The sequence below is a fragment of the Bradyrhizobium sp. P3_C3 genome, from assembly GCF_056402655.1.
In genome coordinates, this window is the sequence record NZ_JBFUGY010000016.1 from 1 (window position 1) to 57,671 (window position 57,671).

The window sequence follows — 57,671 nt, forward strand, 5'->3', positions numbered from 1 at the left end:
ATCGTGCGCAGGGTCTCATCGACAAGACCCTACATCTCCTTCAAGGGACGCTTCTGGAAAGTTCCCCAGGCCTTCGCCCGCGAACGCCTTGCCATCCGGCCACTGGTTCGTGACGGCCACTACGGAATCTTCTTCGCCAGCTGGCAGGTCGCATCGATCGACTTGACCAATGGCCAACCTGTCAGTGATGTGTCCGAACAGGTGTCAGCCATGTCTCCGGACTAAACACTGCGCGGGGCATGACAGCTCGCCTTATGGCTTGACCGGCGCGGGCGGCCCATACGTCTCGCCGTCCTTCGCGGCCTTCGGCTCCCTGTCCCCGGCCAGCACGCGCTGCACCGAGACGAAGAACACCGGCACCATCAGCAGCGCCAGGATCACCACCGCGATCATGCCGCCCATCACGATGCTGCCGAGCGCTTGCTGGCTGGCGCCGCCGGCGCCGTGCGCGATCGCCATCGGCAGCACGCCGCAGATGAAGGCAAGGCCGGTCATCAGGATCGGGCGGAAGCGCAGGCGACAGGCCTCGATGGTGGCGTCCACCAGCGGCTTGCCTTCCTTGCGCAGATCCTTGGCGAACTCGATGATCAGGATCGCGTCCTTGGCCGCGAGGCCGATGATGGTGATCAGGCCGACGGTGAAATAGACGTCGTTGGGCAGGCCGCGCAGCATCGCCGCGGCCACGGCGCCGACGATGCCGAGCGGCACCGTGAGCAGCACCGCGAGCGGAATGGTCCAGCTCTCGTAGAGCGCGGCAAGACACAGGAACACCACGAACACCGACAGCGCCAGCAGGAACGGCGCCTGCGAGCCCGACAGTTTTTCCTGGAGCGACTGTCCGGTCCATTCATAGCCGAAGCCGCGCGGCAATTTGCCGGCAAGCCGTTCCATCTCGGCGATCGCGTCGCCCGATGTGAAGCCGGGTTTCGCCTCGCCGGAGATGCGCACTGCGGGATAATAGTTGAAGCCCGCGATCTGCGTCGGGCCGCGCGCCCATTCGACGGTGGCGAAGGAGGAGAACGGCACGAGCTGGCCACGGCTGTTCTTGACGTTGTAGTTGAGGATGTCCTCGGTCCGCATGCGGTCGCGGGCATCCGCCTGCACCACGACGCGCTGCATGCGGCCGCGGTTCGGAAAGTCGTTGATGTAGTTCGAGCCGAGATTGGTCGAGATCGTGTTGTTGATGTCCTCGAAGGTGACGCCGAAGGCGCCGGCCTTCTCGCGGTCGATCACGAGATTGACCACGCCGGCCTCGGGCAGGCCCTCGATATAGACCTTCTGCAGCACGGGGCTGGCATTGGCCTCCGCGATCAGCTGGTCGGCAGCGCGCATCAATGCCGGATAGCCTTTCTGGCCGCGGTCCTGGAGGCGGAACGAGAAGCCCGAGGAATTGCCGAGATTGTCGATCGGCGGCGGCTGGAGTGCAGAGATCTTTGCATCGCGGATCGACGCCCCCAGATCGCGGTTGATGTCGTTGACGATCGCGGCGGCGGAGTCCTTCGGCCCGCGCTCGGACCAGTCCTTCAGCGTGATGAAGGCCTGCGCGGTGTTCATGCCCTGGCCGGAGAAGCTGAAGCCGGTGAGGAAGGTGACATCCTTCACACCCGGCCGCTCGGCGAGATATTTCTCGACCTTCTCGATGACGGCCTCGGTGCGGGGGTACGACGAATCCGACGGCGTCTGCACGTCGGTGGTGACGAAGCCCTGGTCGTCGATCGGCAGGAAGCCACCGGGCAGGCTGACGAAGGCCCAGGAGAGACCAACCAGCAGCGCGACATAAACCAGCATCAGGCGGCCGGTCCGCTTCAGCGAGAAGCCGACGGTGCGGGAATAGCCTTCCTTGCCGCCTTCGAGCATGCGGTTGAACCAGCCGAACACGCCCCGCTTCGCATGGCCGTGGCCGGCCGCGACGGGCTTCAGAATCGTCGCGCACAGCGCCGGCGTCAGCGACAGCGCGAGGAAGGCGGAGAAGCCGATCGCGGCGACCATGGTCACCGAGAACTGGCGGTAGATGATGCCGACCGAGCCCGGGAAGAACGCCATCGGCACGAACACCGCCATCAGCACCAGCGTGATGCCGATGATGGCGCCCGATATCTGCGCCATCGCCTTCCGCGTCGCTTCCTTCGGCGGCAGACCTTCCTCGGACATGATGCGCTCGACGTTCTCGACTACGACGATGGCGTCGTCGACGAGGATGCCAACCGCGAGCACCATGCCGAACATCGAGAGCATGTTGATGGAATAGCCGGCGAGCAGCAGCGTGGTGCACGCGCCCAAGAGCGCCACGGGCACCACGATGGTCGGGATGATGGTGTAGCGGATGTTCTGCAGGAACAGGAACATCACCACGAACACCAGCACCACGGCTTCGACCAGCGTCGTCAGCACCTTCTTGATCGAGGCCTCGACCACGGGCGTGATGTTGTAGGGGATCTCGTAGGAGATGTTGGCCGGGAAGAAGCGCGACAACTCCTTCATCTTCTCCTCGACCGCGCTCGCGGTCGCCAGCGCGTTGCCGGTCGGCGACATCAGCACGGAGAGGCCCGCGGTCGGCTTGCCGTTCAGGCGCGTGTTGAACTGGTAGCTGAGGCCGCCGACCTCGATGCGTGCGACGTCGCGCAACCGCACGGTCGAACCGTCGGCATTGGCGCGCAGGATGATGGAACCGAATTCGTCCGGCGACGAGAGCTGGCCCTTGACCAGCACCAGCGAGGAGGTGCGCTGGCTTGAGGTCGACGGCTCGGCGCCGATGCTGCCCGAAGCGACCTGTGCGTTCTGCGCGGCGATCGCCTTGTTGACGTCGTCGGCGGTCAGCCCGTAGCCGACCAGCTTTGCCGGATCGACCCAGACGCGCAAGCTGCGCTCGGTCGAATAGAGCGTGGCGCGGCCGACGCCGGGGATGCGGCGGATCTCGCCGAGCACGTTGCGGATCATGAAGTCGCCGAGGCCGACTTCGTCGAGGCTGCCGTCGGTCGAGTTCAACGTGATGATCTGGAGCACGGCGCTCGAGGCTTCCTCGATCAGGATGCCCTGCTGGATCACCGCGCGAGGCAGCCGCGCTTCGACGCGCTTGATGCGGTTCTGCACCTCGACGGAGGCGGCGCTGGTATCGGTGCCCGGCTGGAAATTGGCGATGATCTCGACCTGGCCGAGCGAGTCGCTGGTCGATTCGAAATTGAGGATGCCGGAGGCGCCGTTGAGCTCCTCCTCGATCAGCCGGGTGACGCTGTTGTAGAGGTTTTCGGGCGAGGCGCCGGGATAGCTGGTCGAGATCGAGATCGAGGGCGGCGCGATGATCGGATATTGCGCGATCGGCAGCAGCGGAACCGCGATCGCGCCGATCAAGCAGATGAACAGCGCGACCACCCAGGCGAAGATCGGCCTGTCGATGAAGAAACTCGCCATGGCGCGTTACCGCGTCAGCTTCTGGGCGTGCCGATTGTCCGCGGTGGCGTCCGCTTCCGACCAGGATTGCGGCTTCACCTTGTCGCCGGCGGCGAACTTCTGGAAGCCTTCGACCACGACCTTGTCGCCGGCCTTCAGGCCCTCGGTCACGAACCAGAGTCCGTCCTGCACCGACCCCGTGCGCACCGGCTGCACGGCGATGTGGTTGTCGTCCTTGACGACGAACACCTCGCTGCCGCCGCCGCCATTGCGCTGGATCGCCTGCTGCGGCACCGCGATCGCGTCGCTGTCGAGACCCTGGTCGATCCGGACGCGGACATACATGCCCGGCAGCAGCTCGCGCTTGGGATTGCGGAATTCGCCGCGCAGGGTCACCTGGCCGGTATGGGCATCGACCTTGGCGTCCGAGAACAGCAGCTTGCCGTCGAGCGAATAAAGGGTGTTGTCGTCGAGCACGAGGCGCACCTTGGCGGCGTCGGCCGCGATGCGCTCGAGGTCGCCGCTCTCGAAGGCGCGGCGGAGCTGGTTGAGCTCGGTCACCGACTGGGTGAAGTCGGCATAGATCGGATCGAGTTGCTGGATGCTGGCGAGGTTGGTCTCGTTCTGCACCGCGAGCGCACCCTCGCTGACCAGCGCCGCACCGACGACGCCGTCGATCGGCGCGCGCACGGTGGCATAGTCGAGATTGAGTTTGGCGCGCGCGAGTTCCGCCTTGCGGCCTTCGACCTCGGCATGGGCCTGACGCTCGGCCGCGATCGCCTTCTCGTTCTCGGCTTCCGGGGCAGCGCGATCCTTGGTGAGGGTGGCGATGCGGTGCGCCTGCTGCCTGGCCTGCATCAACCCGGCCTCGGCCTTGGCGACGGCGGCCTCGGTGGCCATCACCTCGACCTCGAACGGACGCGGATCGATGCGATAGAGCGCATCGCCCGCCTTCACCTCGCTGCCCTGACGGAACAGGCGCTCGACCACGATGCCGGAGATGCGCGGCCGCACGTCGGAGACGCGCGTCGGCGCGATGCGGCCCGGCAGCTCGCGCACCACGGCGCGCGGCTGCGGCTTGACGATGACGATGCTGACGTCAGGATCGGCGGGCTGGGCAGCGGACACCGCAGAGACGGATTCGTCGCAGCCCGCGAGCAGCGGCGTAAAGGCCGCGAGCATCATTGCAACGCATGCCGATCGCGCGCGAAGTCCTGACATGAAGTTAAGTGCCCCGATGTTGTTGAAACTGAAATCACGCTCCGCGCGAGCCCGTTCTGGGCGATTCCATGCGGCTGATGCCGTCAAGATAGAACGTACTTGCTGCGACGCAACGCATTGCGCGGGCGGCTCAATGCCACATGACCTATCATGCTGAGTTCAGTGCGCTTTTCGGGACTCACCGGATTGTGAGTCGGGTTCCATCACCGCGAGCTGCGACAGAAGATCGCAACGGAACGTTACGAACCTGAAAGACGACAGTCTTTCGGCCCGGCACGGCGCCGGTACAAAGCGCAGGATTCACCACGTGAGGCGGAAGCCGCCGGTGCCCTTGTAGTTGCGGTTGTCCGAGCTGTTGTCGAGGCTCGCATTGTAGGAGACCTCGCCGAAGACGGCGTAGCGCCCATTCGCCCAGCTGTAGGTGCCGCCGCCGCCGATGCTGCCCCACAGCCGATCCTGCGCATTGGCAAAACCGATGCCTGCGACATCGACATTGGTGCCGTTGAGGAACTCGTAACGCAGATTGGCAATGCCGTAGACATCGGATCGCACGATGCCCGTGGCATCGTTCCAGGTCCTCTGGTGGTTGAGGGCAAGGCCGGCGCGGCCGAGCAGGCTGTCACCATCGCGCAACGCTACCTGCGCGCCGAACCGATCGGCGAAGCTGTCGAAGGCGACCTTCGAATAGGAGAGCTGCGCCTGCGGCGTCAGTGACCAACCGTTGCCGAAGCCGATCCGCTTGCCGGTTTCGGCGCTGAAGGCATAGCCGAACCCTTCATTGCCGTGGGTCAGGGTGTCAGCCAGCACGGACGACAGATCGCTGTGGTAGAACATCGACTGCGCCTGACCGTCGACATAGAAGCCGTTGTCGCCATACCAGGTCAGCGTGCTGCCGACTCCCGTTCCCTCAACACGGATACGGCCATTGCCGAAGAACGACGCGACATTGGCGGTCGTCAGACCATATTGCGCGGTGAGGCCGACGATCAGCCGGCCCCGCTCGTTCTCCAGCACAAGGCCGTCGAGCCCCGTCTGCACTTTCAAATGATCGGCCTTGTAGGTCGAGCCGGTGGTGTTGGAGGGCTGCAAGTCGGAATGGCCACCTTCGATGCGGCCCCAGAACGCCGTGGGCGCCGGCGCAGCCGCGGCTGTCGCCGGCGCGGCTCCGACCCGCGCCATGGCGTCGCTGCCGCCCCAATAGCGGTTGCCGACGCGCTGCTGCAGCGTCGGCAGATCGTTCATGCCGAGCAGCACCTGCGCGTAGTTCTCGTACAGCGGAACGCCCGGCTGATAGAGCGGACCGGGAGGTACCGAGACCGGCGGATTGATCAGGCTCGAGCGCAGATACCAATCGCCGTCGCCGGGAGTGGCGATGCCGTTCTTCTGCAACGTATAGGCATAGGCGCCGCCGACCACCGCCTGCTCGCCGTGAAGGACATAGCTGCCCAGAAGCGAAAAACTGCCGTTGGACGCGCCGGCCACGTCTATCACCTTGATGCCTTCGGTGGTCTGCACGCCGGTGCCGCCGACATTGGTGATACGCAGCGACGACGAGCCCGACGTGCTGCCCTGCACCCGCAACAGGTCGGTCGGCGAGCCGTCGCCGCCGAGCCGGGTGTTGAGCTGAACCGTGCCGCCATTGCCGACGTAATTGCCGGCCACGGTCAGCGTGGTTCCCGGCGCGCCACCGAGGGTGACCGTGCCGGCATTGCCGAGCGAGGTGAGCGTTTGATTGAAGCCGGCGAGGTCGAGTGTGCCGCCGGCAGCCACGTTGAAGGCCGACGCTGCGCTGAACGTGTTCGCCGCTCCCGCGCGCAGCGTACCGCCGGTCACGTTTGTCGCCCCGTTGTAGGTATTGGCGCCGGTCAGTGTCTGCGCGCCGCCGCTGACTGTCAGGCCGCCCGTGCCACCGATCACGCCGGCGAACGTGTCGTTCGCGTTGGTGATCGTCAGGTTCTTCGCGCCGAGACTGACGCCGCCGCTGCCGGCGAGGCTCTGAATGCTGGTGCCGCCGGCGGTGATGCCGGAAATATCGAACGTCCCATTGGCGACGACGCGGCTCGAGTTGGCGATGGCGCCGGCACCGGTGAGCGCAAGGATACCGGCCTGGATCACGGTCTGGCCGGCATAAGGGCTGCTGGCGGCGAGGTTCAGGATGCCGTTGCCGATCTTGGTCAGTCCGCCGGCGCCCGTGAAGGCGGAGGTGGCATCGGTGCCGACCGTGAACGCGCCGGTGTCGATCGTCAGCCCGCCCGCGAGGATGTTGAGCTTGGTGCCTGAAAATCCGTTGATGAAGGTCGCGTTGCTGGCAGTCGCCCGCAGGATACCATTGTCGAAATTGGCCTGGCTCGCGCCGGGTCCGCCCCGCAACGATTGAGTTTGCAGCATGCCGCCGCCACTGACGTTGAGCGTGCCGGAAGAGGAGGCGTTGCCGCCCAGGATCGTGCCGACTCCTGTGGCGACTGCTCCGCCATTTTGAATGTTGAGCGTGCCGACGCCTAGAAAGCCGACATAAAAGGTTCCGGCGGGTACGTTCCATCGCGATCCCGGTCCGGTGACAGTCACGATTCCGGTGCTTCCGGCCGAAATTCCGATCCGCGATGAGCCGGTACTCGTCAGCGTGCTGCCGTTCTGGATCGTCAGATTGCCGGCCGTTGCACCGCTGTTGCCAATGGACATCGTCCCCACCGAAACGCTGAACGGGCCGCCGACGCCGAGGATCGTCTCCCTCTGCGGCGGCGCGCCCAGGATACCGATGTTGACGGTTTGACCTGGAACGGGAGGGGATGCGGTCGTCCAGTTGCCGCCGGCCATCCAATCGTTGCTGGTCAAGCCGGTCCAATTGGCCTGCGCCGAGGCTGATCGTGCGAACAGCGCCGACAGCGCCACAACCAACAGGCTCGCCAGCAGCAAGCGAAGCATTCGCGTCCGGGTGGTGCCGGGGGAACAATGCCGAGTCCGATTCGGACTCCTGCGAAGCATGTCATCTGATTGTCGTCGGATCGTCGCAGCAGCCCCGATGCATTCGCGCATGCGCAATTCCAATTGCGTCCGCACCGTTCGTGGATGCGGATTTTCTTGTCGTGTGGTCCACGAAGTACAACCACAACGCTAGGCGAGCAGAAACGATCAGACAACAATCGAAACGTGCTGCTCCGAAGATACACACGGCGTGTGCCGTTTGCGCAACGAAAGACGCTTAACAAGTTCTTTCGGGAGTACGCGCCCTAACCCGCCTTCATCCGGTAGTGGCTGACACCCCATTCGCTGCCATCGGCGTAGCCGAACAGTCCTGATGTCGCGAGGAAGAACCAGCGCCAGCGTCGCATCCACAAAGCGGTCTCCTCGCCATGGACGCTGCGCAGGGACGCTTCGATCGTGTCGCGATGCGCATCGAAATTGGCGAGCCAGTCGTTCGCGGTGCGCTGATAGTGCGTTCCGCTCCAGCACCATTCCTTCTCGATCCTGAAGACGTCGCCGAATTGCCTGACGAGGTGATGGCTCGGCATCAATCCATCCATGAAGACATGCTGCGCGATCCAGTCCTCGCGATTGGCGCGGTCGAACAGATGAGAGCCGGAACGATGGGTGACGATGTGCATGAAGAAGCGGCCGTCAGGCGCGAGCCAGGACCGCACGCGCGTCATCAGCTTGCGCCAGTTCATCATCTGCTCGAACATCTCGACCGAGACGATGCGGTCGAACTGCCCATCGGGCGCGAACACGTTCATGTCCGCGGCGACCACGCCCAGGTTCAACAGCCCGCGCAGCCGCGCCTGCTCCTCGACATAGGCGCGCTGGGCCTGCGAGTTCGACACCGCCGTCACCTTCGCGTGCGGGAACCGCCGCGCCATCCACAGCGACAGCGAGCCCCAGCCGCAGCCGAGCTCGAGGATGGTCTGGCCGTCGGCGAGACCAGCGTGCTCGACGGTCTGGCGCAGCGCCTCCTCCTCCGCCTCCTGCAGGGTGCTCGCATCGGACTTGTAGAAGCAGGACGAATAATTGCGGTTGGGGCCGAGCACCTCCGCAAAGAACGCCGCGGGCACCTCGTCATGCCCGGCATTGACGGCATCCGCGTCCCCGGCGATCGGCCGCAGGATCATCCGCCCGGCGAAGGCGGCATCGTCGGCCGCGCCCAACGCGGACATGCGCGTCGCCGTGCGCGAGCACAGGCGCTGGATCGCGGCGCGGATCACGACGTCCGGCAGCGGCACGCGTTCGGCAGTCCCGAAGATCGCGGAAACGACGCTCATGCGATCACTCCGTTGATCAGGTCTCGTTGTGGCGGCGGCGGAAGGAACGGGCAGGTTCGGGCGTTGCCACCCGCCCGGCGGGCTCTGAGGTCCAGACGGGATCTACCGCGCCGCAGATGCCGCCGCGCCACCCAGGCGAGCGCCATCCGGACCGCGAGCAAGAGCGCGATGACGGCCATTCCCCAGGATTCGTCACCATGCAAAAAATCCGACCTAAGCCTGCGGAATGCCGAAGTTTTGCAAATTGCGCCTCTATCAAAGCGCGGTTTCAGCTTTGGGTTCCGGGAGCTCTCCACGAAATCGGCACATCCGGCGCTTTTTTTGGGCTACCGCTGTGCCATAGTGCGCCCCGCAAGCAAGTTCGTAACGGATGATACCGGCCATGCCGCCAGGCGCCTCGCACCGCTCCCCCATCGATATCGAATATACCAAGCTATCCTCACCCAGCGTTTTCCTGGTGCGGATGCTGGTCTTTCTGGTGCTGTGCACCCTGGTCGGCGTGGTGCTCTACAAGCAGATCATCCTGGCCTTCTTCGCCAATCCCGGCCTCAATGCCCTGATCGGCGGCGTGCTGTTCATCGGCATCATCCTGGCTTTCCGGCAGGTGATCCGGCTCTACCCCGAAGTCTCCTGGGTCAACAATTTCCGCATCGCCGATCCCGGCCTGGCGCCGTCCCGGCACCCGAAACTGCTGGCGCCGATGGCCATGATCCTCGGCGGTGAGCGCACCGGGCGGATGACGATCACCCAGACCACCATGCGGCACCTGCTCGATTCGATCGCGACCCGCCTGGACGAGGCCCGGGACATCTCCCGCTACATGACCGGCTTGCTGGTCTTCCTCGGCCTGCTCGGCACCTTCTGGGGCCTGATCGAGACGGTCGGCTCGGTCGGCAAGGTGATCGACGGGCTCAAGGTCGGGGGCGATTCCGGCGCCCTGTTCGACACGCTGAAGGAGGGCCTCGCCGCCCCGCTCGGCGGCATGGGCATCTCGTTCTCGAGCTCGCTGTTCGGCCTCGCCGGCTCGCTGATCCTCGGCTTCCTCGATCTGCAATCGAGCCAGGCCCAGAACCGCTTCTACACCGACCTCGAAGACTGGCTCGCCACCACCGTGCGCGAATATGGCCACGGCGAGGTTGCGGTCGCAGCCGCCGGTGGCGGCGGCGGCGTTGCCAGCGGCGAGCTCCAGGCCGCCGTCGAGCGCTTACGCTCCGTGCTCGAGGAAGGCAGCGCCAGCCGCGGCACCACGGCGGCAATGGCGAGCCTTGCCGAAGCCATCCAGGCGCTGGTCTCGCACATGCGGACCGAGCAGCAGATGATCCGCGAATGGGCCGACGGCCAGGGCGAGCAGAACCGTGAGATCCGCCGCCTGCTGGAGCGCATCGCGCGCCAGCCGGAGAAGGGTTAGCGACACGACGAAGGTTTCGTGCCCCGGACGCGATGCGGCACGAAGTGGTGCATCGCGTCCGGGGCCCAGAGCCTTCACCGAGACAAATAGGTCCCGGCTCTGCGCAGCAGCGTTGCACGCTGCAGCGCGTCCGGGACACGAGAGAACGGAGACGACAATGGCTCTAGCCCGCGGCCGCCGCAGCGAAGCCGGCTTCAACTACTGGCCCGGATTCGTCGACGCGCTGTCGACGCTGGTGCTGTCGATCGTGTTCCTGCTGTCGGTGTTCCTGGTCGTGCAGTTCTTCCTGTCGCAGGAGGTCACCGGCAAGGACAAGGCGCTGGAGCAGCTCAACGCCAAGATCGCCCAGCTCAACGAGCTCTTGTCGCTGGAGAAGCTCGGCAAGCTCACGCTGGACGACCAGGTCTCGCAATTGAAAGCGGGCCTCGCCTCGGCCGAGACCGAGCGCGATCGCATCAAGGGGCTCTATGACGGCCTCGCCGCCGCCGGCAACGACGCCCAAGGCAAGTCCACCGAGCTCGGCAAGGCGCTGGACTCGGAGAAGGCGGTGTCGGCGCGGGCGCTGGCGCAGATCGAGGTGCTGAACCAGCAGATCAGCGCGCTGCGGCGGCAACTGGCGGCGCTGGAMGAGGCGCTCGACGCCAGCGAGAAGCGCGACAAGGAATCGCAGAACCGCATCGCCGATCTCGGGTCTCGCCTGAATGTTGCCTTGGCGCAGCGCGTGCAGGAATTGTCGCGTTATCGCTCGGAGTTCTTCGGCCGCCTGCGCACCATCCTCGGCAACCGCCCTGACATCCGCATCGTCGGCGACCGCTTCGTGTTCCAGTCCGAAGTGTTCTTCGACACCGGCCAAGCGACCTTGCTGCCCGAGGGCCGCGCCGAGCTCGACACATTGGCGACCGCGCTGATCGATCTCGACAAGAAGATCCCGAACGAAATCCCCTGGGTGCTGCGCGTCGACGGCCACACCGACGTGCGCCCGGTCAGCGGTGCGAACTTCAAATCGAACTGGGACCTGTCCGCGGCGCGCTCGATCTCGGTGGTGCAGTATCTGATCTCGCTTGGTGTGCCCGCCCAGCGCCTCGTCGCCGCCGGCTTCGGCGAATTCCAGCCGCTCGACGCCTCCAACACGGAAGAGGCCTACAAGCGCAACCGCCGCATCGAGCTGAAGCTGACGGAGCGGTAGTGAGCGCCCTCCACCTCCGCCCCTACCACCCCGAGGACGAAGCCGCCGCGATCGACCTCTGGCATCGCACCTGGCAGCAGGCCTATCCGCAGATCGATTTCGCCGCGCGGCTGGACTGGTGGGGCGAGCGCTGGCGCAAGGATCTGGTGCCGAAAGCCTCGATCGTCGTCGCCGAAGCGGACGGCGTGCTGACCGGCTTCGTCACCATCGACGGCGAAGGCTATCTCGACCAGCTCGTGGTCGATCCCGCGCACTGGGGCTCGGATGCGGCCAGGCTGCTGGTGGATGAGGCCAAGCGCCTGTCGCCGTCGGGTGTCACGCTGCTCGTCAACAAGGACAATGCCCGCGCCATCCGATTCTACGAGCGCAATGGCTTTGCTCATGCCGGCGACGATTTGAACCCGACCTCGGGACGGCCGGTGCTGAAGATGACATGGCGGGCGTGACGAGGTTTGCTGCCGCCCCCCTCCGCTGTCATGCCCCGGCTTGACCGGGCATCCAGTACGCCGCGGCCTCTCCGTATCCTTGCGCTGTCTCTGGAATACTGGATCGCCCGCTTTCGCGGGCGATGACACCGTGAATGAGGCAGCAGGCGGAACGCCTCACGCCCCCTCGAACTGCAACCTTGCCAGCCTCGCATAGAGCCCGTTCGCCGCGACGAGCTCGGCATGCGTGCCCTGCTCGACAATCTTGCCATGGTCCATCACCAGGATGCGGTCGCAGGACAGCACGGTTGCGAGACGATGTGCGATCACCAGCGTGGTGCGGTGGCGCATCAGCTCTTCCAGCGCGGTCTGCACCAGCGTCTCGCTTTCGGCATCGAGCGCGGAGGTGGCCTCATCGAGCAGCAGCAGCGGCGCATCGCGCAGGATGGCGCGGGCGATCGCGATGCGCTGGCGCTGGCCGCCGGACAGCGTGACGCCGCGCTCGCCGAGCGGAGCGTCAAAACCTTCGGGCAGGCGGCGGATGAATTCGGCGGCGTGCGCGAGCTCGGCGGCCCGCTCGACCTCGGCATCGGTCGCATCGGGCCGGCCGAAACGGATGTTCTCGCGGGCGCTGGTGGCGAACACGTTGGATTCCTGCGGCACCAGTGCGATGCGCAAGCGGAAATCGCGCGGATCGGCGGATTTGACCGGCACGCCGTCGAGCGAGATCGCGCCGCCGCGCGGATCGTAGAAGCGCAGCAGGAGATGGAAGATGGTGCTCTTGCCTGCGCCTGAGGGGCCGACGATCGCGACCTTCTCGCCGGGGCGCACGGTGAACGACACAGCATCGAGCACATTGACGTTGGGCCGCGCCGGATAAGCGAAGCTGACATCGTCGAAGCCGACCTCGCCACGCGCAGGCACCGGCAGCGCGCGCGGCGACGCGGGCGCGGTGATGTCGGGCTGCACATGCAGGATCTCGAACAGGCGCTCGGCGGCGCCGGAGGCGGCCGAGACTTCGCCCCAGACCTCGCTGAGCTGGCCGAGGCCGGCCGCGGCGAAGGCCGCGTAGAGCACGAATTGGCCGAGCCGGCCCGGCGAGATCGTGCCGATCAGGACGTCATGCGAGCCGATCCAGAGGATCGCGACCACGCTTGCGAACACGATGAAGATGATGATCGCGGTGAGCACGGCGCGGGCCTGCGTGGAGGTGCGCGCAGCTTCATAGGCCTGCTCGACCTCGCCGCCAAAACGCTTCTCGGCGAGCCCTTCGCTGGTATAGGCCTGCACGGTGCGGATGGCGCCGACCAACTCGCCCGCATAGGCGGAGGCATCGGCCAGCGTGTCCTGCGCATTGCGCGACAGACGCCGCACCCAGCGCCCGAACGCGACCAGCGGCAGCACGATCAGGGGAATGGCGAGCAGCACGAAGCCGGAGAGGCGCGGGCTCGTGATCACCATCATCGCCGCCGCACCGAAGAACATCATGAGATTGCGCAGCGCGATCGAGACGGAGGCACCGACCGCGGACTTGATCTGGGTGGTGTCGGCCGTGAGCCGAGACACCAGCTCACCGCTGCGCGCGGAATCGAAGAAGGCCGGCGAGAGCGAGAGCAGATGCGCGAAGACGTCGCGCCGGAGGTCGGCGACGATGCGCTCGCCGATCGTCATCACAAGGTAGTATCGCGAGGCGCTGGCAAGCGCGAGCACGGCGACGACCGCGATCATCACCGAGAAGTAGCTGTTGATCAGCGCGATGCCTTCCGGCGTCAGGCCGAAATCGATCATCCGCCTCACAGCGATGGGCACCAGTAGCGTCGTCAGCGCCGCGACCGTGAGCGCGACGAAGGCGAGCGCCGCGCGACCGCGATAGCGGGCCACATAGGGCGCGAGTGCCAACAGCGGCCGCAGCTTGGCGCGGCTCTTCGCCGGCGTCTCGATCAACTCGGCTTCGATCGACGGGGCCTCAGGCCCGGCGCGCTCGTCGCGGTACTGGTCGTCAAGCCGTTCCACAGCGCTCATGAGATCGGACCCAAGGAGACATATTAGCTCCACATAGGCCGCTGCGGGGGGAGTGGCAAATCCGGGATGTCCCTTAGGGGACGGCCCGGTTCTCCTTTGCCCACAATGGCTTGTTTTAAAGGGGCCTGTGGGGTATAGACCCCGCCAAATCCGTCATTCGATAGCCACTCAAGACAGGCGCCGGGCGCCGAGGAATTGCCATGAAAGCCGAAATTCATCCGAATTATCATACGATTAAGGTCGTGATGACCGACGGAACCGAGTACCTGACCCGCTCCACCTGGGGCAAGGAAGGCGACACGCTGAACCTCGACATCGACCCGAAGTCGCATCCGGCCTGGACCGGCGGCAACGCCCAGCTGATGGATCGCGGCGGCCGCGTCTCGCGCTTCCAGAAGAAGTTTTCGGGCTTTCTCAAAAAGGATTGATCCCGCCGCAAGGCTGGACACGAAAAACGCCCCCGGTCAGACCGGGGGCGTTTTTGTTTGTGGCGAGACCAGTAGGTGGCGAAGCGTGCCCACCATTCCTTCTACGATCCGGAAAGCAAAATGGTGGGCACGGCGCTTTGCGCCTTTGCCCACCCTACGAGACCTGTGACTACGGCACCTGGGTGCTTACCGCTCGAACGCGGCCTTCAGCGCGTTGAGCTGCGGCACCAGCGGGTTGCCGATCGCCACGTATTCGACCGGCGGGGTGTGGATGGTGGTGTCGAGGCGGCGCACGCGGGTCTGAAGACTCATCGAGCGATGGATCAGATCCTGGAGCTGCGAGGGCAGCTTCTCGACGGTATCGGACGGGCCGGGATCGGCGGCGCTGAGCTTGACCTTGGTCTTCTCCCGATTGGCCTGGCTCAGCGTCATCTCGCCTTCCTTCACCGCGCGGTGCAGCAGCAGCCACGAGGCCAGCTGCATCAGGCGGGTGGTCAGACGCATGCTCTCGGTCGCATAGGTGAGGCTGACGGCGCGATCGAGCGCCTTGGCCTCGGTGCGGCCGGCGCCATCGAGATAGGCGGCCGTCTCTTCCACCAGGTCCATGCCCTCACGGAACAGGACGCCGAACGCCGCAGAATTGGTGAACCGCTCGCTGAGTTGAACGAGAGCACCTTCGGCTTGCAAACGTTCCATGGTTAACGCCCCTTACGCAACTGTCTGACTGTCCGGCTTTGGCGCCGGCTTATGATGAACAAATCATTGCGCGAGCCGGACGCGGAGTCCAGCGACAAGCGCGGATATGGTTTCCGCGCGTCTTTCCTCGGAATTCAACCGGAACGGGACCCAAAAAGGCAAAAAAAGAGCCGCCGGAGACCGGCGGCTTTGAAAGTTGATAACAGGGAGGCGTCAAACAGAGTGGACAGGAGCCACTCGGTGTCCAAACGAGGACAGCTCCAGTCATAAACCCGAAAGCTTAATTGGAAGTAAACGAGCTAATTTTTTGAGAGTTCGTTAGCCATGTCGGTCACTGGCCGAGGGGGCGGCGGAACAAACTCGGCACTCGTCATTCCGGGACGCCACGAAGTCGCGAGCTTTGATGCGCAATTGCGCATCTGAGAATCCATAGCCACAGGCGGATGCGGTGGCCCGGCTCAGCCTGCCCGTTTCAACTGCCCGTGATTATGGATTCCGGGCTCGGCGCTGCGCGCCGCCCCGGAACGACGACGCGAGATAGTTTTGCGCGAAGCATGGGTCCCGGCTCCGCGGAGCAGCGCTACGCCCTGCACCGCGTCCGGGACACGAGAGGTGAGCGCTGGGCTCTACTTCTTGAAAAAACTATCCGCCGCATCGCGCGAGGCGCGCTTTTTGGCAGCGGCTTCCTCGAGCCTTGCGATCTCGGTGTTGAGCAGCGCGACGCGCTCGGTCAGTTCCTCCACTGACAGGAGTGAGAGATCCTGTCCGATTTCATGGCTGACCTTCTTGCGCGGCTTGTCGTCGTCCTCGATAGCCATGTGTCCTCCCGGGCAGTCCTGTCCTGAACGACGCCGATCTGGCGCTTTCCGAGCCGAAATGGTATCGCTTCTGCACAAGGAGAATTTGCAGTGAGTTTCGCGAGCGCGCAACACCTGACGCGAATGCCCCGGCCCAACCGCAAGGAGGTTGACCGGACGGGATAAGCGCGCGTCCACGCGCGTGAGGCATGAGCCGACCCCAAGCCCTTCCGATCATGCGGGAGGGCTTTTGATTTTTCGTCGGTCGGCATCACCAAACGCGAAAGACCGCAGTCATGACCAAAATTCTCATCACCAGCGCCCTTCCCTACGTGAACGGCGTCAAGCATCTCGGCAATCTCATAGGCTCGCTCCTCCCCGCCGATGTCCATGCCCGCTTCAGGCGGCAGATCGGCGACGACGTGCTCTTCATCTGCGCCACTGACGAGCACGGCACGCCGGCTGAGCTCGGCGCGGTTCGCGCCGGACAGGATGTCCGCACTTTCTGCGACGCGCAGCACGCAATCCAGGCCGACATCTACCGCCGGTTCGGCCTCTCCTTCGACCATTTCGGGCGAACCAGCTCGCCACAGAACAGCGCTCTGACGCAGCACTTCTATCGCAGGCTCGACGATGCCGGATTGATCGAGGAACGTAAGTTGCCGCAGGTCTGGTCACCCACGGACGGCCGCTTCCTGCCGGACCGCTACGTGCTCGGCACCTGCCCGCATTGCGGCGACCCGTCCGCGCGCGGTGATCAATGCGACCAGTGTGGCGCGCTGCTCGATCCGCCCGAACTGATCGACCCGCGATCTGCGCTGTCGGGCGACCGGGCGCTGGAGGTCCGCGAAAGCCGCCATCTGTTCCTGCGCCAGTCGCAACTTGTCGGAGCGTTGAGCGCGTGGATCGATAGCCGCTCCGGCTGGCCCTCCTTCGTGGTATCGACCGCGAAAGGCTGGCTGACAGCCGATCTGCGCGATCGCTGCATCACGCGCGATCTGGCCTGGGGCATCCCGGTTCCGCGACAGGGATTCGCCGACAAGGTCTTCTATGTCTGGTTCGACGCGCCGATCGGTTACATCGCCGCCACCCAGGAATGGGCCGCCGCCGCACCTAGCCGCGACTGGCGAAAATGGTGGTGGCAGGCCGACGACGTCCGCTACGTCCAGTTCCTCGGCAAGGACAACATCCCATTCCACACCGTGAGCTTCCCGGCGACGCTGATCGGCTCGAACGAGCCCTGGAAGAGCGTGGACGTGATCAAGGGATTCCACTGGCTCAACTACGAGGGTGGCAAGTTCTCGACCAGCCGCAATCGCGGCATCTTTACCGACCAGGCCCTGGAGGAATTGCCCGCCGATCTCTGGCGCTGGTGGCTGATCGCCAACGCGCCCGAAAGCGCCGACACCGATTTCAACGTTGCCAGGTTCGTCGCCGACGTGAACAAGGATCTCGCCGACATCTTCGGCAACCTCGTCAATCGCATTGTCAGCTTCGCCCATCGGGCCTTCGACGGCCGGATTCCGGAAGGCGGCGCTCCTGACGAGGCCGAGCACCTGCTCGCACGGGAACTGGAGCAGCGTATCGCGACGCTGCGACGGCATCACGAGGCGCTCGAGTTTCGTGCAGCGGCTGCCGCGACGCGCGCGATCTGGGGTGTGGCGAACGCTTACCTGCAGCATGCCGCGCCGTGGACGGCCATCAAGTCCGATCGGCTTCGCGCGGCGATCGTGACACGAACAGGCCTCAATCTGGTCCGCGCCTGCGCCGTGCTGGCGTGGAGTATCGTACCCAGCCTGTCGGAAAATGTGCTGCACGCCTTCGGTGGCGAAGATGTCGCGCCACGCTGGCCCCGTGGCCCAATCGCGGACCTGCTCGACGGCGGCGCCGGCACAGCGATCGCGCCGATCGGTCCACTGGTCGAAAAAATCTCTCCCGAAAGAGCAAGCCATCTGGCGGCGCGGTTCGGGCCTTAATGTCGTTTCACTTCGGCGGAAAAAGGCGATATGCCATCCGCCGAATTCATTCATCCAAGGACACATCATGGACAAGCTGCCCGCGCAAATGACCGTGGTCGCCATCTCCAAGCCCGGTGGACCGGAGGTGCTGGTGCCGGAACAACGTGCCGTTCCGCAGCCCGGTCCCGACGAGATCCTGGTCAAGGTGCAGGCCGCGGGCGTCAACCGTCCCGACGTCGCGCAGCGCTCCGGCGCCTATCCGCCGCCGCCCGGCGCCAGCGACCTGCCGGGGCTCGAGATCGCCGGCGAAGTGGTGGCGGTCGGCAGCAACGCCAAACGGCACAAGATCGGCGACAAGGTGATGTCGCTGGTCGCCGGCGGCGGTTATGCGCAGTACTGCATCGCGCAGGACGCCCAGGCGATGAGCGTGCCGCCGGCGCTGTCGATCAAGGAGGCCGGCGCGCTGCCGGAAACCCTGATGACGGTCTGGCACAACGTGTTCGAGCGCGGCGGCCTGAAGGCCGGCGAGACGCTGCTGATCCATGGCGGCTCCTCCGGCATCGGCACCATGGCGATCCAGCTTGCGAAAGCGTTCGGCGCGAAAGTGTTCGTCACCGTGGGATCGCAGGACAAGATCGATGCCTGCCTCAAGCTCGGGGCCGACCGCGCCATCAACTACAAGACCGAGGACTTCGTCGCCGTGGTCAAGGAAGAGACCGACAAGGCCGGCGCCAACCTGATCCTCGACATGGTCGCCGGCGAGTACGTCGACCGCAACTATGATGCCGCGGCGGTCGACGGCCGCATCGTGCAGATCGCAACCCTCAACGGCCCCAAGGTCAGCGTCAACATCGCCAAGGTGATGGTGAAGCGCCTGACCCATACCGGCTCGACCCTGCGCCCCCGTAGTAATGCGGACAAGGCGGCCATGGTGGCCGCAATCGAGGCGAAAGTGATGCCGCTGTTGCGCGAAGGCCGCGTCAAGCCGCTGATGGACAGCAGTTTCCCGCTGGAAAAGGCATCCGATGCGCACCGGCGCATGGAGACCTCGGCACATATTGGCAAAATTGTGTTGGAGGTCTAGGCCAACGGCCCATCAGGCAAGGCGGAAACCCTTTGATTTTCCTCGCTTTCGTGGCATCTATCGCGACGCGCCGAACCATCTTGTTCCGTTCGGAAAACGCCTTGCACTGACCATCTTGCACTGAAGAGTTTGCGTCGAACGCGGAGAACCGACCTTGCGTCTGATCAGGTGCCTCGCGCCCATAGCGCTGGGCCTCATGATTCTCGTCGCCGCATCCCAGGCGCGCGCGCTGGATGCCGTCAGCGTCCGCGGCGACGCGCCCGCGATCGACCTCACCGGCGTGCTCGAGCATCAGCGCAGTGACGCCGATCGCATCCAGGTCTCCACCGCACCCGGCACCGACGGCATCGTCCGCCGCATCGAGGTGCGCGCCCGCGAGGGCGGCCAGAACTGGGTGGTGTTCGCACTCGCCAACAACACCGACGACCAGCTCGACCGCCTGATCGTCGCCCCGCATTACCGCATCGTCTCGTCGGGCCTGCTGTGGCCCGACCTCGGGCTGTCGCGCATCGCGACCATCACGCCCTCGATCGGCGACCGCCCGGAGCGCCAGGAGAGCGCGACGGCCGACGTGTTCCGCATCACGCTCGATCCCGGCGCCGTCGTCACCTTTGTCGCGGAACTGCGCACCGACAAGCTGCCGCAGCTCTATCTGTGGGAGCCCGAGTCCTACAAGGACAAGGTCAATTCCTTCACGCTCTACCAGGGCATCGTGATCGGCATCTCCGGGCTTTTGGCGCTCGTGCTCACCATTCTGTTCGTGGTGAAGGGCAGCATCATGTTCCCGGCCGCCGCGGCGCTGGCCTGGGCGGTGCTGGTCTATATCGGCGTCGATTTCGGCTTCTGGGGCAAGGTGCTCGATATGTCGAACAACGCCGAGCGCATCTGGCGCGCGGCGGGTGAAGCGATATTGGCGGCGACGCTGCTGGTGTTCCTGTTCGCCTATCTCAACCTCAGTCGATGGCACGTGCGCTATTCGCACATTACGGTGCTCTGGCTTGCCTTCCTGGGTTCGCTGGTGGCGCTCGCCTTGTTCGACCCGGCGGTGGCTTCCGGCATCGCCCGCATGTCGCTGGTGCTGATCGCCTTCGCGGGCTTCGCGCTGATCGTCTACCTCTCCACCCACGGCTTCGACCGCGCGGTGCTGCTGATCCCGACCTGGTTCCTGCTGGTGGTCTGGGTGGTCGCGGCCGGCATGACGGTCGCGGGCTCCGTCACCAACGACATCGTCGGCCCGGCTCTGCTCGGCGGCCTCGTGCTGATCGTGATGCTGATCGGCTTTACGGTGATGCAGCACGCCTTTGCCGGCGGCAGCGCCACCACCGGCGTCGTCTCCGACATCGAGCGGCGCGCGCTGGCGCTGGCCGGCTCCGGCGATCTGATCTGGGACTGGGACGTCTCCGCCGACAAGGTGTTCACCAGCCCGGAGACCGAAGCCCTGCTCGGCCTCAAGCGCGGCACGCTGGAAGGCCCGGCGGCGTCGTGGCTTGAGGTGCTGCATCCGCTCGACCAGGACCGTTTCCGCGCAGCGCTCGACAGCGTGCTCGACCAGCGCCGCGGCCGCCTGGTGCAGGATTTCCGGCTGCGCACGCCGGACGGTCATTTCATGTGGTTCGCGCTGAAGGCGCGCCCGGTGGTCGGCTCGGACGGCGAGGTCTCGCGCGTGGTCGGCACGCTGACCGACGTCACCGAGCTGCGCAACGCCGAGGAGCGCCTGCTGCACGATTCCGTGCATGACAACCTCACCGGGCTGCCCAACCGGAAACTGTTCATGGACCGGCTCGGCGCGGTCGCGCATTTCGCCAAGACCATGCCGACGCTGCGGCCGACGCTGATGGTGATCGACCTCGACCGCTTCAAGCAGGTCAACGATTCCGTCGGCATCGCGGTCGGCGACTCGATCCTGCTGACGCTGGCCCGCCGCCTCACCCGCATCCTGAAGCCGCAGGACACGCTGGCGCGGCTTGCCGGCGACCAGTTCGGCCTGATCCTGCTCTCGGAGCAGGACCCTGCCCGCATCACCGCCTTCGCCGAAACCATCCGCAAGACCATCCGCGCCCCGATCGCCTTCAACGACCGCGAGATTTTTCTCACCGCCTCGATCGGGCTCGCGCTGTCCGATCCGCAGACCCAGTTGACGGACGAGATCATCAAGGACGCCGAGCTTGCGATGTATCATTCCAAGCGGATCGGCGGCGACCGCATCGACGTCTACAAGCCGGCGATGCGCGCGCGAAAGACCGACCGCCTGACGCTGGAGAGCGAGCTGCGCCGCGCCATCGAGCGGCAGGAGCTCACGATCCTGTACCAGCCGATCGTGCGGCTGGAGGATCGCTCGATCGCCGGCTTCGAGGCGCTGGTGCGCTGGGATCATCCGAAGCTCGGACGCATGGCGCCGTCGGAATTCATCAGCATCGCGGAAGAGACCGGCCTGATCGTCGACCTCGGCATGTTCGTGCTCGACCAAACCGCAAAGCAGCTTTCGGTATGGCAACGCGCGATGCGCTCGCGCGAGCCGATCTTCGCCTCCGTCAACGTCTCCTCGCGGCAATTGCTGCGCCACGACCTGATCCACGACATCCGCACCGTACTGTCGCGCTCCTCGGTGGCGCGCGGCACGCTGAAGCTGGAATTGACGGAATCGCTGGTGATGGAGAACCCGGAGCACGCAGCCCAGATGCTGACGCGGATCCGCGAGCTCGGCACCGGGCTGTCGCTCGACGATTTCGGCACCGGCCATTCCTCGCTGGCCTATCTCCAGCGCTTCCCGTTCGACACCATCAAGATCGACCAGTCCTTCGTGCGCACCACCAACCGCGGCACCCGTCCGGTGATCCTGAAGTCGATCATCGCGCTCGCGCATGATCTCGGCATGGACGTGGTCGCGGAAGGCGCCGAGACAGACTCCGACGCGGTCGAGCTCTACCAGATGGGCTGCGAATACGCGCAGGGCTTCGCCTTCGGCGAGCCCATGGACGCGGACGCGGCGATGCGTCTGCTCACCGAAGTGCGGCTGGAAGCGGCGAGCTAGCGCTTATCTTCTTCCGCTCTCCTCCCCGAAAGGGTCGCTCGCAAAGCGAGCGGGGTGCCGCACCGGCGCGCTTATGCCGGGCTTGATCCAGATCAATGGGCCCTGCTCGACCACCATGAAAGATGGCACGCAGCATTCGATCCAGAACGGCTTCGTCATCGAGGTCACTGGGCTCGCAGCTGTCGTTCTCAGAATGAGCAGACCACGCGTCTTTCTCAGGAGTCACGGATGACTCGGCACCTTTTCTACGCGATCGCCCTCATCGGCACCGGCGTGTTCCTCGCCTCATCGGCCGAAGCAGTGACAGCCGCACGATGCGAGGATCGAGGCGCAAACTGCCTCGGCACATGTGCCGACTACACCGGCGGGGCCGGTGACGTTCGAGGGCGCCAGAACACATGCGTGCGCGTCTGCGACCGGCAGACGACCAGATGCCTTATACGAGCCCATGACGAACGCTGGCCCCATAATCGCCAATGAAGGCCGTGGTTCTACACTTGGGCTAACGCCCCCCGTCTCGCGCTTGCGGCGCACCGCGTCCAGCTGACCTACCCTGGCTTGCGTCGTAGCCCCGCGACCAAACAAAACCCCACCACCAGCGAGATCGCGGCAAGACCGCCCCAGACCATTCCCGCCTGTTCGAGATAAACATCCTGTGTTACAGGGTCGTAGCAGCGGCCGAGCTCGTTGAAGCAGTCGCGCCAGCGCCAGTAGCGGGCCTCGAAGGCGAGCGCGAACAGCAGGCCTGTTGCAATCAGGGCTGCGCCAAAAATCCCCCTTAGCCAGCGCAGAATCATGCAGCGTCAGCTCACCTGCGCTGCTTCTTCTTGGTGAAGCGCACGCTCTGGCCGTCCGGCATCCGCGTCGCGACGAACCCCGCGGCGAGGCAGGCTTCGCGCTGGGGCATCTGGATGTCGGGGCTGCGGAGGCTGTCCCACCATGAGGCGCGATTCGCCGCCCGCGGCAGGGCCGAGCCGATGATCTCCTCGATCTGCTCGAAACTCAGCACGAATTCCGTTTGCTTCTGCCGCATCAGGTAATCCCGCAGCGCGTCGTAATCGTTCACAATCGTCCTCTCGTCCCAGCTCCGCTGCCCAAAAGCGATGCCCGCGGAAACCAATTCTTAACTCATTGTGGCAGCGCCGTCCCGGCTTAAACACTACGCAAGATTTCGGGCGCATCCACTAGTGTCGGGAGCACTCGATGCAGTCTGGATGGCGCGACGTCACGACCCGCCGGCCGTGGCGGATTTCGGCGAAGCTGCTGATCATATCGTCCGTCGTGACGGTGATCGGCTTTTCCGCCATTTGCGTCAACGTCATGCTGGACATGCGCCGCGGCGAGGAGGCCCTCGCGCGCCAGACGCTGGACAATCTGGCCACCTCCATCGAAGCAGATATCAGCCGCAACATCGAGATCTACGATCTCTCCCTGAAGGCGGTCGCCAGCAACATGCTGCTGCCGGAGATCAACGCGGTCTCGAAGCCGATCCGTCACCTGATCCTGTTCGATCACGCCACCACGGCGCGGCACTTCGGCGCCATCCAGGTGTTCGATGCCGAGGGCAGGCTGACCATCGACGCCTCCACGCTCGATCCCCTGCCGGAGAACCGGAGCGAGGAGGACTACTTCAGGGTTCATCGCGACGATCCCGACGCCGGCCTCTTCATCAGCCGTCCGATGCTTTTCCGCGGCGCCTATTCCATCGTGCTGAGCCGGCGCATCAGCGATACCGACGGCGGCTTCTTGGGGGTCGTCACCGGCTCGATCCGTTTCAGCTATTTCCACGAATTGTTCGAGCGCCTGAACCTCGATCCCGACGATACCATCACCGTGCTGACGCGCGATCGCACCATCATGATGCGGCGGCCGTTCGATCTCGACGTCATCGGCAAGAATCTCGGGACGCGGCAGAGCTGGAAGGCCGACAATCTCAAGGCCGGCGGGTCCTATGCGGGCCAGGGTCCGGTGGACGCGACGCCGCGCCTCTACGTCCGCAGCACCGGCCCKGGTCCGCTGTTCGTGGTGGCAGGCAAGCCGCTCGCCGCCGTGTTCGAGCTCTGGCAGAAGGAAGCCTACCGCATCGGCGCCGTGGTCCTGGCGCTCATCCTGTTCATGCTGGCCTCGACGCTGGTGCTCGCCCGCGAGATCGGCCGACGCGCCGATGCCGAGCGCAAGCTCGAGGAGATGGCGACGACGGATGCGCTCACCGGCTTGAAGAACCGCCGCAAGTTCGACCAGGTCATCGACGTCGAATGGCGCCGCGCGATGCGCCAGAAGACGCCGGTCGCGCTGCTGATGATCGATGCCGATCACTTCAAGGCCTACAACGACACGTTCGGCCATCAGGCCGGCGACCAGGTGCTGGTCGGCATCGCGATCTGCATTTCCGATTCGGTGCGGCGGTCCGGCGACTGCGCCGCGCGCTATGGCGGCGAGGAATTCGCGGTGCTGCTGCCGAACACCTCGGCCGCCGAGGCCTTCAATGTCGCCGAGACGATCCGCGGCAAGGTGCAGGGCTGGTCCGACGACCAGGCGATGTCGACGGTCTCCTGCGGGATTGCGGGCTTGGTTCCTACCACCGGCCTGGACTGGCCGGTCCTGGTCGCCGCCGCCGACAAGGCGCTCTATGCGGCGAAAGCCGGCGGCCGCAACCAGTCCGTGGTCGCGAGCCTTCCGAAGCTGTCGTTGGTGGCGTGAGGGGCCCCCTCCGTCATTGCGAGCGAAGCGAAGCAATCCAGACTGTCTCCGCGGAGGCAGCCTGGATCGCTTCGTCGCTTCGCTCCTCGCAATGACGAGTGGAGCGCTACTGCCCCAGATACTTCTTCATCTCCGCAATCAGCCCATCGCGCAGTTCCGGCCGCTTCAGGCCGTAGGCGATGTTGGCGCGGAGGAAGCCGGGCTTGGAGCCGCAATCATGGCGCTCGCCCTCGAACTCGACGCCGTAGAATTTCTGCGACTTGGCGAGGCCGATCATGGCGTCGGTGAGCTGGATCTCGCCGCCGGCGCCGCGCTCCTGGGTCTCAAGGATCTTGAATATCTCCGGCTGGAGGATGTAGCGGCCGGTGATGGAGAGGTTGGAGGGCGCGGTGCCCTTGGCCGGCTTCTCGACCATGCCGTCGACCTCGAACATCTTGCCGGTGCGCTTGCCCACGCCGCAGATGCCGTATTGATGGGTGAGATGGTCGGGCACGGCCTCGACCGCGATGACGTTGGATTTTTCGCCGAGCGTTGAAGCCGTCTCGATCATCTGCTTCAGGCAGCCGGTCGTGTTGAGCACGAGCTCATCGGGCAGCACCACCGCGAACGGCTCGTTGCCGACGATGTCGCGCGCACACCAGACCGCGTGGCCGAGACCGAGCGGCGCCTGCTGGCGGGTGAAGCTGACGGCGCCGGCCTCCGGCTGGTTCTGCGCCAGGATGTCCTGCTCGGCCTTCTTGCCGCGCGCGGCGAGCGTCGCGTCGAGCTCGAACATCTTGTCGAAATGATCTTCGATGACGTTTTTGTTGCGGCCGGTGACGAAGATGAAGTGCTCGATGCCGGCTTCCCTCGCCTCGTCATAGACGTACTGGATCAGCGGCTTGTCGACGATGGTCAGCATTTCCTTCGGCATCGCCTTGGTGGCGGGCAGGACGCGGGTGCCGAGGCCGGCGACGGGGAATACGGCTTTGCGAATTTTCATGGGACAGATCGAATACCTGAGGACGTGAAGGGAGCAATGGTATCTTGCTAGCTTGTTTGCAGCCGCTAACAAAGGCGGATGTGGGGCCTCGCGCTCACAGAGTTGAGAAAAAGGCCGACACCAAAATTTCACCTTTGTTAAGCTATTGGCAACCGGTACCGGGCCTCCTGAAGGCGGATTTTCGGCCGGACAGGTAGGGTATGATGCAATCAGTGGCAGGGCTGGCGAAACGTGCTGGATTTGTGACCGGCGCAATGATGCTTGCGGCCGCTGTGCTGCTGCCTGTCAGCGCGCACGCCCAGGCGCAGAACGGCTTGTCGAACCTGTTCGGCGGTATTTTCTCCGGCCCGAATCCGGCGCCTGCGCAAGCCCCGCCCGGCCCCGGCGGCGCCTTGCCATGGACCGGCGAGGACGGCGCCTCCGGCCACCCGTTGATGACGGCCGCCGCGATCCGCGAGGCCGCCTCCAACTTCAACAATTGCGTCGCGGGGATGTGGCCCGATGCCGCACGGCGCAACATCACGCAGGAGAATTTCCAGCGCTTCACGGCCGGGCTGTCGCCTGATCTGCGCATCATGGACCTGATGGATTCGCAGCCGGAGTTCACCAAGTCGATCTGGGACTATCTCGACATCCTCGTGAACGACAACCGCCTCGCCAAGGGCCGCGAGGTCCTCGCCAAATACAAGGCGCAGTTCGACGCCACCGAAAAGGCTACCGGCGTCGACCGCTACATCATCGCCTCGATCTGGGGCATCGAGTCCAATTACTCGACCCAGATGGGCGACCGCAGCGTGCTGCAATCGACCGCGACGCTCGCCTGCATCGGCCGCCGCCAGGCGTATTTCAAGGACGAGTTTCTCTCCGCGCTGGAGATCCTCAACCGCGGCGATCTCAGGCCTGAGCAGATGCGCGGCTCCTGGGCCGGCGCCTTCGGCCCGACCCAGTTCATGCCGACCGCGTTCAAGCGCTTTGCCGTGGATGGCGATGGCGACGGACGGCGCGACGTCGTCGACAATCCCACTGATCTGATCGCCTCGACCGCCAACAATCTGAAGAAGGACGGCTGGCAGGCCGGCCAGACCTGGGGCTACGAGGTCGTGGTGCCCCAGGGCTTCAACTACATGCTGGCCGATCGCGCCAAGGCGATGACGATCCCGCAGTGGGAGAAGCTCGGGCTCAAGCGCCCATCCAACCAGCCCTTCCCGCATCCGGCCGAGAAAGCCTATCTGCTGGCGCCCGCCGGGGCGCAGGGCCCGGGCTTCCTGATGCTGCAGAATTACCGCGTCATCATGAAGTACAACCCGGCCGAGGCTTATGCGCTGGCGATCGGCCATTTCGCCGACCGGCTGCGCGGCGGCCAGCCCTTCGTGCAGCCCTGGCCGCGCCAGGAGCGCGAGCTGTCCCGCACCGAACGGCTGGAACTTCAGCAGCTGCTGGCCCAGCGCGGCTTCTACAAGGGCACCCCGGACGGCCAGTTCGGCGGCCAGACCCGGGAGGCGCTGCGCAATTTCCAGGCCTCGATCGGGGTCCCCGCCGACGGATTTGCCTCCTCGGACGTGCTGGATCGCCTCCGCGGGCGGTAAAATCGCGCCGAAAGTAACCCTGAACAGGGATTTTGCCCGATCGCCTTGACGGGGATGGCTATTCCCCGGTGTATGGCAGAAGAATCCGCAAAGAGAATCTGCCCGTTTGGCGCCTGATTCCGCTATTATATCGAGCCTGTCCCGATCCCCATTGCGCGTGCCTGAGATCGCATGTCGAAGAAGTCCCTATTCAAGGCGCTGACCGAGACCGGCCCGCTGATCGCGCTGGGGACGGCGCTTGCGATTCTGGTCTCCATCGCGGGACCCGCCTCGGCGCAGTTCTTCAACTTCCCCGGCTTCGGCGGCCCGCCGCAGCGGCAGGCCCCGCCACCGCGGAACGGTGGAGGCGGCGGCTGGTTCGGCGGCGACTTCTTCGCACCATTCCAGCAGCAACAGCCGCAGGCGCCGCGCCAGGACTTTTCGCGTGCGCCGGCACCAGCCAAGCGCGACACCACGCCCGACAAGAACGTGCTGGTGATCGGCGACGCCATGGCCGACTGGCTCGCCTACGGCCTCGAAGACGCCTACACCGAGCAGCCCGACATGGGCGTGATCCGCAAGCACAAGACCACGTCCGGCCTGATCAAGTACCAGCCGAAGGGTGAGCCCGCGGACTGGGCGGCGGCAGCGAAGGGCATCCTCGAGACCGAGAAGCCTGATGTGATCGTCGTCATGCTCGGCCTCAACGACCGCATCTCGATCCGCGAGGCCGCGCCCGACAAGGCGACGGACAAGGACAAGAAGAACGACAAGGGCGCGCGCGCCAAGCCACCGGCCAAGCCGGGCGATGCTAAACCCGACACGGCCGCCAAGCCGGACGACAAGCCCGCCGACACCGACCTGCCGCAGGACGATGCCGACAACGCCGACACGCCGGCGGTCGCAGCGCCGGAGAAGACCGCGCGCAACCCGAACGGCCTCTACGAATTCCGCGACGAGCGCTGGGTCGAACTCTACGGCAAGAAGATCGAGGAGCTGGCCAACGTTCTCAAGTCCAAGGGCGTTCCGGTGCTCTGGGTCGGCCTGCCCGCGATCCGCGGCCCCAAGGGCACCGCGGACATGCTGTTCCTGGATTCGCTCTATCGCGAAGGCGCGGCCAAGGCCGGCATCACCTATGTCGATGTCTGGGACGGCTTTGTCGACGAAGCCGGCCGCTTCCTCCAGAAGGGCCCGGACTTCGAGGGCCAGATCCGCCAGCTCCGCAGCTATGACGGCGTCTATTTCACGAAACCTGGCGCACGCAAGCTCGCCCACTATGTCGAGCGCGAGATCACGCGCCTGCTCGCCGGACGCTCCGGCCCGATTGCGCTGCCGAGCGAGCCTGCGACCCCCGACACCAGCGCCGAGCCCGGCAAGCCCGCGCCGCGGCCGCTGGCGGGACCGATCGTGCCGCTGGTTGCGGCCTCGATCTCGGCCGATCAATTGCTGGGCGGACCGGGTTCGCGTCCCGCTGCCGTCGATGCGCTCGCCGCGAAGACGATGGTGAAGGGTGAGCCGCTGGCCGCGCCCGCCGGCCGTGCCGATGATTATGCCTGGCCGCGCCGCGAAGTCGGCCGCGAGCAGGCCAAGGGTGATACGCCGATGGCTGCGACGACGCCCGACGGCAGCGCCACTCCCAGCACACCGGGTGCAGCCGCCGCGATCGCGCCGCCAAGGCTCGCGCCGAAGAAGCCGCCGGTACAGCAGCAGCCGCAGCAGCCGGCCCAGGCAACGCCGGCATTCCGCGATTTCTTCGGCTTCGGCTCTCCGCAGCCACCGCCGCGTCAATTCGCACCGGCGCCGCGTAATCCCAATCCCGCGCCCGCCTGGTAACGTCGGGCGATCGGCGGAGATGTTCCGGTAGTTTTTCTGAATTGAGATCTCGTGTCCCGGACGCGCTGCAGCGTGTAACGCTGCAGCGCAGAGCCGGGACCCAGCACTGCGACATTCACCAAAGAATGGGCCCCGGCTCAGCAAAGCGGCGTTACCGGACGATGCTACGCATCGCCTAGGCCGCATTGCGTCCGGGGCACGAAAAATTCGGGCGGTGGCTCAGCCGTAATAGCGCCAGCGCGGCGGCGGGCGACGGGCGGGACGCGACATCAGGAGCGCGAGTGCGAAGCCGATACCGCCGGCGATCAGCAGCGCACCGAGCGGATTGTCCTGCACCTTCTTGGCAATCGCCTGCGAACCGTCGCGCAAGGTCTCGGCCGGCTTGTCGTAGGCGTCCTTGGCGTAGCCGGCCGCAGTCTCACCGGCGTCGCGCACGGCATCCTTGGCCTGGCCGTAGAGATTCTGCACGGTGCCGGCGGCTTCCCGCGCCTTGCCTGACGCCTGTGTCTGCGCATCGCCAGCGAGATCACCGACGGCGCCTTCTGCGCGCCCAGCGAATTCCTTGGCCGATCCGACGATCCGATCCTTGTCCATGTTGCTCCTCCTCGGGGGTCAGCCGAGGTAACCGATCAGGAGCAGCGCAGTTCCAAGCTTCTGCGAAAGTGTGTAGTCCGGACTACGCTTCCGCCTGCGCTCTTCGGGCTACGGCAGACATGTCGCTCCATCCGGGCTACAGGATGAGCCCGCCATCGACCACCAGCGTCTGGCCAATGATGTAGGACGACAGCGGCGAGGCGAGGAACAGCGCCGCGCCCGCCATGTCAGCCGGCGTGCCCAATCGCCGCAGCGGAATGCGTGACAGCGCGCCTTCGAGCCGCTTGGGATTGTCGGTGGTCACCTTCGTCATCTTGGTGTCGACGAGGCCGGGCGCGATACCGTTGACGCGGATGCCATCCTCGGCCCAGGCCTCGCCCAGCGTCCGCGTCAGTCCGACTGCGCCGGTCTTCGAGGCGTTGTAGGCGGGATTGCCCATGGTGGAATGATAGGCTGCGGTCGAGGACACCATGATCAGCGCGCCCTTGCTATCGCGCAGCATGGAGTGAAACCGCGTCGCGCAGGCCATCAGGCTCATCAGATTGACCTCGACGACCTTGCGGAAGCCGGCCATCTCGAACTCGCCGCGGCGATAGAGCACCGCGCCCTGCGCGAGCACGAGCACATCGAGACGGTCGAAGGACGGCTTGAACGCTTCCACCGCGCCGGTGTTGCCGACGTCGAGCTGCGCATAGGAAAGACCCGTGAGATCGGAGCCTTCTAGCGCCGAATATTCCGCAGGATGAGCACGCGTGCCGCAGACTGCAACTTGCGCGCCCCTGGCGCGAAAGGCTTGCGCGATGCCGTTGCCGATACCGCTGGAACCGCCGACCACCAGCACCTGCTTGCCTGAGAAATCGAGCTCGTTCGCCATCGCGGCCTCCCCTTTTGTTTTGCTTGTTTGACCTGTCTGCGGATCGATGCCAGCCTTGTCCATCTCATAACAAGAAACAAGAGACGCGAGGAAACGGCATGTCCGAATTCAAGGAGCTCAGCCGGTCGGTGAAGGGCCTGACCGTTCTCGTCACGGGTGCGGCGAGCGGCATGGGGCGCGCGACCGCGCGCGTGTTCGCCGCTGAAGGCGCGAACGTCGCCGTCACCGACTTTGACGAGCAGGGCGCGCTGTCCGTTGCCAAGGAGATTGCCGCGAACGCCGGATCCGCGAAGGCGTGGAAGCTCGATGTCGCCGATGGCGGCGAGATCAAGCGCGTGGTTGGCGATGTCGCGGCGCATTTCGGCGGGCTCGACATCATCGTCAACAATGCCGGCATCTCCGTGCGCGTCGCGATCGACGACGAGGCTTACGAAGACGCTTGGGCCAAGGGGATCGCCGTGATGCTGACGGCGCATCCGCGCATCATCCGCGCCGCGCTGCCGCACCTGCGCAAGTCGAAGAGCCCGCGCATCGTCAACATCGCCTCGACCGAGGCGCTCGGCGCCACCGCGTTGCACAGCCCCTATTCGGCGGCGAAGGGCGGCGTGGCGAGCCTCACGCGCTCGCTCGCCGTCGAGCTCGGCCGCGAGGGCATCACCGTCAACTGCATCTGCCCGGGCCCGATCCGCACCGCCATCACCGACCGCATCTCCGAAGAGCACAAGACGATCTACGCCAAGCGCCGCACTGCACTCGGCCGTTACGGCGACCCCGAGGAGGTCGCGCATATGACGCTGAGCCTGTGCCTGCCTGCGGCGTCTTTCCTCACCGGCGCGGTGATCCCTGTCGACGGCGGCTTGATGGCGCGCAACGCGTGAGAGCCATGACGCTTAAGAGATATGCGCGCCGAGCGTTGACAACGCCGGTCGCGGGAGTAGCTTTTTCACCGGCAGAGCGGGACCAACCGCTCGCGGTTCGCGGGAGAAACACCATGACGATCGCCATCCGGCAGCTTCAGAAACATTTTGCCGGCGAGGTTTCCGGCCTCGACCTGCGAAAGCCTCTCACCGAGGCCGAGGCGCGCGAGGTCGAGGCAGCCATGGACAAATATGCGGTGCTGGTCTTCCACGACCAGGACATCACCGACGAGCAGCAGATGGCCTTCGCGCTGAATTTCGGCCAGCGCGAGGACGCGCGCGGCGGCACCGTGACCAAGGAAAAGGACTACCGGCTGCAATCGGGCCTCAACGACGTCTCCAATCTCGGCAAGGATGGCAAGCCGCTGGCGAAGGACAGTCGCGCGCATCTGTTCAACCTCGGCAACTGCCTGTGGCATTCCGACAGCTCGTTTCGCCCGATCCCCGCAAAATTCTCGCTGCTGTCGGCGCGGGTGGTGAACCCGAAGGGCGGCAATACCGAGTTCGCCGACATGCGCGCGGCCTATGACGCGCTCGATGACGACACCAAGGCCGAGATCGAGGATCTCGTCTGCGAGCACTCGCTGATGTATTCGCGCGGATCGCTCGGCTTCACCGAGTACACCGACGACGAAAAGCAGATGTTCAAGCCGGTGCTGCAACGCCTGGTGCGCACCCATCCGGTGCATCGCCGCAAGTCGCTGTACCTCTCATCGCATGCCGGCAAGATCGTCAGCATGAGCGTCCCCGAAGGCCGGCTGCTGCTGCGCGATCTGAACGAGCATGCGACGCAAGGCGAGTTCGTCTACGTCCACAAATGGAAGCTGCATGATCTCGTGATGTGGGACAACCGCCAGACCATGCATCGCGTCCGCCGCTACGACCAGTCCCAACCCCGCGACATGCGCCGCGCGACGGTGGCGGGGACAGAGCCGACGGTACAGCAGCAGGCGGCGGAGTAGGCGGCACACCCCGCTGGACGTGGTCATCGCCCGGCTTGACCGGGCGATCCAGTACTCCGAGACGGTTGTGATGGAATCGATAGGCCGCGGCGTACTGGATGCCCCGGTCAAGMCGGGGCACGACAGCGGAGGGTGGCGCAGGACACCGCAAACCGTCGCAGCAGCTGCTACACAGCTACGCGTGTCCCGCATCGTTCGAGAGCATGCCGGGATCGATGCCGATCTTGCGCAGCGCACGTCCGTACTTCTCGTCGACATCGTCGCCGAAGATCAAATCCGAATCCGCATCGCAATGCAGCCAGCCATTGCTCTGGATTTCGGTCTCGAGCTGGCCCGGCGCCCAGCCGGCATAACCAAGCGCGAGGATGGCGTGCTTCGGGCCGGAGCCGTTGGCGATCGCCCGCAGGATGTCGACGGTCGCGGTGAGGCAGACGCCGTCGTCGATCCGGAGCGTCGCGTTCTCGATGTAGAAATCGCTGGAATGCAGCACGAAGCCGCGGCCGGTATCGACCGGCCCGCCACGCAGCACCTTCATGCTTTCGGCGTTCTCCGGCAGCTTGATGTGCTCGCCCTTCTTGATGATGCCGAGCTGCTGCAACAGCTCGGGGAAGTCGATGCTGCCGGCGGGATGATTGACGATGATGCCCATCGCGCCCTCGGCGGAATGCGCACAGAGATAGATCACCGAGCGCTCGAAGCGCTCATCGCCCATCACGGGCATCGCGATCAGGAGCTGGCCGTCGAGATAGCCGGCCGAGCTGGGAAGCGCGGGGGCCGCGCTGCGGGTGCTTTCGCCCGTCCTTTTGCCTGTGGGAGCCATCGGTGAAGCACTCCGGTTTCGATTCCTATCCTGATGTCGGGCCGGGCTGCTGTCAAATCAAGGCTTGCATAGACTTGATTCAGGTGCATCCATCACAAGCAATTCAATGGTTTGCCCAGGGGCGACCCTGTAAAGACGTGCCATGCTGACAAGAGTTCCCCTGCATGCGGCGTTTGGCGTCGCAACAACCCTGCTTGCGTCGTCGATGACGCTCGCAGCGCGCGCCGACGACGCTTCGCCCTGGCAGCGCGACGGCCATTCCGCAGTGCGATTGCTGGCGGGATCGCGCAGCGGCGCCGTCCTGCTCGGCGGTATCGCCTTCCAGCTCCAGCAGGGATGGAAGACCTACTGGCGCATCCCCGGCGATTCCGGCGTTCCGCCGCGGTTCGATTTCTCCAAATCGGACAATGTCGAAGCGGTGACGGTGATGTGGCCGGCGCCGCTGAAATTCGATGACGGTGCGGGCGGGCATTCGATCGGCTATCACGGCCAGGTCGTGCTGCCTCTGCGCATCGTGCCCAAGGCGCCCGACAAGCCGGTGACGCTGCGCGCCGAGATCAACTACGCCGTGTGCGAGAAGCTCTGCGTTCCCGTCGAGGCCAATGTCGAGCTCGGCTTCAACAACGTCGCCTCGACCGAGGACGCTAATCTGCGTGCTGCGCTCGACACCGTGCCGAAGCCTGCCACGATCGGTGATCCCAATCCGCTGACCATCCGCGACGTCAAACGTGACGGTCCCAAGAATGTCGTGGTCGACGTGGTCGTGCCTGACAGCCGCGGCGTCAATTTGTTCGTGGAAGGGCCAACGCTCGATTGGGCGTTGCCGATTCCGGCGCCGGTCGAGCGCAGCCCACCCGGCGTGCAACGATTTTCCTTCGAGCTCGATGGACTGCCACCGGGCGCCAAGCCCGACGGAGCGGCGTTGAAGTTCACGCTCGTCGCGCCCGAGAAGTCGTACGAGTTCAATACGAATCTGGAGTGAGCCGGAGCTGAGTTGCGCTGCCAGCGCCCCATATTCAGCTGTCGTCCCGGGGCGCGCGCAGCGCGAGCCCGGGACCCATAGCCACAGGGAGTGGTTTGGCGAGGACTCGGAGTTACCAGCCAGCGCAACAATTTCTCCCTGGGGTTATGGGTCCCCGCCCCCCGTGCGCAATTGCGCACTAGGCGGGGACGTCGCTGGTGGCTGGAGCGGCAGCATGCCTCACCCAACCCAATCTTAACGAATGGTTGCTAATCCCCAAGGGCTACCGCATCAGGCCTGCCGCAGCATGCGGGACGCCTGATACGGACGCCCTGGGGATCTCGAATTGGCCGTGATGGATGCAGAACCCGCAACGACCGGACCTGCCGGCCTCATCGCGCGGCTGCGCGCGAAGCTGATGGGCGGGTCGAACGAAGCGTCGCTGACGCGGCGGTTGGCCGGCACCATCTTCATCATCCGGGTGATCAGCGCGGGCCTCGCCTATTTCTCGCAAGTTCTGCTCGCGCGCTGGATGGGGACGTCCGACTACGGCATCTATGTCTATGTCTGGACCTGGGTGTTGCTGCTCGGCAGCATGATGGACTTCGGCATCTCGGCCTCCGCGCAAAAGATCATTCCCGAATATCGCACCAGCGGCGAGCATGCGCTGCTGCGCGGCTTTCTCTCCGGCAGCCGCTGGCTGACCTTTGCCGCGTCCACGCTGGTGTCGCTGGGGCTCGCCGGAATCGTCAAGCTGCTCTCGCCCTGGATCGATCCGGCCGAGGTGCTGCCGCTCTATATCGGCTGCATGACGCTGCCCGCCTTCGTCGTCGCCAACACCCAGGACGGCATCGCGCGCTCGCATGACTGGATGCAGCTCGGTCTGATGCCGCAATTCATCATCCGCCAGGCGCTGATCATCGGCATCACGGCCGCTGCCTTCCTGCTCGGCTATCATCTCGGCGCGGTCGCCGCGATGGTCGCGAGCGCCGGCGCGGTGTGGATCGCGATGACCGGGCAGATGGTGGTGCTGAACCGCAAGCTCGCCGATCACATCGAGCCGGGCCCCAAGACCTACGACATCGGCGGCTGGCTCGCCGTCTCGCTGCCGATCCTGCTGGTCGAGAGCTTCTACCTGCTGCTGTCCTATACCGACGTGCTGGTGCTTCAGCAGTTCCGCCCATCGGACGAGGTCGGTGTCTATTTCGCGGTGGTGAAGACGCTCGCCCTGGTCTCGTTCATCCACTACGCGATGTCGGCGACCACAGCGCACCGCTTCGCCGAATACAACGCGCTCGGCGACAAGGCGCGCCTGTCGGCCTATGTCGCGCATGCCATCAACTGGACGTTCTGGCCGTCGCTGGCAGCGACCATCGTGCTGCTTGCGCTCGGCAAGCCGCTGCTCTGGCTGTTCGGCCCGCAATTCACGGTCGGCTACGACATCATGTTCGTCGCCGCGATCGGCCTCGTGGTGCGCGCCGCGATTGGACCGGTCGAGCGCCTGCTCAACATGCTCGGCCAGCAGAAGATCTGTGCGCTGGCCTATGCGCTGGCGTTCGTGATGAACCTCGTGCTCTGCATCGCGCTGGTGCCACGCTTCGGCGGTCACGGCGCCGCGGCCGCGACCTCGATCTCGCTGACATTCGAGACGGTGCTGCTGTTCTGGATCGTGCGCCAGCGGCTCGGCCTGCACGTGCTGGCGTTTGGCAAATAGGCGCTGCCACCCGGGTTGCCGGCCTGGAGAATGGCTGTTTCGCGCCTTGCGCGGCGGCGACTGAAACCCCCTCCCCGCCCACCGTCTGTCGCAAGATTTTTCTTATTCAACCGAAGCGATTGCGTTTCAGGGAAATTTTATTCTACGTCATATTGCTCAACCGACGAGATAAACCTAAGATTCCCCAGACATGATTGATCCGCTCTATGTCGCCTCCGGATTTGGCGTCGGCCTGCTTGTCGGGATGACCGGCGTGGGTGGCGGCTCGCTGATGACGCCGCTGCTGATCCTGCTGTTCGGCATCCACCCCTCCACCGCCGTCGGCACCGACCTGCTCTATGCCGCCGCCACCAAGACCGGCGGCAGCGTGGTGCATGGCTGGTCGCGGAGCGTGCACTGGCCCGCCGTGCTGCGGCTCGCCTGCGGCAGCATCCCGGCGAGCGCGCTGACGCTGCTCGTGCTGTGGAAGCTCGACCTCAGGAGCGATTCCGAGCGCAGCCTGGTCAATCTGGTGCTGTGCTTTGCATTGCTGCTGACCGCGACATCGCTGATCTTCCGCAAGGCCCTCATGGAGCGCTATCGCGGCCGGCTGGAACGTGTCGACGATCGTACCACGGCGATCGCGACCGTCGTCACCGGCATCGTGCTCGGCGTGCTGGTGTCGATCTCGTCGGTCGGTGCCGGCGCGGTCGGCGTCACCGTGCTGCTGCTGCTCTATCCGCGCCTGCCGATGGCGACCATCGTCGGCTCGGACATCGCGCATGCGGTGCCGCTGACGCTGGTTGCCGGGGCCGGACATTGGGCGCTCGGCGATGTGGATTGGGCCCTGATGGGCGTGCTGCTGCTGGGCTCGCTGCCCGGCATCATCGTCGGCAGTCTCAGTGCGACGCGCGTCCCCGAGACGGTGCTGCGCCTGACGCTTGCCTGCGTGCTGTTCGTGGTCGCCAGCAAGATCATGTTCGCGGAGCTGAACCTGTCGTCCGCGATCGTGACGGCGCTGGCCTGGACGCATTAGGCCAACCACCCGCCCTAGCTGTCATCGCCCGGCTTGACCGGGCGACGACCAAGGGCGGGATCGTAGGGTGGGCAAAGCGAAGCGTGCCCACCGTTTCTCCTCAATCGCGGGAGGATGGTGGGCACGGCGCTGACGCGCCTTTGCCCACCCTACGGCTGGAGCCTTACTCCGCCGTCCAGCCGCCGTCGATCGACAGGTTGGTGCCGGTGATCTGCGCGGCATCGTCGCCGCACAGGAACAGCGCGAGGGCTGCGACCTGCTCGGAGGTGACGAACTCCTTGGTCGGCTGCGCGTCGAGCAGCACGTCGTTGATGACCTGCTCGCGCGTGAGGTTGCGCGCCTTCATCGTGTCGGGGATCTGCTTCTCCACCAGCGGCGTCCAGACATAGCCGGGGCTGATGCAGTTGCAGGTGATCTTGTGGGTCGCGACCTCGAGCGCCACGGTCTTGGTCAGGCCGGCGATGCCGTGCTTGGCCGACACATAGGCGGACTTGAAGGGCGAGGCGACCAGCGAGTGCGCCGACGCCGTGTTGATGATACGGCCCCAGCCCTTCTTCTTCATGCCGGGCACCGCCGCGCGGATGGCATGGAAAGCCGAGGACAGGTTGATCGCGATGATCTGGTCCCATTTCTCAACCGGGAATTCCTCGATCGGCGAGACGAACTGGATGCCGGCATTGTTGACGAGGATGTCGACCGAGCCGAACGACTTCTCGCCGAGCGCGATCATCCCGGCGATCTCGGCGGGCTTGGTCATGTCGGCCGGCGAATACACCGCCTTCACGCCGAAGTCGGACTCGATCTTGGCGCGTTCCTTCTCGATGTCCTCCGGCGAGCCGAAGCCGTTGATGACGACATTGGCGCCGGCGGCGGCGAAGGCGCGCGCATAGGCGAGCCCGATGCCGCTGGTCGAACCGGTCACGACGGCGTTCTTGCCTGACAGACTACCCATGTTATTCGCTCCTTTTTGGCGGGGGCGCGGTGACGTCCCCCGTGAGATCGTAGGTCACCATGGTCTCGCCGGACTGCGGCCGCTCGAGCCAGTCCTTGTGGCGCATCGACAGATGCACGTCGCGCACGCCGGCTTCCCAGTGCTCGACCATGGCGACATGCGAGAAGTCGTAATCCTTCGACGAGGATTCGTAGTTCTTGCTGCGATAGATCAGATGCACCACGGTGACGGTGCTTTCGCGCGATACCTTCGCGAGGAATTCCACGGAAGGATCATTCTTCAGATAATCGGGCAATTTGGAAATCAGATCGCGCACGGCCCGGCGGGCGTTGTGGATCTGCTTGTTCTTGTCGGTGTTCATCCGCGTGCGGCTGGAGAAGCGGATGTCCTTCTCGCGCTCGGTCGCCTCGAGCAGCGAATTCGGCAGATCGCCGCGGGCGCTGAACAGATCGACCTGGAAGATCAGCATGTCGCGAGCGACCTCGGCATCGAGCACGTAGTCGAGCGGCGTGTTGGAGGCGATGCCGCCGTCCCAATAGTGCTCGCCTTCGATCACGACGGACGGAAATCCCGGCGGCAGCGCGCCGGAGGCCATGATGTGCTCGGGGCCGATGGTCTTGCCGAGCTTCTTGAACTCGTAATTGTCGAAATATTTGAAGTTGCCCGAGGTGACGCCGACGGCGCCGACCGACAGGCGCGTCTTCAGATCGTTGATGCGATCAAAATCGACCAGGCGCTCCAGCGTCTTCTTCAGCGGCGCGGTGTCGTAATAACTCTCGGCCTGCTTGGTGCCGGGCGGCCAGAGCGGCGCGGGCGGAATGCGCGGCGTGAAGAAACCGGGCACGCCGAAGGTCGCGATCAATGCGGCACTGGTCGAATTGAACAGCTCGCGGCTGTGATCGCTCTTGCCGATCGGCTTCCACGGCACCGGCGCCGACACCATCTCCCAGAATTCCTTGAGCCGCTTGACGCGGGTCTGTCCCTCGTTGCCGGCGATGATGGCGGCGTTGACCGCGCCGATCGAGATGCCGGCGACCCATTCCGGCTCGAAGTCGAAATGGCACAGCGACTGGTAGGCGCCGGCCTGATAGGAGCCGAGCGCCCCACCGCCCTGGAGGACCAGGACGCGCTGCGCCTTCGCGGGGACTGTTGCGACTTCCGGGCTATGATCTGTCATCTGGGAACAATAGCAAAAGGCGAGCCACCGTGGCGACAGTCCGCCGCGGCGTCAATGCATCCCGGGATCAAGTCTGGCTTATCGGGGGTCGGTCGAGGCCAGGATCATGGTCCAGAACACCTTGTATTTGGTGCCGGGAGCATAGCCCGCCGCGATGCCCAGTTTTGTGACACCGCTCTTGAGCATGTTGGCCCGGTGCGGAGGCGAGTCGCGCCAGCCGGAAAACGCTTCCGCCAGCGTATGATAGCCCGCCGAAACGTTCTCGACCGCCACCGTCGCCGGATAGCCGCCCGCGCTGAGGCGCTTGGCCAGCGGGGCGCGGACATCATGGTCCATCTTGTTGGCCGCCGCCATGGCCTGGGACTGGGATTCGGCGAGCCGCATCAGATCGGGGTCGATCACGACGGTGCCGAGGGCGTTGTTCTGGCGGTATTGCGAGATCATGATCGCTGCCGCCTGCGCATCGAGCTTGGTGCCCGGGACCGACATGTCGGCATACATCGACGGCTGCTGGACCGGTGCTTCGTTGCCGGCGCAGCCGGCGAGAAGCAAAGTGATGAGTATTGCGGCCGCAGCGCGCATGTTCAGGGGCCCCCAAATGAGGGGCCGTTGTTGCATACCAACCGTGGCTGAAAGGTGAATATTGAGGAAGATTTGAGCTTTCGGCCGAGGCGCCTACTAGCCCGCAAATATCCGGTAGCGGCGCGGTTCGAGGCCGATCGTGTCGCCGGCGCGCAGTTCCCTGTCGCGGGGGGCGTCGATCTCGATGGTCTCGCCGCCGGATAGCGCCACCTCGGCCCGCTGCACGGGGCCGAAATTCCGGACGTGCTGCACAGCGCCCTCGAAGGCACCGCTTCCGGGCGGGCCGACCAGCATATCATGTCGCCGCACGAACAGTTTTGACGCGCCAGACACCAAGCCGTCTGCTGCAAGATTGAGTGGGCGGTCGCCGAGCCTGATGACGCCGCCTTCGACCTGGACCGGCAGCTCGATGGATTCGCCGATGAAGCCGTGGACGAAGGCGGTCGCCGGGCTTTCATAGACGTCGTCGGGCGAGCCGATCTGCTCGATCCTACCCTTGTCCATCACCACGACGCGGTTGGCGACTTCGAGCGCCTCCTCCTGGTCGTGGGTGACGAAGATCGAGGTGACGTTGATCTCCTGGTGCAGCGAGCGCAGCCATCGGCGCAGCTCCTTGCGCACCTTGGCATCGAGCGCGCCGAAGGGCTCGTCGAGCAGGAGGATGCGCGGCTCGATCGCGAGCGCGCGGGCGAGTGCGATGCGCTGGCGCTGGCCGCCGGAGAGCTGGCTCGGATAGCGGTCGGCGAGCCAGTCGAGCTGCACGAGATCGAGCAGCTCCTTGACGCGCGCACGAATGGTGGACTCGTCCTTACGGCTGGCGCGCGGCTGCACGCGCAGGCCGAAGGCGACGTTCTCGAACACCGTCATGTGGCGGAACAGCGCGTAGTGCTGGAACACGAAGCCGACGTTCCGTTCGCGCGCGCCCCGCGCCAGCGCATCCTCGCCATTGAAGGAAACCTCGCCGGAATCGGGCCAGTCGAGGCCGGCGATGATGCGCAGCAGCGTGGTCTTGCCGGAACCGGACGGACCGAGCAGCGCCAGCAGCTCGCCATTGTCGACCTTGAGATCGACGCCGTCGAGGGCTTTGAAGCTGCCGAACTGCTTGACGAGATTCCTGACTTCAATGGTCACTTGCGTCGTGTCCTTCGTCGAGGTGACGTTCGAGAACGGTCTTGGCGATCAACGTGATCAGGGCCAGCATCGCCAGCAGCGAGGCGATCGCAAACGCAGCGACGAACTGGTACTCGTTGTAGAGAATCTCGACCAGCAGCGGCATGGTGTTGGTCTCGCCGCGGATGTGTCCGGATACCACCGACACGGCGCCGAATTCGCCCATCGCGCGCGCGTTGCAGAGCAGGACGCCGTAGAGCACGCCCCATTTGATGTTGGGCAGGGTGACGCGGAAGAAGGTCTGCAGGCCGGAGGCGCCGAGCGAGATCGCGGCCTCCTCCTCCTGCGTGCCCTGCTCCTGCATCAGGGGGATCAGCGCGCGCGCCACGAACGGGAAGGTCACGAAGGTGGTGGCGAGCGCGATGCCGGGCACCGCGAACAGGATCTGGATATCGTGATCCCTAAGCCAGCTGCCGAAATATCCCTGCGCGCCGAACAGCAGCACGAAGACGAGGCCCGAGATCACCGGGCTCACCGAGAACGGCAGGTCGATCAGCGTGATCAGGAAGGTCTTGCCGCTAAACTCGAACTTGGCGATGGCCCATGCCGCGACGAGGCCGAATACGAGATTGAGGCCGACCGAGATCGCCGCGACCAGCAGCGTCAGCTTGATCGCAGCCAGCGCCTCCGGCTCGGCGAGCGCGGACAGATAAGCGAGAACGCCTCTCGAAAAGGCCTGCGCGAACACCAGAACCAGCGGCAGCACGACGAAGACGCTGAGGAAGACCACCGCCAGCGCAATGATGGCGATACGTATTGCGGGCGGCTCGGTGCGGAGGCTGTCCCGGGCGGCGGCCGCGTGGGCACGCGCGCGCGCATCGGTCGAAGGCAGCGAGACGGAATCTGCGATCTGCATCGTCATGATCTGCCCTCAGCGCGCCGGGATCCGGCTCTGCGCCCAGCGCTGGAGCCGGTTGACGGCGAAGATGATGACGAAGGAGACGACGAGCATGACCACCGCGATAGCGGTCGCGTCGGCATAGCGGAATTCGGACAGCCGGATCACGATCAGGAGCGGCGCGATCTCGGAGACATTAGGCAGATTGCCGGCGATGAAGATCACCGAGCCGTATTCGCCGACCGCGCGGGCGAAGGCGAGCGCGAGGCCGGTGAGCAGCGCCGGTCCGAGCGAGGGCAGGATCACGCGGATGATGGTCTGCCAGCGGCTGGCGCCGAGGCTGCCGGCGGCCTCCTCGATCTCGGGGTCGAGGTCCTGGAGCACCGGCTGCACGGTGCGCACCACGAAGGGGATGCCGATGAAGATCATGGCGACGAAGATGCCGATCGGCGTGAATGCCACCTTGATACCGAGCGCTGCGAGCGGCGCACCCAGCCAGCCCGTCTCGGCAAACAGCGCCGTCAGCGCCACGCCGGCGACCGCCGTCGGCAGCGCGAACGGCACGTCGACGATGGCGTCGAACAGCCGGCGCCCGGGGAAGCGGTAACGCACCAGCGCCCAGACGATGATGCTGCCCATGACGAGATTGACGCAGGCCGCCGCAAAGGCGAGGCCGAAGGAGACGCGCAAGGCGTTGAGGGTGCGGCGGCTGGACAGGATGTTCCAGAATTGCTCGGGGCTCAGCTCCAGCGATTTCAGGAACAGCCCGGCCAGCGGAATCAGAATGATGATGGAGAGCCAGGAAAGCGTCAGTCCCATCGTGAGACCGAAGCCCGGCAATGTCCGTCGTCGTGCTGCAACTGCGCTCACCAGGCCCCCTGCTACTCCTAAGACGGCGCCCGATCAGTTCTTGTAGATCTGATCAAAGACGCCGCCGTCGGCAAAATGTTCCTTCTGCGCCTTGGTCCAGCCGCCGAAAACGTCGTCGATCGTGAACAGTTCGACCTTGGCGAAGGAGTTTTCGTACTTCTTGGCGATCTCGGCGTCGCGCGGACGGTAGAAATTGCGCGCGGCGATTTCTTGACCTTCCTTGGTATACCAATACTGGAGGTAGGCATCGGCCGCGTTGCGGGTGCCTTTTTTATCGGCAACCTTGTCGACGATCGCGACCGGCGGCTCGGCGAGGATCGATTGCGGCGGCGCCACGATCTCGAACTTCTGCGCACCAAACTCCTTCAGGGCGAGATAGGCCTCGTTCTCCCAGGCCAGCAGCACGTCGCCGACGCCGCGCTCGACGAAGGTCACGGTGGCGCCGCGCGCACCGGTATCGAGCACCGGCACCTGCTGGTAGAGCTTTCCGATGAAGTCCTTGGCCTTGTCGGCCGAGCCGTATTTCTTTTGGGCAAAGCCCCAGGCGGCGAGATAATTCCAGCGCGCCCCGCCGGAGGTCTTCGGGTTCGGCGTGATCACCGAGACACCGGTCTTGAGCAGATCGTCCCAGTCCTTGATGCCCTTCGGATTGCCCTTGCGCACCAGAAACACGATGGTCGAGGTATAGGGCGATGAATTCTGCGGCAAACGCTTCTGCCAGTCGGTCGCGGTGAGGCCCTTGTTCGCGACGGCGTCGATGTCATAGGCGAGCGCGAGCGTCACCACATCGGCCTGCAATCCGTCGATCACGGCACGCGCCTGCGAGCCGCTGCCGCCATGCGACTGCTTGATCTCGACGCTCTTGCCGGTTTCCTTTTGATAGGCATTCGCGAACGCCTTGTTGAACTCGGCATAGAGCTCACGCGTCGGATCGTACGACACGTTCAAGAGATTGATGTCAGCGGCGAGAGCCGAGCTTGCCAACAATCCAGTCAAGAGCAGCCCTGCCGCGAGCGGAACGATACGGCGCATCATGTCCATCTCCATTTACCTCGACGACGTCATCGTCATCGATGGCACGCGGGCATAACTCGGGGCGAAACGCTCTCAAGTCAACGGAACCGGATTTTCTTGTTCGTAGCCGGACAGCTCGACTGTGCTACGAAGTCTTCATCGTGTGGATGCCGCATTCTGTCTTGGCTCGGCCGCGCCAGCGACCGGCGCGTGCATCCTCGCCCTCGGCCGTTCTGCTGGTGCAAGGCATACACCCAACCGACAGGAAACCGGACTCCACCAGCGGATGACGCGGCAATTTGGCGCGGACGAAAATGGCTTCGAGTTCCTCGCGCGAGACATTGGCGAAGGGGTTGAACTTCAACCGCGTGCCATCGTCCTCGACCACCGGAATGTCGGTGCGCGCATTACCCTGAAAGCGCTTGCGGCCATTGAGCCACGCATCGAACGGCTTCAGCGCGCGCGCCAGCGGCTCGACCTTGCGGATGCGGCAGCAGGCGTCTGGATCGGAGAACCAGAGGTCGCGGTCGGGATCTTCGCGCGACAGCGTCTCCTCGGCAGGCCTGATCGAGCGGACGTCCTTCAAGCCGAGTTCCGCGATCAGCGTGTCGCGATAGGCCAGCGTCTCCTCGAACAGCCAGCCGGTGTCGAGGAAGATCACGGGGATCGCCGGATCGACGTCGGCCATGACCTTCAGCAGCGTCGCCGATTCCGTGCCGAAGGACGACACCAGCGCAAGCTTCTCGCGCCCGACCGCCTGCAACGCCGCGGCGATGACCTCCGCGGGCGAAGCATCGCGCAGCGCGCGATCGAGTTCCTCCGCCGAGGGCAGCGCGGACGCGGACACCGAAGCGACCTGGGGCGCGATTGCGTTCACGTGCCGACACCTTCGGAGTGACGCAGCTGCATCCGCCGGTGCAGCGCGGTGATGCGGCCGTCGCCGGTCGGCTGATAGAACACCGAATAGCGCTTCGCCGTCTGCATGAAGGCTTCCGCGTCGGCCTGCTTCTTGACCTCGAAGGAATCGAAGCCGGCACGCAGCATGAACACGAACTGATCGCGCAGCACCTGGCCGGTGGCACGCAAATCGCCGCGATAATTATAGCGCTCGCGCAGCAGGCGCGCCTGGCTGTAGGCGCGGCCATCGCGGAAGCTCGGGAACACCAATGCGACGACGGCGATCTTGCCGAGATAGGGCACGAGCTCGGCGATATCGCGATTGTTCGGCCAGATCACGCCGACCTTGCCGCCGCGCTTGAGCAGCGCGTCCGCATCACTGAGGAAGCGCTCGGCCGGCACCAGGATGTCGCCGCCCTCGGGCAGCGGCGTGTCGACGGCAAGCTTGACGAAGCTGTCGTCGGCGATTTTTCCGCCGTTAACGAGTGGCATAGACGCGCTCCTTGAAGGGTTCGACGCCGAGGCGCTTCACGGTGTCGACGAACAGCTCCTCCGGCCGCTCGCGCAGCGCCAGATAGGCTTCCACGATGTCCTCGACGACGTCAGCGACCTCGTCAAACTTGACGCCGGGGCCGATCAGATTGCCAAGCGCGGCGCTCTCGTCGGCACGGCCGCCGATGGTGATCTGGTAGACCTCCTCGCCGTTCTTCTCGACACCGAGAATGCCGATATGGCCAACATGATGATGGCCGCAGGCATTGATGCAGCCGGAGATGTTGATATGCAGCCGCCCGATCAGATTGGCGAGCTCATGGTTGGCAAAGCGCCGCGTCAGCTCCTGCGCGATCGGGATCGAGCGCGCATTGGCCAACGAGCAATAGTCGAGCCCCGGGCAGGCGATGATGTCGGTGATCAGGTTGACGTTCGGCGTCGCCAGCCCAAGCTTGTCGAGCGCCTTCCACAGCGCCGGCAGGTCGCGCTTGGCAACATGCGGCAGCGCCAAATTCTGCTCATGACCGACGCGGATCTCGCCGAAGGAATATTTGTCGGCGAGATCGGCCAGCGCATCCATCTGCTCGGCCGTGGCATCGCCCGGAGGCGCGCCGATCGGCTTCAGCGAGATCGTGACGATGGAGTAGCCCGGGTTCTTGTGCGCGGCGACCGAGTTCTTGCGCCACGCCTCGAAATCGGGATCGGCCGCTGCCTGGCGCAGCTCGTCCGGCATGTGCGGCAGCTTCTCGTAAGCCGGATAGATGAAGCGCGAGCGGATGTCCTCGATCACCTCGTCGTCGATCTGAAGCGAGGAGTTGCGGATATGCTGCCACTCCTCCTCGACCTCGCGGGAGAACTTCTCGATGCCGAGCTCGTGCACCAGGATCTTGATGCGCGCCTTGTAGATATTGTCGCGGCGGCCGTACTGGTTGTAGACGCGCAGGATCGCCTCGATATAGCTCAGGAGATCGCGGCCGTGGACGAAGTGCTTGATGGTCTTGCCGATGAACGGCGTGCGGCCGAGACCGCCGCCGACCAGCACCTCGAAGCCGGTTTCGCCCTTCTCGTTCTTGATCAGCCGCAGGCCGATGTCGTGGACCTTGATCGCAGCGCGGTCGTGATCCGAAGCGGTGATCGCGATCTTGAACTTGCGCGGCAGGAACGAGAACTCCGGATGCAGCGTAGTGTGCTGGCGGATCAGCTCCGACCAGATGCGGGGATCCTCGATCTCGCCCGGCGCGACGCCGGCCCACTGATCCGAGGTGACGTTGCGCATGTTGTTGCCGGAGGTCTGCATCGCGTGGATGCCGACCTCGGCGAGATCGGCCAGCGCATCCGGCAGGTCCGAAAGCTTGATCCAGTTGAACTGGATGTTCTGGCGCGTGGTGAAATGGCCGTAGCCGCGGTCATATTTGCGCGCGACATGGGCAAGCTGCCGCAACTGGTTCGACGCCAGCGTTCCGTAGGGAATCGCGACGCGGAACATGTAGGCGTGCAGTTGCAGATAGACGCCGTTCTGCAAGCGCAGCATCTTGAATTCGTCCTCGGTCAACTCGCCCGAGAGACGGCGTTGCACCTGGTCGCGGAATTCCGAGACGCGCTCGTTGACCAGCGTGCGATCGATTTCGTCGTAAGCGTACATGATTAAAGTGCCTTACAGCCCGACCTGCGATTAAACCGGCAAGTCGATGGTCACGCCATCGCGGCGGATCTGCTCGCGCAGATTTCCGGGCACGATCTTGCCGTCCTCGCCGATCTGGACCGGAGCGATATAGGGACCAATCGCGCCGACGTCATCGGCCACGGCCTCGGCGAGCAACGCTTTCGCCTCATCGGAGTTTCGCACGATCGCGGCGTCTGCGAGGTCAGCCGACCAGCCCTTGGCAGCGGTGCGGTAGACGACGACGCCATCCCAGGTACGGTTAGCGGTCACGACGGAGGAATCGCTGATTTTAAGTTTCTTTTGCAAGGGAGAGGTCATTCGGCAGCATCCAGGAGGTCAGAGATGATTTGTTTGGGTGTTTCGCGGCGAAGCGAGCCGGCATGCCGGACCACGTCGCCGATGATGAGGATGGCGGGACCGCCATGGGTCCGCCGCACGAGCTCGGGCAGGTCGCGCAGCGTGCCGATCGCGCCTTGTGCATCCGGCCGCGTGACGCGGGAGAATACGCCGACCGGCGTCTCCGGCGAACGGCCGGCCGCGAACAAGCCTTCGCGGATCGCCGGGGCCGCGGTCATGCCCATGTAGACCACGACGGTCATTTTGGTGTCGGTCAGCGTCGACCAGTCCACGTTCTCGGCATCGCGCGCCTTGTGCGCGGTGAGGAAGGTGATGCGGGTCGCCTCATGACGATAGGTGAGTGGCACCTCGAAATCGGAGGCGCCGCCGAGCCCTGCCGTGATGCCGGGAATGATCGAATAGGCGACGCCGGCCGCGCGCAGCGCTTCGACCTCTTCGCCGCCGCGGCCGAACACCAAGGGGTCGCCGCCCTTCAGCCGCACCACGCGCTGGCCGGATTGCGCGGCCTCGATCATGCGCTTGTTGATGGCGTCCTGGCCGATGCCGGGCTTGCCGACGCGCCGGCCGACCGGAACGCGCGTGGTGTCGCGGCGGATGCGGTCGAGAATTTCGCCCGAGACCAGTTCGTCATGAAAGACGATGTCGGCATCCTGGAGCGCGCGCAGCGCCTTGATGGTGAGAAGATCAGGATCGCCGGGCCCGGCGCCGACCAGCGCGACCGAGCCTTCCGGCTTGTCGGCACGCGCGAATGCGGACGGATCGGAGATCGCCCTGATCGCGGCGTCGGCCTCGCCCTTGCGGCCCGCGAGCACAGACGCGCCGATCGGACCGTCGATGACGCGCTCCCAGAAGCGGCGGCGCAGCGGAAACTCGGCGATGCGCTCGTTGATGGATTTGCGGAAGCCGCCGATGAACTCGGCAAGCTCGCCGATGCGGGCCGGCAGCAGCGCCTCGATCTTCTCGCGCACGCGCCGCGCCACCACCGGCGAGGTGCCGCCGGTGCCGACCGCGACTACGACATCGCCGCGATCGACGATCGCCGGGAAGATGAAGCTGGAATGTTCGAGATCGTCCATGACGTTGACGGGCAGGCCGAGCGCCTTGGCGCGGACCGACATGGCAACGCCGACATCGCCCGCGCCGGCGCAAACGATGGCAATGACGCCCGAGAGATCGGCGGTGAGCGGATCGCCAGTCGCGATTTCAATCCGCGCCGCGTCTTCGGAGCTGAGGCTCAGGTCCTGATTGCCGTCGATCGCATGCACGCGGATGCGCGCACCGGCAGCGGCGAGCACGCGCAGCTTAGCGCGCAAAAGCTGACCCGCGCCGATGAGGACCACCGGACCGGCCTTGAGATCGAGGAACACCGGCAAGAACCGCATGCGATACTCGCTTCCCCCACATCCGGGGTTGACTGGAATTATTTTCTATATATGTGTCGTTTCGAGCGCGCAAAGAGAAAATTTTTTCTTCTCTTCTGCACCGCAACTATAGAAAATTCGCCTCCAAACGCAAAGTGGCAGAGATGCATCTTCTCAGGACCGATTCCGGTGCAGATGGACGGGACTTCCGGGCTCCCGTTTCCGAGCAAATTCCCGTCGGGCTGACCGCCCCCAGCATGGACCATTTGGACCAGCTTGAGGCGCAGAGCATCTACATTTTCCGCGAGGCCTTCGGCCGCCTGAAGAAGATCGCCCTGCTGTGGTCGCTCGGCAAGGACTCCAACGTCATGATCTGGCTGGCGCGCAAGGCGTTCTTCGGCCGGCTGCCGTTCCCGGCCCTCCACGTCGATACCGGCAAGAAGTTTCCGGAGATGTATCGCTTCCGCGATCACTACGGGAAAGAGTGGGAGCTCGACCTGCGCGTCGAACCCTGCCCGCCGATCGATGCCGTCGACCCAACGCTGCCGCCGGCGGCCCGTTCCGCTGCGCGCAAGACCGAAGGTCTGAAGATGGCGCTCGCCAAATTCGGCTTTGACGGCCTGATCGCCGGCATCCGCCGCGACGAAGAGGCGACGCGCGCCAAGGAGCGCGTGTTCTCGCCGCGCGGGCTCGAAGGCAATTGGGACGTGCGCGATCAGCCGCCGGAGTTCTGGGACCATTTCAACGCCTCGCCGCCGCAAGGCGCGCATTTGCGCATCCATCCGATCCTGCATTGGACCGAGGCCGACATCTGGGCCTACACCAAGCGCGAGAACATTCCGATCATCCCGCTGTATCTCGCCAAGGACGGCAAGCGCTATCGCTCGCTGGGCGATCAGGACATCACCAATCCGGTCGCGTCGACCGCGTCGACCATCGACGAGATCCTGGTCGAGCTCGAGCAGACCAAGGTGCCGGAGCGCGCCGGCCGTGCGCTCGACCACGAGACCGAGGACGCCTTCGAGCGTCTGCGCGTCGCCGGCTATCTCTGATTCAAGGACGCAACGCGGCTATGAACATGATCGTCACCCCCGCTTCGCCCGCCACTCCGAACGGCACCACGCGTCCGCAGGTCCGTATCGTGATCGTCGGCCATGTCGACCACGGCAAGTCGACGCTGGTCGGGCGCCTGCTGCACGAGACCGGCAGCCTGCCCGACGGCAAGCTCGAGATGCTGAAAGCCGTCAGCGCGCGGCGCGGCATGCCGTTCGAATGGTCGTTCCTGCTCGACGCGCTCCAGACCGAGCGCGATCAGGGTATCACCATCGACACCACGCAGATCCGCTTCCGCACCAATTCGCGCGACATCGTGCTGATCGACGCGCCCGGCCATGCCGAATTCCTGCGCAACATGATCACCGGTGCGTCGCAGGCGGACGGCGCGGTGCTGATCATCGACGCGCTCGAAGGCGTGCGTGACCAGACCCGGCGGCACGGCTATCTGCTGCACCTGCTCGGCGTGAAGCAGGTCGCGATCGTCGTCAACAAGATGGACCGCGTCGATTTCAGCGCCGAGCGCTTCAAAGAAATCAGCGACGAGATTTCGGCGCATCTCAACGGCCTCGGCGTGACGCCGACGGCGGTGATCCCGATCTCGGCCCGCGATGGCGACGGCGTCGCGGAGCGCACCGACCGCATCGGCTGGTACAAGGGTCCGACCGTGGTCGAGGCGCTGGACCAGCTCGAGCCGGCGCGTCCGCTGGAAGCCCTCGCCCTGCGCCTGCCGGTGCAGGCGATCTACAAGTTCGACGACCGCCGCATCGTGGCGGGCCGCATCGAATCCGGCAGCCTCATTGCCGGCGACGAGATCGTGATCATGCCGGCCGGCAAGATCGCCAGGATCAAGACGGTCGAAAGCTGGCCGGTAACGCCGGTCGCCGGACGGCAGGGCGCGGGGCGCTCGGTCGGCATCACGCTCGACCGCGAATTGTTCATCGAGCGCGGCGACATCGTCGCGCATGTCGGCTCCGCACCGCGCGAGACGCGCCGTCTGCGCGCGCGCATCTTCTGGCTGCACGACAAGCCGCTCGCCAAGGGCGACCAGCTGCTGGTCCGCTGCGGCCCGAAGGAAAGCCGCGCCACCGTCGTCGCCATCGAGAAGGCGGTCGATCCCGGCGAGCTGTCGAGCGTCGAGAACAAGGCGATCGGCCGCAACCATGTCGGCGAGATCGACATTTCTCTTTCGAGCCCAATTGCCGCCGATCCCTACACCGAGAATCCGCGCACCGGCCGTCTCGTGATCGAAGTCTCGGGGCGCATCGCCGGCGGTGGTCTCGTGCTGTCGGTCGATGCCGGCCAGCGCGCCGTGCCGGTCGACATCGTGCCGGTGGAATCGGCGCTGCGGCCCGACGAACGCTCCGCGCGCTACCGCCACAACGGCGCCGTGGTCTGGCTCACCGGCCTGCCGGCGTCCGGCAAGTCGACGCTGGCGAAGGCGCTGGAACGTCGGCTGTTCACCAATGGCGGCTCGCCGATCCTGCTCGACGGCGACACGTTGCGCGCCGGGCTCAACAACGATCTCGGCTTCTCCGCCGCCGACCGCAGCGAGAACATCCGCCGGCTTGCGGAGGTCGCGACCCATCTCGCCCGCAACGGCCACATCGCGATCGTCGCCGCCGTCTCGCCGGCCCGCGAGGACCGCGCGACCGCGCGCCGCATCGCCGACACCGCGTTCCGCGAGATCCACGTCGCGACGCCGGCAGACGTCTGCGAGGATCGCGATCCCAAGGGCCATTACAAGAAGGCCCGCGCCGGCGCGCTGGCGTCGTTCACCGGCATCGGCAACGACTACGAGCGACCCGAGGCTGCCGAGCTCGTGATCGACACGTCGGCCCGCACGGTTGCGGACGCTGCTGACGAGATCGAACGGATGCTGAAGACCACCGGCGTGCTGTTCGACGAGCTCGTGGACCTCGCCGCGAATATTTGAGCGCGCGCTCTTTCGAGCTGGTGTGCCCACTGCCACCGCGTATGCATTGCGTTCCCTCCCCCCTTGCGGGGGAGGGTTAGGGAGAGGGGTCCACACGGGGACTCTCTCCATCACTAAGAGCACTCCGCTCCGTCGAATTCCGACACACCTTTTCCTGGGCTACCCCTCTCCCCTGCCCTCCCCCGCAAGGGGGGAGGGAGCGCAGTTGTGCGCGTGGCGCTAAGCCGGGCTCAAGCGTTTGTAAAACGAGCTGCCTCCCACACCTCGCCATGACATTTTGACAACTTTTGGAGGCCTTCTCACGGCCCCGATTTTGGGGCTAATAGGCCCTGAAAGCCGCCCCTTATGGGCGCATTTTGCTGCTGTCGGGTCAAAAGCAGCCAAAAAAACAGCCATTTCCAACAAGAAAGCCCATCATGAAACGCGTCGACGCCCACGGATTGAAGATCGCTCCCGTCCTGTTTGACTTCATCGCCAAGGAAGCGGCCCCGAAAACGGGGATCGCGCCGGATGCGTTCTGGACCGGGGTCGCCGCCATCATCAAGGAGCTGGGGCCGAAGAACCGCGCGCTGCTGGCGGTGCGCGACACGCTGCAGGCCAAGATCGACGACTGGCACCGCGCCAACAAGGGCAAGGCGTTCGACCTCGACGCCTATACCGCCTTCCTGACGGAGATCGGCTATCTCGTCCCGGAGCCGGCGACGCAGAAGGTCGAGACCGCCAATGTCGATGAGGAAATCGGCAAGATCTGCGGCCCGCAGCTCGTCGTCCCGCTCACCAATGCGCGCTACGCGCTGAACGCTGCGAATGCGCGCTGGGGCTCGCTCTACGACGCCTTCTACGGCACCGACGCGATCCCGCATGACGCTGCCGAGAGCGGCAAGGGTTACAACAAGGCGCGCGGCGACAAGGTGATCGCGAAGGCCAAGGCGTTCCTCGATGCCGCCGTGCCGCTCGCGACCGGCAGCCACACCGACGTCACCGCCTACAGCGTCGTGGCGGGCCAGCTCGCGGTGAAGCTGAAGAGCGGTAATGCGACCGCACTGAAGAACGCTGCGCAATTTGCCGGCTTCCAGGGTGATGCGGCCGCGCCGAGCGCCGTGCTGCTCGCCAACAACGGCTTGCACGTCGAGGTCAAGATCGACCGCAGCAGCGTGATCGGCAAGGACGATCCCGCCGGCGTCGCCGATATGATCATGGAGTCCGCGGTCTCGACCATCCTCGACATGGAAGACTCGGTCGCCGCGGTCGATGCCGAGGACAAGGTGCTGGTCTATCGCAACACGCTTGGCCTGATGAACGGCACGCTCTCGGCCGATTTCGAGAAGGGCGGCAAGACGCTGACCCGTTCGCTCAATGCCGACCGCAGCTACAAGACGCCGGACGGCAAGGGCGAAGTGAAGCTGCATGGCCGCAGCCTGCTGCTGATGCGCAATTGCGGTCACCACATGTTCACCGACGCGGTGCTGGACGACAAGGACGAGGAAATTCCGGAAGGCCTGCTCGACGCCGCCGTCTCCGGCCTGCTTGCGATCCACGACCTCAAGGGCAACTCCAAGGTCAAGAACAGCCGCACCGGATCTGCCTATATCGTCAAGCCGAAGATGCACGGCCCAGACGAGGTGTCGCTGACCTGCGAGATCTTTGACCGCGTCGAGAAGATGCTGTCGCTGCCCGAGAACACGCTCAAGGTCGGCATCATGGACGAGGAGCGGCGCACCACCGTCAACCTCAAGGCCTGCATCCAGCGCGCCTCCAAGCGCATCATGTTCATCAACACCGGCTTCCTCGACCGCACCGGCGACGAGATCCACACCTCGATGGAAGCGGGCCCGATGATCCGCAAGAACGAGATGAAGGCGCAGGCCTGGATCAAGGCCTATGAGGACTGGAACGTCGACATGGGCCTGATCGACGGCCTGCCCGGCCACGCCCAGATCGGCAAGGGCATGTGGGCCGCGCCCGACAAGATGGCGGACATGCTGCAGCAGAAGCTCGCGCATCCGCAGGCCGGCGCCACCACCGCCTGGGTGCCCTCGCCGACCGCGGCGACGCTGCACGCCCTGCACTATCACCAGGTCAACGTCACCGCGCGTCAGCAGGAGCTGACCAAGGGCGGTCCGCGCGCGAAGCTGTCCGACATCCTCACCATTCCGGTGTCGAAGTCGAACTGGGCGCCCGACGACGTCAAGCAGGAGATCGACAACAACTGCCAGGGCATCCTCGGCTATGTCGTACGCTGGATCGACCAGGGCGTCGGCTGCTCCAAGGTGCCTGATATCCACGATGTCGGCCTGATGGAAGACCGCGCCACCTTGCGCATCTCGAGCCAGCATCTCGCCAACTGGCTGCACCAGGGTGTCATCACCGAGGCGCAGGTGATGGAATCGCTCAAGCGTATGGCCGTCGTGGTCGATAAGCAGAACGCCGGCGACACGATCTACAAGCCGATGGCGCCCGCCTTCGACGGGGTCGCCTTCAGGGCCGCCTGCGACCTCATCTTCAAGGGGCGCGAGCAGCCGAACGGCTACACCGAGTACATCCTCACCGCCCGCCGCCGCGAGGCCAAGGCTGCGGGCTAAAGCCCGATTATTCAAACACGAAAAGCCCCGGCTCGCGCCGGGGCTTTTTTGTTTTCGGGCCGTAGCCCGGATGGAGCGAAGCGCAATCCGGGACCGGCGTTGCTTGGGGCAGGCCCCCGGATTTCGCTGCGCTCCATCCGGGCTACGCGTCCCACCCCCGCTAGAACACCGTCAGATATTTCAGCAGCGACACCACGCCGATGATGATGACGACCACGCGCGCGATCTGCTTGGCGCGACCGTCCATGGGCAGCATGTTGATGAGATAGAGCACGAGAATGACGACGAGAAAGGTGACGAGTACGCCGACCAGCATCGCAAGGACCCCCCTTCAGGCAAATTGCTACGGTGTTCTAACGCCTATCTCCCGCGCAGGTTCCATCACGGCAACCCACTGCAACTTCTAGTAAATACGTACTTCTACGATCAGCCGGCCTGCCTAAAACTTTACCCTTTTCGTTTCAGATGCAGAAACCGTTTGGGTGATGCGCCGCAAACGGCATGCGATTGCCGATCTGCCTGCCCCTCCGTTTTGATGTTGCCGGGGCGTCTCGACGAACTTTGCAATGGGAATTTTGGGGGGCTTCGATGCTGAATCGTCTGACCGTGTCCGCGCTGCTGAAGGCGGTGATCGCCATCACCTCGGTCTGTGTGGTGATTGCGCTCTCGCTCACCGCCTACGCCTCCTGGGACCGCCTCAAGACCGCCAACCGCATCTCGCAGATCGCCGACGCCTCCGCCGATCTGTTCAAGGCGATGCACAATCTGCGCACCGACCGCTCGACCACGTCGCGGCTGCTGAACGCGACCGAGCCGATGGACTCCGAGATCGAGAGATATCTGCGTGCGCTGCGCGATGCGCAGATGCCGGCGATGGCCCGCGCGCTCGAGCTGCTGCCGAGCATCGACTTCCCGCAATCGGGCTCGCTGATTCCGGAACTCGCGCGCCTCAACAAACTGCTGATCGAAGAGCAGAAGCAGTTCTGGGAGGACGTGGCCAAGCCCAAGGATCAGCGCCGCGCGGTCCTGACCAAGGAATACATGGAGACGACGCAGGGGCTGCTCGACGTGCTCGACAAGCTCTCGGGCGTCCTCGCCGCCACCGTCAACCACCAGGATGCCGTGATCGACCAGCTGCTGTCGATCAAACAGAGCGCCTGGCTGCTGCGCAACACCGCGGGCGAGGCCTCACTGATCGTCTCGACCGGGCTTGCGGCCGGCAAGATCACGCCGGAGGGCCGCTACAACTATACCCAATTCGTCGGCGGTACCGCCGCGATGTGGAAAGCGCTGGAATTGTCGACCTCGGGCATGCAATTGCCGCCCGCGCTCGCATCCGCCATGACCGCGGCCAAGACCGCCTATTTCGAGCCGCAATATCTCACCTTGCGCGACCGTCTCGCGGACACCCTGGTCAAGGGTGAGAAGGCGGAGCTGACGGCCAACCAGTGGAGCCCGCTCACGGTCGGCCGTATGGCCAGTGCGGTCGCGGTGGCCGAAGCCGCACTCGACGCCGCCCGGAGCTACACGCAGGAGCAGCGCAGTACCGCGCAGCGCGCGCTGATCGTGCAGCTTGCACTCCTGGCGCTCGCCATTGGCCTCGCCGTCGGCGCGGTCATGCTGGTCAGCCGCCGCGTCATCCATCCCCTCAACACCATCCGCGACGCCATGCTCAAGGTCGCCGGTGGCGACCTTGCCGTCGACAGCGGCTATCTCGACCGCCAGGACGAGATCGGCGCGCTTGCCGGCGCGCTGGAAACCTTCAAGCAGCAGGCGAGCGAGAAGCTCAAGATCGAGGCGCAGGAGCGCGAGCGCAATGTCGGCGCGGCCGCGCGCCAGCGCGCCGTCGAGACTTATGTCGGCGAGTTCGAGGGCGCGGTGCGCAAGACGCTCGGCGAACTGAGCGAAGCGTCCGGCGAGATGCGCAAGACCTCGGGCGACCTCTCCGCGGTGTCGCGCCAGACCAACGACCGCGTCCAGGTCGCCGGCAAGGCCTCCAACGACGCCTCCATGAGCGTCGACAGCGTCGCCGCCGCGGCCGAGGAGCTGTCTGCCTCGATCAACGACATCAGCCAGCAGGCGGCGCACGCCGCGGGCATTGCCAGCCGCGCCGTCAACCAGGCCCGCGAGACCGACGGCACGGTGCAAGGGCTGGCGCAGTCCGCAGGACGCATCGGCGAGGTCGTCGGCCTGATCAACACCATCGCGGCGCAGACCAATCTGCTCGCGCTCAACGCCACGATCGAGGCCGCGCGTGCGGGCGAAGCCGGGCGCGGCTTCGCGGTCGTCGCCTCCGAGGTGAAATCGCTGGCCAGCCAGACCGCAAAAGCCACCGAGGAAATCTCCGGGCAGATCGCCGACATCCAGCGGGTGGCGAGCGACGCCATCAACGCGATCCAGACCATCGGCGGCATCATCGGCGAAGTGAACGAGGTCGCCACCGCGATCGCCGCCGCCGTGCAGGAGCAGGGCGCGGCGACCCAGGAGATCACGCGCAGCACGCAATTTGCGGCGCAGGGCACCAGGAACGTCTCGGACAACATCACCGGCGTGAAGACCGACGCCGATGCTGCCGCCGGTGCGGCGGACAACGTCAAGCAGGCCTCGGAAACGCTGGAGACCCAGAGCCGCCAGCTCGGCCAGCAGGTCAGCGACTTCCTTGGGAAGATCCGCGCGGCGTAGGACTTGCGGATTGGATAGAAAGCTGCCGCTACACCTTCAGTGTCGTCCCGGCGAACGCCGGGACCCATAACCACAGGGAGAAGTTGTCGCGCGAGCTGCTAACCACGTGCCTTCGTCAAACCGCTTCCTGTGGTTATGGATCCCGGATCTGCGCTCCGCTTGTCCGGGACGACAGTGGAGATCGAGGCGCTAGCGCCGCAACCCACTTGAGGCCGCACCGCCCCTACTCCTTCGCGACCACCGGAACCTGGCGGAATCTGGCGCGCACCGACTCCGGCAGCGGCGAAAAATTCATCGCGATGCCGCGGCGGTCGTTGGCGTTGCGGTTGGCGACCACCAGGCCATCGCTGCCCGCGACGATGTCGCCCTTGCGCAAGGTCGGATCGTCCTCGACCTTAACCTGGGCGAGGCCGACCGGATCCTTGCCGTTGCACGTGCAGCCCGCGACGATCTCGTTGCGGAAGCGGAACGCATTCGGCAGGTCGGAATAGGATTTTCCCTTGTCCGTCGTGGCGTCGTCGATGTTGCTGCCATAGACCAGCGAGGTTTCGGACGTCGGGCAGAAGCTCTTGCAGGATTTCGCCTTGCTTTCGGCGTCGTTTCCTTGCGCCGGGAAGTAGCGGCCATCGCAACCGCGCACGCAATAGGCGATGCTGCCGCCATAAGAGGCCCGCTGGCGCGGCGTGTCGTAGCGCGGCATGTCATCGGTCGGGAACGGCATGCGGATCTCCGGCGCGGAGCGCGCGCGGAAGCCGCCGAACAGCGCCGAGAAGAAGTCTTCCGCATGCGCCGACGGCGTCAACGCGAGGCCGAGCGAGGCGACGGCGAAGCACGCCGCCGCGCCACCGGCCAGTTTGCCGATCGAACGTCTCTTCATATGACCTCGCTCAACTCTCAGTTCACTGCCGACGTCGTGATGTTCAGCGCCTGCCGTCCCGAAGGCAGCGTCGTCACCGGCGGGCGCTTGCGTACGGGGTCGCCGCCCTTGTCGTATCCCTTGGCCATCAGCGGCGCGTTCTTCGGCAGCACCACCACCTTGGCGCCGACATTGACGCGGCTGAACAGGTCCGTGACGTCCTCGTTGGTCATGCGAATGCAACCGGAGGACACGAACTTGCCGATCGTGGTGGGATCGTTCGTGCCATGGATGCGGTATTCGCTCGAGCCGAGATACATCGCGCGAGCGCCGAGCGGATTGCCGGGACCGCCGGC

The 57,671-nt window shown here is 65.2% G+C and carries 46 protein-coding genes and 2 pseudogenes (1 of these 48 running past the window's edge); 20 read left to right on the forward strand and 28 right to left on the reverse strand.

Annotated elements, in window-relative coordinates:
- Window positions 1-225, forward strand: a pseudogene (locus tag AC1DW2_RS19525) (IS481 family transposase); the annotation flags it as partial.
- Window positions 226-252: 27 nt separating this feature from the next.
- On the opposite strand, the gene AC1DW2_RS19530 reads toward AC1DW2_RS19525, so the two are convergent.
- The 4 genes from AC1DW2_RS19530 to AC1DW2_RS19545 form a co-directional block, all read right to left on the reverse strand.
- Window positions 253-3,408 (reverse strand): multidrug efflux RND transporter permease subunit, encoded by a 3,156-nt coding sequence (locus tag AC1DW2_RS19530; RefSeq protein ID WP_208088798.1) that lies wholly within the window; start codon window positions 3,406-3,408, stop codon window positions 253-255.
- A gap of 6 nt (window positions 3,409-3,414) precedes the next feature.
- Window positions 3,415-4,608, reverse strand: a complete 1,194-nt coding sequence (locus AC1DW2_RS19535) for an efflux RND transporter periplasmic adaptor subunit (protein WP_135214703.1) — start codon at window positions 4,606-4,608, stop codon at window positions 3,415-3,417.
- A gap of 300 nt (window positions 4,609-4,908) precedes the next feature.
- Window positions 4,909-7,530, reverse strand: a complete 2,622-nt coding sequence (locus tag AC1DW2_RS19540) for an autotransporter family protein (protein ID WP_477006979.1) — start codon at window positions 7,528-7,530, stop codon at window positions 4,909-4,911.
- A gap of 305 nt (window positions 7,531-7,835) precedes the next feature.
- Window positions 7,836-8,861, reverse strand: a complete 1,026-nt coding sequence (locus AC1DW2_RS19545; RefSeq protein WP_477006980.1) for an SAM-dependent methyltransferase — start codon at window positions 8,859-8,861, stop codon at window positions 7,836-7,838.
- Between the two features lie 382 nt (window positions 8,862-9,243).
- Between AC1DW2_RS19545 and AC1DW2_RS19550 the strand changes: the two genes are divergently transcribed.
- The 3 genes from AC1DW2_RS19550 to AC1DW2_RS19560 all read left to right on the forward strand — a co-directional run bounded on the left by AC1DW2_RS19550 (window position 9,244) and on the right by AC1DW2_RS19560 (window position 11,901).
- Window positions 9,244-10,269: a flagellar motor protein MotA gene (locus AC1DW2_RS19550; protein WP_071916659.1), complete on the forward strand. Its 1,026-nt coding sequence runs from the start codon at window positions 9,244-9,246 to the stop codon at window positions 10,267-10,269.
- A 157-nt stretch (window positions 10,270-10,426) separates the two neighbouring features.
- Window positions 10,427-11,455: a peptidoglycan -binding protein gene (locus tag AC1DW2_RS19555; protein WP_477006981.1), complete on the forward strand. Its 1,029-nt coding sequence runs from the start codon at window positions 10,427-10,429 to the stop codon at window positions 11,453-11,455.
- A complete protein-coding gene (locus tag AC1DW2_RS19560; RefSeq protein ID WP_477006982.1) occupies window positions 11,455-11,901 on the forward strand; it encodes a GNAT family N-acetyltransferase in 447 nt (148 codons plus the stop codon). The genes AC1DW2_RS19555 and AC1DW2_RS19560 overlap by 1 nt, the downstream gene beginning before the upstream one ends.
- A 156-nt stretch (window positions 11,902-12,057) precedes the next feature.
- On the opposite strand, the gene AC1DW2_RS19565 is transcribed toward AC1DW2_RS19560, so the two are convergent.
- A complete protein-coding gene (locus AC1DW2_RS19565) occupies window positions 12,058-13,902 on the reverse strand; it encodes an ABC transporter ATP-binding protein/permease (RefSeq protein WP_477006983.1) in 1,845 nt (614 codons plus the stop codon).
- Window positions 13,903-14,102: 200 nt separating this feature from the next.
- Between AC1DW2_RS19565 and rpmE the strand changes: the two genes are divergently transcribed.
- Complete coding sequence (gene rpmE, locus AC1DW2_RS19570; protein ID WP_007599895.1) at window positions 14,103-14,330, forward strand: 50S ribosomal protein L31; 228 nt, start codon at window positions 14,103-14,105, stop codon at window positions 14,328-14,330.
- A 186-nt stretch (window positions 14,331-14,516) separates the two neighbouring features.
- Here rpmE and rcdA read toward each other — a convergent pair whose 3' ends face one another.
- Window positions 14,517-15,026, reverse strand: a complete 510-nt coding sequence (rcdA, locus tag AC1DW2_RS19575; RefSeq protein ID WP_028148425.1) for a protease adaptor protein RcdA — start codon at window positions 15,024-15,026, stop codon at window positions 14,517-14,519.
- Window positions 15,027-15,652: 626 nt separating this feature from the next.
- On the reverse strand, window positions 15,653-15,844 hold the full coding sequence (locus AC1DW2_RS19580) for a DUF1192 domain-containing protein (RefSeq protein WP_477006984.1): 192 nt from the start codon (window positions 15,842-15,844) through the stop codon (window positions 15,653-15,655).
- Window positions 15,845-16,119: 275 nt separating this feature from the next.
- On the opposite strand from AC1DW2_RS19580, the gene metG reads away from it, so the two are divergent.
- From metG to AC1DW2_RS19595, 3 genes are all read left to right on the forward strand, one after another.
- A complete protein-coding gene (gene metG, locus AC1DW2_RS19585; RefSeq protein ID WP_477006985.1) occupies window positions 16,120-17,799 on the forward strand; it encodes a methionine--tRNA ligase in 1,680 nt (559 codons plus the stop codon).
- A 67-nt stretch (window positions 17,800-17,866) separates the two neighbouring features.
- Window positions 17,867-18,865 (forward strand): NAD(P)H-quinone oxidoreductase, encoded by a 999-nt coding sequence (locus tag AC1DW2_RS19590; RefSeq protein ID WP_441497692.1) that lies wholly within the window; start codon window positions 17,867-17,869, stop codon window positions 18,863-18,865.
- Between the two features lie 154 nt (window positions 18,866-19,019).
- Window positions 19,020-21,896, forward strand: a complete 2,877-nt coding sequence (locus AC1DW2_RS19595) for an EAL domain-containing protein (protein ID WP_071916666.1) — start codon at window positions 19,020-19,022, stop codon at window positions 21,894-21,896.
- A 548-nt stretch (window positions 21,897-22,444) separates the two neighbouring features.
- Here AC1DW2_RS19595 and AC1DW2_RS19600 read toward each other — a convergent pair.
- Both AC1DW2_RS19600 and AC1DW2_RS19605 read right to left on the reverse strand, forming a co-directional pair.
- Window positions 22,445-22,693 carry a hypothetical protein gene (locus AC1DW2_RS19600; RefSeq protein WP_477006986.1) on the reverse strand — a complete coding sequence of 83 codons (249 nt, stop codon included), beginning with the start codon at window positions 22,691-22,693 and terminating at the stop codon, window positions 22,445-22,447.
- An 11-nt stretch (window positions 22,694-22,704) separates the two neighbouring features.
- Window positions 22,705-22,962, reverse strand: a complete 258-nt coding sequence (locus AC1DW2_RS19605) for a DUF7662 domain-containing protein (RefSeq protein WP_028148420.1) — start codon at window positions 22,960-22,962, stop codon at window positions 22,705-22,707.
- 137 nt (window positions 22,963-23,099) lie between these two features.
- On the opposite strand from AC1DW2_RS19605, the gene AC1DW2_RS19610 reads away from it, so the two are divergent.
- A complete protein-coding gene (locus AC1DW2_RS19610; protein ID WP_477006987.1) occupies window positions 23,100-24,596 on the forward strand; it encodes a sensor domain-containing diguanylate cyclase in 1,497 nt (498 codons plus the stop codon).
- Window positions 24,597-24,702: 106 nt separating this feature from the next.
- Here the strand turns inward: AC1DW2_RS19610 and galU are convergent, their stop codons facing one another.
- Entirely contained in the window at window positions 24,703-25,578 is an 876-nt protein-coding gene (gene galU / locus AC1DW2_RS19615) for a UTP--glucose-1-phosphate uridylyltransferase GalU (RefSeq protein ID WP_014498169.1), read from the reverse strand.
- 254 nt (window positions 25,579-25,832) lie between these two features.
- Between galU and AC1DW2_RS19620 the strand changes: the two genes are divergently transcribed.
- Window positions 25,833-27,164: a lytic murein transglycosylase gene (locus AC1DW2_RS19620; protein WP_477006988.1), complete on the forward strand. Its 1,332-nt coding sequence runs from the start codon at window positions 25,833-25,835 to the stop codon at window positions 27,162-27,164.
- A 171-nt stretch (window positions 27,165-27,335) separates the two neighbouring features.
- Window positions 27,336-29,007: pseudogene (locus AC1DW2_RS19625) on the forward strand (SGNH/GDSL hydrolase family protein).
- 188 nt (window positions 29,008-29,195) lie between these two features.
- On the opposite strand, the gene AC1DW2_RS19630 reads toward AC1DW2_RS19625, so the two are convergent.
- A complete protein-coding gene (locus AC1DW2_RS19630; protein ID WP_063981006.1) occupies window positions 29,196-29,570 on the reverse strand; it encodes a CsbD family protein in 375 nt (124 codons plus the stop codon).
- A 136-nt stretch (window positions 29,571-29,706) separates the two neighbouring features.
- The gene (locus AC1DW2_RS19635; RefSeq protein WP_063986080.1) at window positions 29,707-30,444 is read right to left on the reverse strand and encodes an SDR family NAD(P)-dependent oxidoreductase; all 738 of its coding nucleotides are present in this window, start codon (window positions 30,442-30,444) and stop codon (window positions 29,707-29,709) included.
- A 98-nt stretch (window positions 30,445-30,542) separates the two neighbouring features.
- Here AC1DW2_RS19635 and AC1DW2_RS19640 point away from each other — a divergent pair, with 98 nt between their 5' ends.
- Entirely contained in the window at window positions 30,543-31,322 is a 780-nt protein-coding gene (locus tag AC1DW2_RS19640) for an SDR family NAD(P)-dependent oxidoreductase (RefSeq protein WP_063981005.1), read from the forward strand.
- A 113-nt stretch (window positions 31,323-31,435) separates the two neighbouring features.
- Window positions 31,436-32,323 carry a TauD/TfdA dioxygenase family protein gene (locus AC1DW2_RS19645; protein ID WP_063981004.1) on the forward strand — a complete coding sequence of 296 codons (888 nt, stop codon included), beginning with the start codon at window positions 31,436-31,438 and terminating at the stop codon, window positions 32,321-32,323.
- A 175-nt stretch (window positions 32,324-32,498) separates the two neighbouring features.
- Here AC1DW2_RS19645 and AC1DW2_RS19650 read toward each other — a convergent pair whose 3' ends face one another.
- Window positions 32,499-33,143 carry a YqgE/AlgH family protein gene (locus AC1DW2_RS19650; RefSeq protein ID WP_063981003.1) on the reverse strand — a complete coding sequence of 215 codons (645 nt, stop codon included), beginning with the start codon at window positions 33,141-33,143 and terminating at the stop codon, window positions 32,499-32,501.
- A 142-nt stretch (window positions 33,144-33,285) separates the two neighbouring features.
- Here AC1DW2_RS19650 and AC1DW2_RS19655 point away from each other — a divergent pair, with 142 nt between their 5' ends.
- The 3 genes from AC1DW2_RS19655 to AC1DW2_RS19665 all read left to right on the forward strand — a co-directional run bounded on the left by AC1DW2_RS19655 (window position 33,286) and on the right by AC1DW2_RS19665 (window position 36,833).
- Window positions 33,286-34,125 (forward strand): protein-disulfide reductase DsbD domain-containing protein, encoded by an 840-nt coding sequence (locus AC1DW2_RS19655; RefSeq protein ID WP_063981002.1) that lies wholly within the window; start codon window positions 33,286-33,288, stop codon window positions 34,123-34,125.
- 325 nt (window positions 34,126-34,450) lie between these two features.
- The gene (locus AC1DW2_RS19660; RefSeq protein ID WP_428841268.1) at window positions 34,451-35,818 is read left to right on the forward strand and encodes a flippase; all 1,368 of its coding nucleotides are present in this window, start codon (window positions 34,451-34,453) and stop codon (window positions 35,816-35,818) included.
- Window positions 35,819-36,008: 190 nt separating this feature from the next.
- Window positions 36,009-36,833: a sulfite exporter TauE/SafE family protein gene (locus AC1DW2_RS19665; protein WP_283017999.1), complete on the forward strand. Its 825-nt coding sequence runs from the start codon at window positions 36,009-36,011 to the stop codon at window positions 36,831-36,833.
- 163 nt (window positions 36,834-36,996) lie between these two features.
- Here the strand turns inward: AC1DW2_RS19665 and AC1DW2_RS19670 are convergent, their stop codons facing one another.
- The 12 genes from AC1DW2_RS19670 to cysG form a co-directional block, all read right to left on the reverse strand.
- A complete protein-coding gene (locus AC1DW2_RS19670) occupies window positions 36,997-37,785 on the reverse strand; it encodes a 3-hydroxybutyrate dehydrogenase (protein WP_028157423.1) in 789 nt (262 codons plus the stop codon).
- Between the two features lies 1 nt (window position 37,786).
- A complete protein-coding gene (locus AC1DW2_RS19675; protein ID WP_063980999.1) occupies window positions 37,787-38,962 on the reverse strand; it encodes a DUF3734 domain-containing protein in 1,176 nt (391 codons plus the stop codon).
- A 78-nt stretch (window positions 38,963-39,040) separates the two neighbouring features.
- On the reverse strand, window positions 39,041-39,544 hold the full coding sequence (locus AC1DW2_RS19680) for a CAP domain-containing protein (protein ID WP_063980998.1): 504 nt from the start codon (window positions 39,542-39,544) through the stop codon (window positions 39,041-39,043).
- A 96-nt stretch (window positions 39,545-39,640) separates the two neighbouring features.
- Window positions 39,641-40,675 (reverse strand): sulfate/molybdate ABC transporter ATP-binding protein, encoded by a 1,035-nt coding sequence (locus tag AC1DW2_RS19685; RefSeq protein WP_063980997.1) that lies wholly within the window; start codon window positions 40,673-40,675, stop codon window positions 39,641-39,643.
- Complete coding sequence (gene cysW / locus AC1DW2_RS19690; protein ID WP_063980996.1) at window positions 40,665-41,576, reverse strand: sulfate ABC transporter permease subunit CysW; 912 nt, start codon at window positions 41,574-41,576, stop codon at window positions 40,665-40,667. The genes AC1DW2_RS19685 and cysW overlap by 11 nt, the downstream gene beginning before the upstream one ends.
- A 9-nt stretch (window positions 41,577-41,585) precedes the next feature.
- A complete protein-coding gene (gene cysT, locus AC1DW2_RS19695) occupies window positions 41,586-42,422 on the reverse strand; it encodes a sulfate ABC transporter permease subunit CysT (RefSeq protein WP_071916676.1) in 837 nt (278 codons plus the stop codon).
- Between the two features lie 33 nt (window positions 42,423-42,455).
- The gene (locus AC1DW2_RS19700) at window positions 42,456-43,457 is read right to left on the reverse strand and encodes a sulfate ABC transporter substrate-binding protein (protein WP_028148402.1); all 1,002 of its coding nucleotides are present in this window, start codon (window positions 43,455-43,457) and stop codon (window positions 42,456-42,458) included.
- A gap of 124 nt (window positions 43,458-43,581) precedes the next feature.
- On the reverse strand, window positions 43,582-44,313 hold the full coding sequence (locus tag AC1DW2_RS19705; protein ID WP_477006989.1) for a phosphoadenylyl-sulfate reductase: 732 nt from the start codon (window positions 44,311-44,313) through the stop codon (window positions 43,582-43,584).
- Window positions 44,310-44,825, reverse strand: a complete 516-nt coding sequence (locus AC1DW2_RS19710) for a DUF934 domain-containing protein (RefSeq protein ID WP_063980994.1) — start codon at window positions 44,823-44,825, stop codon at window positions 44,310-44,312. The genes AC1DW2_RS19705 and AC1DW2_RS19710 overlap by 4 nt, the downstream gene beginning before the upstream one ends.
- Window positions 44,812-46,467, reverse strand: coding sequence for a nitrite/sulfite reductase (locus AC1DW2_RS19715; RefSeq protein WP_063980993.1), 1,656 nt, complete (start codon window positions 46,465-46,467; stop codon window positions 44,812-44,814). Before AC1DW2_RS19715 ends, AC1DW2_RS19710 begins: the two co-directional genes overlap by 14 nt.
- 30 nt (window positions 46,468-46,497) lie before the next feature.
- On the reverse strand, window positions 46,498-46,806 hold the full coding sequence (locus tag AC1DW2_RS19720; protein WP_071916679.1) for a DUF2849 domain-containing protein: 309 nt from the start codon (window positions 46,804-46,806) through the stop codon (window positions 46,498-46,500).
- Window positions 46,803-48,227, reverse strand: coding sequence for a siroheme synthase CysG (gene cysG / locus AC1DW2_RS19725; protein WP_477006990.1), 1,425 nt, complete (start codon window positions 48,225-48,227; stop codon window positions 46,803-46,805). The genes AC1DW2_RS19720 and cysG overlap by 4 nt, the downstream gene beginning before the upstream one ends.
- A gap of 236 nt (window positions 48,228-48,463) precedes the next feature.
- Here cysG and cysD point away from each other — a divergent pair, with 236 nt between their 5' ends.
- The 3 genes from cysD to AC1DW2_RS19740 all read left to right on the forward strand — a co-directional run bounded on the left by cysD (window position 48,464) and on the right by AC1DW2_RS19740 (window position 53,777).
- The gene (cysD, locus tag AC1DW2_RS19730) at window positions 48,464-49,258 is read left to right on the forward strand and encodes a sulfate adenylyltransferase subunit CysD (RefSeq protein ID WP_063980990.1); all 795 of its coding nucleotides are present in this window, start codon (window positions 48,464-48,466) and stop codon (window positions 49,256-49,258) included.
- Between the two features lie 20 nt (window positions 49,259-49,278).
- A complete protein-coding gene (gene cysC / locus AC1DW2_RS19735; RefSeq protein ID WP_477006991.1) occupies window positions 49,279-51,195 on the forward strand; it encodes an adenylyl-sulfate kinase in 1,917 nt (638 codons plus the stop codon).
- 416 nt (window positions 51,196-51,611) lie between these two features.
- On the forward strand, window positions 51,612-53,777 hold the full coding sequence (locus AC1DW2_RS19740; protein ID WP_477006992.1) for a malate synthase G: 2,166 nt from the start codon (window positions 51,612-51,614) through the stop codon (window positions 53,775-53,777).
- Window positions 53,778-53,937: 160 nt separating this feature from the next.
- Here AC1DW2_RS19740 and AC1DW2_RS19745 read toward each other — a convergent pair whose 3' ends face one another.
- The gene (locus AC1DW2_RS19745; RefSeq protein WP_011084288.1) at window positions 53,938-54,093 is read right to left on the reverse strand and encodes a Thivi_2564 family membrane protein; all 156 of its coding nucleotides are present in this window, start codon (window positions 54,091-54,093) and stop codon (window positions 53,938-53,940) included.
- Window positions 54,094-54,365: 272 nt separating this feature from the next.
- Here AC1DW2_RS19745 and AC1DW2_RS19750 point away from each other — a divergent pair, with 272 nt between their 5' ends.
- Window positions 54,366-56,459, forward strand: a complete 2,094-nt coding sequence (locus AC1DW2_RS19750) for a methyl-accepting chemotaxis protein (RefSeq protein ID WP_477006993.1) — start codon at window positions 54,366-54,368, stop codon at window positions 56,457-56,459.
- 223 nt (window positions 56,460-56,682) lie between these two features.
- On the opposite strand, the gene AC1DW2_RS19755 is transcribed toward AC1DW2_RS19750, so the two are convergent.
- Both AC1DW2_RS19755 and AC1DW2_RS19760 read right to left on the reverse strand, forming a co-directional pair.
- A complete protein-coding gene (locus AC1DW2_RS19755) occupies window positions 56,683-57,336 on the reverse strand; it encodes a DUF2865 domain-containing protein (RefSeq protein WP_477006994.1) in 654 nt (217 codons plus the stop codon).
- Between the two features lie 17 nt (window positions 57,337-57,353).
- Window positions 57,354-57,671, reverse strand: the end of a protein-coding gene (locus AC1DW2_RS19760) for a L,D-transpeptidase (protein WP_063986079.1). Its footprint extends 465 nt past the window's final position; the window shows 318 of its 783 coding nt (coding positions 466-783); the start codon falls outside the window, past its right edge; it ends in the stop codon at window positions 57,354-57,356.

Bases quoted from the DNA above. Each gene is read 5' to 3' on its own strand.
- AC1DW2_RS19665 (WP_283017999.1), top strand. From the start codon at position 36,009: ATGATTGATCCGCTCTATGTCGCCTCCGGATTTGGCGTCGGCCTGCTT.
- AC1DW2_RS19675 (WP_063980999.1), bottom strand. From the start codon at position 38,962: ATGACAGATCATAGCCCGGAAGTCGCAACAGTCCCCGCGAAGGCGCAG.
- AC1DW2_RS19545 (WP_477006980.1), bottom strand. From the start codon at position 8,861: ATGAGCGTCGTTTCCGCGATCTTCGGGACTGCCGAACGCGTGCCGCTG.
- AC1DW2_RS19550 (WP_071916659.1), top strand. From the start codon at position 9,244: ATGCCGCCAGGCGCCTCGCACCGCTCCCCCATCGATATCGAATATACC.
- AC1DW2_RS19565 (WP_477006983.1), bottom strand. From the start codon at position 13,902: ATGAGCGCTGTGGAACGGCTTGACGACCAGTACCGCGACGAGCGCGCC.
- AC1DW2_RS19590 (WP_441497692.1), top strand. From the start codon at position 17,867: ATGGACAAGCTGCCCGCGCAAATGACCGTGGTCGCCATCTCCAAGCCC.
- AC1DW2_RS19680 (WP_063980998.1), bottom strand. From the start codon at position 39,544: ATGCGCGCTGCGGCCGCAATACTCATCACTTTGCTTCTCGCCGGCTGC.
- AC1DW2_RS19600 (WP_477006986.1), bottom strand. From the start codon at position 22,693: ATGATTCTGCGCTGGCTAAGGGGGATTTTTGGCGCAGCCCTGATTGCA.
- AC1DW2_RS19655 (WP_063981002.1), top strand. From the start codon at position 33,286: ATGCTGACAAGAGTTCCCCTGCATGCGGCGTTTGGCGTCGCAACAACC.
- rcdA (WP_028148425.1), bottom strand. From the start codon at position 15,026: ATGGAACGTTTGCAAGCCGAAGGTGCTCTCGTTCAACTCAGCGAGCGG.
- AC1DW2_RS19540 (WP_477006979.1), bottom strand. From the start codon at position 7,530: ATGCTTCGCTTGCTGCTGGCGAGCCTGTTGGTTGTGGCGCTGTCGGCG.
- AC1DW2_RS19630 (WP_063981006.1), bottom strand. From the start codon at position 29,570: ATGGACAAGGATCGGATCGTCGGATCGGCCAAGGAATTCGCTGGGCGC.
- AC1DW2_RS19670 (WP_028157423.1), bottom strand. From the start codon at position 37,785: ATGGGTAGTCTGTCAGGCAAGAACGCCGTCGTGACCGGTTCGACCAGC.
- cysC (WP_477006991.1), top strand. From the start codon at position 49,279: ATGAACATGATCGTCACCCCCGCTTCGCCCGCCACTCCGAACGGCACC.
- AC1DW2_RS19620 (WP_477006988.1), top strand. From the start codon at position 25,833: ATGATGCTTGCGGCCGCTGTGCTGCTGCCTGTCAGCGCGCACGCCCAG.
- AC1DW2_RS19740 (WP_477006992.1), top strand. From the start codon at position 51,612: ATGAAACGCGTCGACGCCCACGGATTGAAGATCGCTCCCGTCCTGTTT.
- AC1DW2_RS19530 (WP_208088798.1), bottom strand. From the start codon at position 3,408: ATGGCGAGTTTCTTCATCGACAGGCCGATCTTCGCCTGGGTGGTCGCG.
- AC1DW2_RS19715 (WP_063980993.1), bottom strand. From the start codon at position 46,467: ATGTACGCTTACGACGAAATCGATCGCACGCTGGTCAACGAGCGCGTC.
- rpmE (WP_007599895.1), top strand. From the start codon at position 14,103: ATGAAAGCCGAAATTCATCCGAATTATCATACGATTAAGGTCGTGATG.
- AC1DW2_RS19580 (WP_477006984.1), bottom strand. From the start codon at position 15,844: ATGGCTATCGAGGACGACGACAAGCCGCGCAAGAAGGTCAGCCATGAA.
- AC1DW2_RS19745 (WP_011084288.1), bottom strand. From the start codon at position 54,093: ATGCTGGTCGGCGTACTCGTCACCTTTCTCGTCGTCATTCTCGTGCTC.
- cysW (WP_063980996.1), bottom strand. From the start codon at position 41,576: ATGACGATGCAGATCGCAGATTCCGTCTCGCTGCCTTCGACCGATGCG.
- AC1DW2_RS19750 (WP_477006993.1), top strand. From the start codon at position 54,366: ATGCTGAATCGTCTGACCGTGTCCGCGCTGCTGAAGGCGGTGATCGCC.
- AC1DW2_RS19635 (WP_063986080.1), bottom strand. From the start codon at position 30,444: ATGGCGAACGAGCTCGATTTCTCAGGCAAGCAGGTGCTGGTGGTCGGC.
- cysG (WP_477006990.1), bottom strand. From the start codon at position 48,227: ATGCGGTTCTTGCCGGTGTTCCTCGATCTCAAGGCCGGTCCGGTGGTC.
- AC1DW2_RS19710 (WP_063980994.1), bottom strand. From the start codon at position 44,825: ATGCCACTCGTTAACGGCGGAAAAATCGCCGACGACAGCTTCGTCAAG.
- cysD (WP_063980990.1), top strand. From the start codon at position 48,464: ATGGACCATTTGGACCAGCTTGAGGCGCAGAGCATCTACATTTTCCGC.
- AC1DW2_RS19535 (WP_135214703.1), bottom strand. From the start codon at position 4,608: ATGTCAGGACTTCGCGCGCGATCGGCATGCGTTGCAATGATGCTCGCG.
- AC1DW2_RS19640 (WP_063981005.1), top strand. From the start codon at position 30,543: ATGTCCGAATTCAAGGAGCTCAGCCGGTCGGTGAAGGGCCTGACCGTT.
- AC1DW2_RS19700 (WP_028148402.1), bottom strand. From the start codon at position 43,457: ATGATGCGCCGTATCGTTCCGCTCGCGGCAGGGCTGCTCTTGACTGGA.
- AC1DW2_RS19650 (WP_063981003.1), bottom strand. From the start codon at position 33,143: ATGGCTCCCACAGGCAAAAGGACGGGCGAAAGCACCCGCAGCGCGGCC.
- AC1DW2_RS19645 (WP_063981004.1), top strand. From the start codon at position 31,436: ATGACGATCGCCATCCGGCAGCTTCAGAAACATTTTGCCGGCGAGGTT.
- metG (WP_477006985.1), top strand. From the start codon at position 16,120: ATGACCAAAATTCTCATCACCAGCGCCCTTCCCTACGTGAACGGCGTC.
- AC1DW2_RS19755 (WP_477006994.1), bottom strand. From the start codon at position 57,336: ATGAAGAGACGTTCGATCGGCAAACTGGCCGGTGGCGCGGCGGCGTGC.
- galU (WP_014498169.1), bottom strand. From the start codon at position 25,578: ATGAAAATTCGCAAAGCCGTATTCCCCGTCGCCGGCCTCGGCACCCGC.
- AC1DW2_RS19720 (WP_071916679.1), bottom strand. From the start codon at position 46,806: ATGACCTCTCCCTTGCAAAAGAAACTTAAAATCAGCGATTCCTCCGTC.